This window comes from Tenacibaculum sp. 1B UA, assembly GCF_033978845.1.
Taxonomy (GTDB): domain Bacteria; phylum Bacteroidota; class Bacteroidia; order Flavobacteriales; family Flavobacteriaceae; genus Polaribacter.
In genome coordinates this window covers 1-57,671 of the sequence record NZ_JAKVUA010000002.1, presented here as the reverse complement: position 1 = coordinate 57,671, position 57,671 = coordinate 1, and the positions used below count along the sequence as shown (strand labels likewise).

Genomic DNA, 57,671 nt, shown 5'->3' with positions numbered 1-57,671 from the left:
TATAATGGAAAGACATCAAGGTATAACCAATTCAATAATAGATTTAGTAGGTCAAACCCCCATGATTCAACTGCATCGAATTACCCAAGACTTACCGGGTACTTACTATGCAAAAGTTGAAGCATTTAACCCAGGGCACTCTGCTAAAGATAGAATTGCATTGCATATCATAGAAACAGCAGAACAAAAAGGAATAGTAAAAGAAGGAGATATTATTGTTGAAACAACTTCTGGTAATACAGGTTTTTCATTAGCAATGATAAGTATTGTAAAAGGATACAAATGTATTTTAGCAGTAAGCGATAAATCTTCCCAAGATAAAATAGACATGCTAAAATCGATGGGAGCAGAGGTGCATGTATGTCCTGCAAATGTTACTCCTGACGATCCTCGTTCGTATTACGAAGTAGCTAAACGATTACACAGAGAAAATCCAGGATCTATTTATATCAATCAGTATTTTAATGAATTAAATATTGAAGCACATTACAAGAGTACAGGGCCAGAAATTTGGGAACAAACCGACGGAAAAGTAACCCACGTAGTTGCAGCAAGTGGAACAGGAGGAACGATTTCTGGAACCGCCCGTTATTTAAAAGAACAAAATCCTGATATTCAAATTTTAGGAGTTGATGCGATGGGCTCAGTGATTAAAAAATATCATGAAACGGGTGAATTTGATTCAAATGAAATCAGCCCCTATAAAATAGAAGGTTTAGGTAAAAACTTAATTCCAACTTCTACTGATTTTGATGTGGTAGATGTGTACGAAAAAGTATCAGATAAAGAGGCAGCTTTAAAAGCCAGAGAATTAGTAAAAGCAGAAGGTATTTTTGCAGGGTATACTTCAGGAGCCGCTTTACAGGCTACACAACAATATGCTGATAATGGTTTTTTTGATGAAAGTAGTGTGGTGGTGGTAATTTTACCAGATCATGGTTCTCGTTATATGAATAAGATTTATTCTAATAAGTGGATGAAAGAGCAGGGGTTTTTGTAGTTTTTTTTTGATTTTAAGTATCTTGATTTAGTAAATACAAATCGAATAGAAACCTATGTAGATTTTCGTAGGTAAGCTTACATAGTTATCAATTGATTTTACACGGGTATTGGAACTGTATATTATTCATATGTAACTTCTTTTCCTTTAGCTATAAAAACAAGAGCGTCAAAGTGATTCAGTAACTTTGTCTTGTTACTTGGTAAATTAAAAATATACATATCATTAAAAACTTTATTTTTTAACTTTATATTTTTTGATATTACTTTTCTTAAGTGAAGAAAATAGTTGTTTTTTAAGGAAGGTAAAAGAGATAAAATATTATTACTTTTTTTTCTAGCTTTTATGATGTCTTTTTTCTTTCTTTCAGGTAGTTTTATTGAACCAAAAGCAATATGATAAGAATTATTTGGATTTAATTCTCTAAATTTAAAACCCATAGTTTGTTTATTCATTAATTTACTATTAGATTTAGACATATGTCCATTAGCAAGCCAGACAATAAACTTCTTATTAGGATTAGTTTTAACTAAAAAGTCAAGGTTTTCAGCCATTTGTTTATCCCTTATTTGAACCCTATTCTTATCTGAGGAATTGTCCTTTACAGTATAAATTTCAATAGCACTTTCAACACTTTTTAAAATTTGATTCCAAAGTTTGTTTGTTTTGATTAATTCATTTACTTGAAGTTTAGAAATGTAATTTTTTAAATATTCAACTTGTTTTTGAGATAATTTTTTTCTACTGTTATATTGATTCTTTATAATTAATTTAATAAGTCTAATAAATTCTGTGTTTAATTCTATTCCTTCTTCTTTAAGAATTTCAAGTAGTTTTTTTGTTAAATTTTGATATGAATATGTTGAGTGTAATTTGTTATCAAACCCCCAAATAGTCACTTTATTCTTTTCAAGGAAATCGAAAAGCTCCTTACATTGATTAGATTTACTCCACATTGAATATAAGTTTCGTTTGTTGTGGTCAAATAATAGAGCAAAAAAATCACTCTCAAAAGCGATGTCTTTATAACCATGTTCAGTCACCAAAAGTTTTACAAATTCAGTTTTAGCAAGAAAATCAGAACCACTATAATGAACAGCTTCACCTAAAAATACTGTTTGTTTTTTACTAATATTATGGTTAATAATAATTTTAACTTCATTAGTTAGTAAGTTATTTATTGAATTTAATTCGTAAATCTCATTTTCGACTTGAGAAAAGATAATTTGATTTACAAAAAACAATATTAATATTAAAAGTATTTTTCTCATTATTGTTACGAACAGTTTTAAAAAAAATGGATATTTTAACAAGAATATTAGTAGATGTATAAATTCTTTAAAAGTAATTTAAGAGCCAGGTTAAGTTACTTATACAACAAATATTGCTCACGTATCTTTTTAAAGTCGTTTAAACCTTGTTGCCAACTTTCTTTAATTTCTTCTTCTAAAAGCCCTTGTTCAATTTGTTGTTGTAGTTTTTTAGTTCCTGCAAGTTTGGTGAAAAAAGCATTGAAAAAGTCTTTTTTTGGAGACTGTTTATACGCTTTTACTAACCAACTAAGGTTTAGGTTAACCAAACGTTCAGAAGCGCTTAAATCTTCGCCAAAACACATTTTTTCTTTATGTTTTGGATGTTTTGCTCCTCCATTGGGTTGTGGCGTAAAACTATAGTCAGATTTTTCTAAAAAAGGTGAACCATAAATTTGAAATTGTTTGTCAGTTCCTCTTCCAGCAGATACATTGGTTCCTTCAAAAAAGCACAAACTAGGGTATAAGTTAATCGAAATATCGTTCGGTAAATTAGGCGATGGTTTTATCGGTAAACTATAGGTTGATTGATGTGTGTAATTTTCTAGTGGAATTACAGTTAAATCACATTGAATACCATTTGTTAACCACTTTTCACCATTAATCATTTTACCGTATTCACCAATTGTCATTCCGTAAACAACAGGTACAGGGTGCATACCCACAAAACTTTTGTGTTCAGGTTCTAAAATTGGTCCGTCAATATAATGTCCGTTCGGATTAGGTCTGTCAAGTAATATTACAGGGATATTTGCCTCGGCACAAGCTTCCATTACATAATGCAGTGTAGAAATATAGGTATAAAAACGTGCACCCACATCTTGAATATCAAAAACTAGCACATCAATTCCGTTTAATTGTTCAGGTGAAGGTTTTTTGTTTTTTCCGTACAAGGAGATGATTGGAATACCTGTTTTTACGTCTTTTCCATCTGCTATGGCTTCACCAGCATCCGCTTTTCCACGAAAACCATGTTCAGGAGCAAAAACTTTTTGTACGTTAATTCCTTCGTAATTATGGAGGTAATCCACTAAATGATGTGTAATTTGCTTAGACCCCATTACATTTGATGCAACTTCCGCTCTTTGTAAAACTTGTAAAGCTGAAGTTTGATTAGCAACTATGGCTATGTTTTTGTTTTTCAAAAGAGGAAGGTATTGATCGGTTCTATCAGTACCCGTTTTAATGGTTTTTGGTTCTTCTTTTTTTATAACTTCTTTAGCGGTAGATTTTTGTTGCTGTTGTGCACAAGAAGAAAATTGAAAACTGAATACTAAAAAAAGTAAAAAAGCGAAATTGAAAGAAAGCTTCATCTATAAAAAATTAAAACATAAAGGTACAGATTTCTATTTTTTAAGAATAATAAAAGTTAAAGAATTAAAACCTAAGTATTCTTCTCTTTCTTTACATAAGAATTAGTTACTTTTGATTTTGTAAAAAATACAACCATTTGAACTTCGAACTATTCATAGCAAAACGAATCATTGCTGGAAAACAGTATAAAAGCAGTATTTCATCACCAATCATTACTATTGCAACCATTGCTATTGCTTTGGGGGTTGCAATTATGTTGATTGCAGTATCAATTACCTCAGGATTTCAGAATAAGGTGCGTGATAAAATGACAGGCTTTAAAGGGCATATTCAAATTGTAAATTATGATAATAACAATTCAGATGTTTCTACAGTTCCGATTGATATAAATCAAGAGTTTTATCCAGAGTTTAAAAATATTGACGGCATAAAAAAAGTACAACCTTTTGCTAATGTGGGGGGAATCATTAGAACTCCAACTGATTTTGAAGGAATTATTTTTAAAGGCGTTTTGGCTGATTATGATTTTACTTTTTTTAATGAGTGTTTAGTTGAAGGTCGTCTACCAGATTTTACTCAGGATAGAAACCGAGAAATTCTAATTTCTGAATCTATAGCAAATCGATTGCATTTTAAGCTCAACGATACAATTCAAACTTGGTTTGGAGCAGAAAATAGTAGTTTAAAGTTCAAATCTAGAAAACCAATTATTGTAGGTATATACAACACAGGTTTTGAACAGTTTGATAAGATTATGTTGTTGGGAGACTTAAGAGAAGTACAAAAAATTAATCGTTGGAAAGATAATGAAGTAGGTGGTTTTGAAGTATTGATTGATGATTATGATAAGCTAAAAGAAAAAGGAGATGAAGTGTATACAAGTATTGGTGCAACTTTAAATAGTATTACCATTGTAAATAATTATCCTGCTATTTTTGAGTGGTTAAAATTACTAGATAATAACGTATGGTTTATCATAGGAATAATGGTGTTAGTTGCAGGAATAAATATGGTAACAGCATTGTTAGTGCTTATTTTAGAACGTGTACAAATGGTCGGAATTTTAAAAGCATTAGGAAGCGTAAATTGGAGTATCCGAAAAATATTTTTATACAATGCTTCTTACTTAATTTTAAAAGGATTGTTCTGGGGAAATCTTATCGGGCTTAGTATACTTTTAATTCAAAAATATACGAAGCTAATAAGTTTAGATCCTGAAACTTATTATGTGTCAACAATGCCTGTAGATATTAATTTATTGGCAATTTTATTGTTGAATTTAGGTACGTTAGCCTTGTGTTTTTTAATGCTAATTGTTCCTTCATATATCATCACAAAAATCCGCCCTTCAAAATCCATTCGATTTGCTTAGTTTTGCATAACATTAATTAGATATGAAGTACGCAAAAAATATATTAGAAACTATTGGTAACACACCTTTAGTTCAATTAAACTCAGTAACAAAAGAAGTAGATGCTTTGGTATTGGCTAAAGTAGAAACGTTTAATCCAGGAAACTCTGTAAAAGACCGTATGGCATTGAAGATGATTGAAGATGCCGAAGCAGATGGACGTTTAAAACCAGGAGGTACTATTATTGAAGGTACTTCAGGAAATACAGGAATGGGATTAGCGTTAGCGGCTATTGTAAAGGGCTACAAGTGTATTTTTGTAATTTCAGATAAACAATCTAAAGAGAAAATGGATATCCTTCGCGCAGTAGGAGCAGAGGTAGTTGTTTGCCCTACAAATGTAGAGCCAGATGATCCTCGTTCGTATTATTCTGTTTCTAAGCGTTTAGGTGAAGAAACACCAAACTCTTGGTATGTAAATCAATATGACAATCCGTCAAATGCACAAGCGCATTATGAGCAAACAGGACCAGAGATTTGGGAACAAACAGATGGTAAAATCACACACTTTGTAGTTGGAGTAGGAACCGGTGGAACAGTTTCGGGGACTGCGAAGTTTTTAAAAGAAAAAAATCCAAATATTAAAATTTGGGGAGTTGATACGTATGGTTCGGTTTTTAAAAAGTATCATGAAACTGGTGTTTTTGATGAGAATGAAATTTATCCATATATTACTGAAGGAATTGGAGAAGATATTTTACCAAAGAATGTTGATTTCTCTTTAATTGATGGATTTACGAAAGTAACCGATAAAGATGCTGCTATTTATACACGTAAAATAGCGAAAGAAGAAGGTATTTTTGTTGGAAACTCAGCAGGATCAGCTATTAAAGGATTATTACAGTTAAAAGACGAGTTTAAACCTGATGATGTAGTGGTAGTATTATTTCATGATCATGGAAGTCGTTATGTAGGAAAAATGTTTAACGATGATTGGATGCGTGATAGAGGTTTCTTAGATGAAGAAATTACTACAGCTGAAGATTTAATTAAAGATCATATAGATAAACCATTAGTAACTGTTCAAACAGAAGAATTAGTGTCGCATGCTATCGAAAGAATGCGTGCATTTAAAATATCACAAATCCCAGTAAGAGATGTAAATGGTTTTGTAGGTTCTGTAGATGAGTCTGCATTATTACATAGTTACTTAGGGGATAAAAACATTGCAGAAAAGCCTATTAAAGATGTAATGGGAAGAGCATATCCTACAGTTAAAAAAACAGCTTCTATTGATGAGGTGTCGAAATTAATTAACAAAGAAAATCAAGCGGTATTAGTAGATTTAGAAAACGGAAAGCATCATATAATTACTAAGTATGATATTATTAGAGCTATTTAAATAGTACTATAATAAATAAAAAAACAGGAAGCCCGCTCAATTTGAGCGGGCTTCTTTGTTAATCAACTAATTCAAATAATTTACACAATGAAAACAATGTTACTTGCTTACGGTATTGTTGTTTCCAATATCTGTGCCAAAATTATAAATAAAAAGCTGTACTTTATTTAATTTTTAATTATTTGACATTTTTTTAACGTTAAAGCGTTAAAAAGTTAATAATTCTTTAATTTAATGTTAGCTAGCGTGTTTATGTGCTTTATATGATGAACGTACTAAAGCACCGCTTTCCACGTACATAAAGCCCATTTCTAACCCTAATGTTTCGTATTTCTTGAACTGGTCAGGTGTTATGAATTCCTTAACAGGTAAGTGTTTTTTACTAGGTTGTAAATATTGACCAATGGTTATAACATCTAATCCAACACCGCGTAAGTCTTCCATGGTTTGTATTACTTCGTCTTCTGTTTCACCTAAACCAAGCATAATTCCAGATTTGGTACGCATTCCGCTATCTTTTAGGTATTTTAAAACACCTAAACTACGATCATATTTCGCTTGAATACGAACTTCACGAGTTAAACGACGCACAGTTTCCATATTGTGAGAAACTACTTCAGGAGCTACTTCAATAATACGGTCTATTAACTTTTCGTTTCCTTGAAAATCTGGAATTAAAGTTTCTAAAGTAGTATTTGGATTAGCTCTACGGATAGCTTGTACCGTTTCTGACCAAATAATAGAACCTCCATCTTTTAAATCATCACGGTCAACCGAAGTAATTACGGCGTGCTTAATATCCATTATTTTTATTGAACGAGCCACTTTTTCAGGTTCATCCCATTCTACAGTATCAGGACGTCCAGTCTTAACACCACAAAATCCACAAGAACGTGTACAGGTATTCCCTAAAATCATAAAGGTAGCTGTACCCTCTCCCCAGCACTCTCCCATGTTAGGACAACTTCCACTGGTACAAATGGTGTTTAGTTTATATTTATCAACAAGCCCTCTTAGTTCTGTGTATTTCTTTCCTACAGGTAATTTTACACGTAACCATTTTGGTTTTTTCGTTCTTTCTGGTGTTGCTACAGTTTCGTTTGCCATTCCATAAAAATTGAACTGCAAATTTACAAAGAAAAGATTTATAAACTAAGTAAAAACCAAATACTAAATCCAAACAAAAAAACAATACCTACAAGACTTAAAATACGTAAACCTATACCTGGTCTGTGTTTTTGGGGTGTATACTTACCAGTGATTAAAATATAGTTTAGGATTGCATAAAAAGGAGCTGTTAGAAAAGATAATACTGTGGCTATTCGTACAAGAAAAATCATATCACTTAAAAAATAGTATAAAATAACTGAGGTCCCAAGCGTTAGCAGTATTAACCAAAACCAATAACCTAATTTTGTTTTTTTAGGGAAAAGTAAAAAAGAAGATTTTTCCATGGCTCTTGGAGAAGCATCTAAAGTTGTAATAGTAGTACTAAACATAGTTGTAAAAGCTGCTACCCCAATAAAAACAGAAGAAAATTCTCCTAAGTTTTTAGTATATAAGTAGATGAGTTGAGAGGCAAAAGTGATTCCTTTACTAGAGAAAGATTCTCCTGATTGATACATAACCAATGCTCCTAACATAACGAAGCATACTCCTAAAAATAAAGCTCCTATATAGCCAAAGTTAAAATCAAAAATAGCTTGTTTGGGTTTTATTTTTTCAAAAGTAACTTTGTCTTTTTCTACCGACCATAAAGAATGCCAAATAGAAATATCTAACGGTGCAGGCATCCATCCTAAAAAAGCAATTAAAAATGTTACTTGAGCAGTTCCGCTAGGTATTATTTGTTGAAAACTAAAACCTTTATTGGTTTTAAATAAAGCAATGTTTACTGCTACTATAGTGCTAATGGTTAAAATAGCAACAATGTACTTCATTAGGTTGTCTAAAAACTTGTATTTTCCTATACCTAAGAGTACAATACTAACGAACATAATTAGTATAGACCAAGTAACTAAATCAAAAGAAAAACCAAAAAGGTTAGAAGCCAAACTAGCTGAAACAATGGTAACAGCTGCTTGAATGGTAAACATGGTAGCGATATTTAAGATAAAGTAGCTTATTAAAACTCCTTTTCCTAATTTTTTATATCCATCTAACAGCGTTTCACCTGTTGCAGCTGCATATCTAGGCCCAAACTGAAAGAATGGGTATTTAATAATATGTACTAAGAGTAATGCCCAAAGTAAGCCAAATCCAAAATCGGCACCAGCTCTGGTTGATTGTACTAAATGAGAAACACCTATGGCAGCTCCAGCAAATAAAATTCCAGGACCCAATAAGTTTAAAAGAGACTTTTTCATTGATTGGAGAGGATTTTAGTTTACTATAAAACCTGTTTAGGTTCTTTTAAGCTGTTATAAAATAATTTTAAAACCATAAAAACCTGAATTTTAAAGGTTTTTGCAATTTATGATTTCTTTATTATTTCAGCTAATAATTTTTTGGCACGAAGTAATTTTACCTTTACATTATTCATGGGCTCTCCAATTTGTTCAGAAATTTCTTTATAACTTAACTCTTGAAAGTAACGGAGATTGATGACTTCTTGATATTTTGGTTTTAATTTTTTTATGTCCTTTAGAAGCTTTGCTAAATTTTGTTCGGTAATAATTTTGTCTTCTGGAGAAGGAGCATTATCAACAACAGCATATACCTCTTTTTCTTGCTCTTCAGTTGTTTGCGTATAGATGGTAGATTTTTTCTTTCGAAGAGAATCTATATATACGTTTTTAGAAATTGTAATTAACCAAGTTTTAAATTGATAACTCTCATCAAAAGTCTCAATTCTATCAAAAGCTTTAGAAAAAGTTTGAATGGTAATATCTTCAGCATCGTTATCATTTTTGGTTTTTTTCAGCTGAAAAGCGTATACAGTTCCCCAAAAAGTGTCTAACAAATAATTAAATGATATTTGATTCCCGTTTTTTGCTTGTTGAATGTGATGAAGAACTTTTTCTTGATTTATTTCCAATGCTTAGGTTTCGAAATTTGACTTGATATAAAGATACTAATTTGCAGCAATACTAAACAAATATCAAGGAATGGTAGCAATAAAACAATATTTTTTATGCAGTTTTGATTTTCTAAGAGGGATATATTGAATAAGATAACAAGTAATCATAAAAGAAAAATACATCACTTGCACAGCCATAACTACTACAAAAGTGTAGAACAGGATAATAAATATCATAAAAAAAGCAAAAGGTTAGTTGAGAAGTGTTATGCTTAATTATGTTCTGGTTCACTACATGTATCGAACTGATCTGGGGTTTTACCACAAAATCCACAAGCTTCACCACTTTCGTTTAACATCGGGTTTTGGCTAGCACAAGTACCAGCAAACTCTCCGTCTTTTTTTGCCCAAATTTTAATGGCAATTCCAGCAAATGCTAACGCTAATAATCCTATGGTAACAAAAATTAATTTCATGATGTATTGTTTTGTAGTGCAAAGATACGAACTTCCTTTTTTTCTATATAAAATAAAAAGAGATTTATAAGATTGTGACTTTTATGTATTTGAGGGTCTTAATTATATAATCAATTAATTTAAAGACATAGATATGAAAAAATATTTTGCTGAGTTTTTCGGGACATTTTGGTTAGTTTTTGGAGGTTGTGGTAGTGCTATTTTTGCAGCAGGTTTTCCAGAGTTAGGAATTGGTTTTGCAGGCGTTGCATTGGCTTTTGGTTTAACAGTGTTAACAATGGCATATGCTGTTGGACATATTTCTGGAGGTCATTTTAATCCTGCCGTTACTATAGGTTTATGGGTAGGAGGAAATCATACAACAAAAGAGGTATTTCCTTACATTATTTCTCAATTAGTTGGTGCTGTTTTAGCAGCTACTTGTTTGTACATAATCGTAACAAATAATAGCGGGTTTGAATCATTAGGTGGTTTTGCCGCGAATGGTTATGGAGAGTTGTCTCCTGGAGGGTATAACTTAACGGCAGCTTTTATAGCGGAGTTTTTATTAACCATGTTTTTCTTGCTAATAATTTTAGGAAGCATTCATAAAAATGCACCTAAAGGTTTTGCTCCAATTGCTATTGGTTTAGGATTAACTTTAATTCATTTAATAAGTATTCCTATTACAAACACTTCTGTGAATCCAGCACGTTCTATAAGTCAAGCATTATTTACTGGTGGAGGTTATTTGTCACAAGTATGGTTGTTTTGGGTTGCACCAATTGCAGGAGCAGTTGTAGGAGGCTTAATTTATAAAACTTTATTAGATAAAGAGTAGTGTAAGTGATATATAAATAAAAACGCCGTTAATTTAATTATTAACGGCGTTTTTTTATTCATTTAACAAGCCTTCATCTTTCAGAATAGTTCTGGTTATAGGGTCTAACTCCTTTAGAGTTTCAGGATGTACGCCTCTAGCTGTAAAAAACTCTCTTTCTCCTTTTGTATTACTTCCATACCAAAAATTCTCCTTACCATCAGTGAAAAACTCCATTCCTTTGCTAAGTGTTACCTTTTTAAAGTGGTCAATATCTATATGGTAAGTTGTATTATCTATTGAATTAAGATAATAACAAGGGGCTTTTGTATAGTGGTCTTTTTCCCAAACGATACAGTTATAATCCATAAAAAGTGCATTTTTGTAAGAGAGGGAGAGAACTAAAAGAAGAACTATTATAGAACTAGTAATAATGTAAATATGTTTTTTGTTTATTGGTTTGCTAGTTTCTTTTGAAAAATTACCATTTCTTGGATTTTTAGACTCAAAATCGAGATAATCATCGAATCCTAAGTACTCAGCTATTAAGTTTTTTAATTGTAGCGTTGGTTCTTTAGAACTATTTATTCTTCCTTCTACATGCTTTTCATAATAATTCTTCATTGTTTTGGATTTAACCATGTAATCCTTGTACTTGTCAAAACGCTTTTGAGTTAATATTTGCTCTTCGAAAAAATCAAAATTTCCAGTCTTGTTTTTCCTATCATTTTCACTTTCACTTTCAAGTTTTATATAAAGAAGTCTAAGTAATTCTTTAAGCATCACTATGTTTTATTGGTTTTTCCAAAGTTAAAAATTATAGAAAAAGTATGGAAAAGGAAACCCGTAAAATTGGAAAAATCTTTTCCAATTCTTTTCTATTTATTTTCTATAGCTTCCTAGAGATCAGCTCTATGTTTGTACCAGAATCAATCGAGAAATTAAAAAGAAAACAAATTGATTGGTTCTAATTAAAAGATGAACTATCGGTAGAATTTCTTAGGGGGGAAGCTACTTAATAATACCGATGTTCATCTCTACTTCCCGCGAAAGAGGCGCGCGACTCTTTTAAAAATTCTACACCCAACATGGTGTAACTGTAGCTAAGCAAAGTGCTTGGACAGGATAAATATTATCAATTTTTAAAAGTAACAAAATGAACAAGGTTTTATTAATTATAACATTTTTAGTAACAAACGGAATCTATACTATAAATACAAGCTCAACCACAGTAGTACCACAAACAGACTCTACAGAGACAAAGACAAGTGATACAGGGGGAGAAAACGATCAGGATCCAGATCCTGAACCAGAAGATTAAATAGAAATATTGCATTAGCATATTTTTTATATTTTAGAAGGATGAAATTGATTAAAGTTTTATCCTTCTTTTTTATTGTTTTATTAAGTATTTCATGTGAAATTAATAAAGAGCAAAAACTTGAAAAAGTTTTGGAAGAAAACAGTTACGAAAAAATAAAAAAAAAGAGCACTCATTATTCAAATCTTAACCAAAACGATAGTGCTATTTATTATATAAATAAATTTTTTGATAGAAATAAGCATTTAGCACAAGATCACCTAGGTAATTTATACTACAGGAAAGGATTTTATTATAAAAAAATGAAAAGAAATGATAGTGCTTATTATTATTATTCAAAATCATTAGAAGAGTATTTAAAAGTAGATGATAGTATAAAAATAGGGGAAAGATTATTTAGTATTGCTAAAATAGAATCTTATAAGGAATTACATTACAAAAGTGACTCCTCATCTGTAGAAGCTTTAAAGTATTTGAAATCACAAAATTCTAATTTATTGCCTTCTATATATAACTGTTTGGGTATTAGTTATAATGAACAAAAAAAATATATTGATTCCAATTACTGGTATGAGAAAGCAATAAAGCTAACACAGGATAGTGTAAAAAAAATAAGATATTTTAACAATATAGCAAATAACTATAGAGCAGTTGGGAAGTATGAGCTTTCATTAGATTATTATGATAAAGCATTTAAAAATACTTATTATGATAGTATTCCTATAAAACTGAGAGCTAAAATTATAGATAATGAAACATACACAAGATTTTTAGCTAGAAAAAAAATAGATGTTAGAAATTTTTTTAAAGCACAAAAGTTAAAAGAAAGTATAAAAGATAGTTTAGGGCTGATAACTAATTATGCTTTTTTATCTGATTATTATACAAAAAAGGATAAAGAAAAAGCCAGAAATTATGCTAATAGAATGTACACTTTATCAAAGGGTATAAAAAGACCAAGTGATATGGTAGAAGCATTAGATAAAATAATTAGTTTAGAGAAGAATAGTGTTAAGACTAGAAAAAAATATTTGGAAAGAATTTATTTAAGTGATAGTATTCAGAAAGCAAAAAATAAATCAAAGAACCAATTCATAGCACATATATATAACTATGAAGAAGAAAAAAAACAAAAACTTGAAGCTAGAGCCGATCTTGCTGAATCAAATCTTAGTTTAGAACAACAAAAATCGCAAAAACAACTCTGGATTTTTGCAGTTATTCTTACCATTCTATCCTCAATAGTCTATTTCTTTTACAAAAGAGAAAAAAATAAAAAAGAAAAAGCTATAGAAGTCTATAAAACAGAAACCCGCTTAGCTAAAAAAATACACGATGAATTGGCAAACGATGTATATGCGGTAATGAATACATTACAAAATACATCAATAACAGATGAAAGATTGCTCACGAGGGTAGAGAAAATATATGCACAAACCAGAGATATTTCTCACGAAAACAGTCCTGTACTCACAGGAGAGCACTTTGAGAATTTCTTAAAACAACTATTTTTAGACTTTACGAACGATCGTTGTAAAGTAATTCATAAAGGATTGCAAGAAGTAAACATAAACCAGTTAGCTAAAGAAAAACAAATAGTAGTGTATAGAGCCTTACAGGAACTCTTGGTAAACATGAAAAAATACAGCAAAGCAACGTTGGTACTTATCACTTTTTCAGTCGAAAAAAACAAACTATCAGTAGCCTATCAAGACAACGGAATTGGTGTAGAAAACCTCTCTGTAAAAAATGGTTTGCAAAATATGGAAATCCGTATTAAATCAGTAGGAGGGTTTATTACTTTTGAATCAAAGCAAGAAAAAGGATTTCAAGCAAAGTTTCAATTTAAAAAGTAGTTATGTTCAAAAAAGTATTGATAGCCGAAGATGCTGATTTTATGTCAAGCGGAATAAAAGTAGCCTTAGAAAACATGCAAATTCCAAATGTTGAATATGCACAATATTGCGACGAGGCTTTTTTAAAGCTAAAAAAAGCATGGTTAGACAATGAACCGTTTGATTTATTGGTAAGTGATTTATCCTTTAAAGACAATATACATCCGCAACGACTAGCATCAGGAGAAGAGCTCATAGCCGAAGCAAAAAAACTACAACCAACCTTAAAAACAGTAGTATTTTCTGTAGAAGACAAACCATATAGAATTCAGCAATTATGTAATGAGTTAGAGGTAAATGCGTATGTATGGAAATCTAACCACGGACAAAGAGAGCTAAAAAAAGCAGTACAAAGTGTATTTAATGGTGAGTTTTTTATCACTCCACAATTAGCACATGCGCTACGTGATAAAGAAGCCTTTGAAATTACAGATTACGACGTGTTTTTATTAGAACATTTAGCAGAAGGCTTAGATCAAAAAGAAATTAGCGAAGCATTAAAAAACAAAGACATAAAACCCAGTAGTGTTAGTTCGGTAGAAAAACGCTTAAAGCTATTAAAAGAAAATTTTAATGCCAATAATCCTACACAGCTTATTGCGATTACCAAAGATTTCGGACTTATTTAAAAATTATGTAAAAAAACAGAATAATCAACGTCATAACGAGGAGTGTTAACGACGTGGTTATCTTATACAAAGGAGTAGCAAATATTCTTAAGATTTAGCTACGCTGAACCTTACAGTTTCTCCCTCTGGTCGAAATGATACAAGCTAATAGCAGGAAGTCATTCCGAACGATAGTGAGGAATCTCAAAAATGTTACTCTTATTCCTTTATGATAATCACTGTCAGTTCGAGTGAATTTTATTGAGTGATAGCGAAGTTAAAATTGTACTTTGGCCACGTTTAGCAGAGTTAATGAAGGCTATTTGAATAGTTCTAAACTCATTTTAACAGCGAAGTAGTCTTTTGTTTAAGGTCAAACACAAAACAGTATAAGTACTTACTAAGTACAAATAAAGTACACGCTCCGTATTTACTTAGTACCAAGATATTTAATAAAAAATATGCTAGTTTTTTAAATAGAAAAATTGTAGGTTTGATACGTTGAAATTGCTAAGTATTACTTCAACAAGAAAAAAATATAACTTAAAAACGATGCTATGAAATATAGAACGATACTGTTGTTTAACAACAGAGAGGTAGAAGTACTAACCTATAACTTTGGTTTTAATAGAAACATAAACGTTTCTGACCAACCCACAAGCTCTGCTAACTTTGCAGGTCTAGAAATAGAAATAGAATCAGGTAGTAATACCGATTTTGAAGAATGGGCTTGTAAAGAAACGGCTATAGACCAACTAGAGTTAAAAATATACTACCCGTATTTAAAAGGAGGCTCTAAAACAATGACTTTCTTTGATTGCTACCTTAAAAAGTTTGAAACTATTTTTTCTAGTACAAACGATCAGCCCATAAAAGACCGATTAATTATTACGTGTGCAGGGGTAAAAACACCCAACGCTTCGCAAGAATATTCTACGTATTGGAGAAAAACACTTTCAGGAGCCCAAAACGAAGTAACTAATAGCGGAGATACTGCTTCAGGAGGAGGTGATACAAACTTTAATGTAACCCCAAAATTATCGTAATATGCCAAGTTTTGTCCCCCTAGGAATAGCTGATTACAGCGGAACTAACGAAAGAGGCTTTGTACAATTTACTTACCAAATAGCCGATAATAACGCCAAAGAACTAACGCTACAAATTAGAGATGGAAGCTCGGTGATTTATGAAGAAAAAATAACTGATGCCAACAAACTAAAACAAGGAGAACACATTTGGAAATGGGATGGATTTGATAGTGGTGGAATTTTAGATACAGCTAAACTAACACAATACGAAAATTTAAACCTGTATACTATTGGCGTAGATAACTCAAATAACTACAGCAGAAAAAAGTTAGATTTTAGTATGCGTTACGATGAGGTTAAATGGGTAGATGTAAAGATTGATAAAAACTCTAAAAGAATAGATGTTACATTACGTGTTAACTTAAAAGATGGAGGAGCAAGAGGGATAGAGTGTTATGAAAAGGATATTGACCCCGACCCAAAACTTAGAGTTCCAATGAAAGTATGTCCGTGGGATAAAATACCAGAAGAAGCGTTATCTTATTATGGTAAGTCTCCTATTAAGAATAGGACAAAGAGCTTTGAAGAACTGAAAAAAATGGCTTTAGAAGGGATTAATAAGTATTGGAGTAGGCACAGTAATAACATAGGGAAAGGTGTAAATGTAAATGGAGAATTTTATGAACTTTACGTGAACTCCATAAATGAGACTAACCCAAGGTTAAGTCTTAATGATGTTCCTTTAATTTATAATACAAATAATCCTTGGTCTCGTTCTGGAAATACAGGAGGTAGTTACGATGATAATAATTTTGATGATGAATTCATGGGGTTATTACCTGATGGTCTTGTACAGAGGATTTCTTTTAATGTAGGATATATTCAGAGAGACTATTGGAAAGACTATGCTGAAAATCATTGGTTTTATAAAATAAGAGGGTGGAGCTTTGTGGAGGAAAATAAGGAAGAAGAAGAGTTTAAATTCACTTCAGCACATGAAATAGGTCATGAAATTTTGCAAGCTTATGGTGGAACCATATATTCATGGCAACATAAAGGAAGTTCTTATTATGTACCTCAAGATACCAAACCAGTAGGAAAAGAATCTTTTAAAGAAAAATATATCAATATAGACTATATGGAAGAATCTAAAGGTGAGAATACCCCTGTATCTGGAAAAGAAATTGATTTAATGAAGTATTATAATGATTATTCTGGTTATAAAAACAGAATAGTAGCTGATGAAAAAGATGTTAAAGGAATTTTGTGGTTAACTAAAATAAAGATAAGATGAGAAAGATTATATATTACATATTAGTAATCAGTTTATCATACAGTTGTGCTCATAAAATAGATTGTGAAATAGTAGGGTATATTCAAACTGAAAAAGAAACCAAATTATCAGAAATAGAAATAGGTCAAATGGCTAAAAATTCTCCGATAAATTATACAGAGCTAAAATTAGATAACGTAATTATTGATGAAAATGGTTTTTTTAGTTATAAGATTAGAAAAGTAAAAAGAAGATCAGATAAAAACTTCCTCTTATACTTCAAAAAAGAAGGATTTAATAAGTTAATAGTACCAGTAAATTTATACGATAATACATCTATTAATTTAGATACTTTATTTATGAAGAGGAATGAATAAAATGAACAAGTTATTTACTATTATCAGTCTATTTTTTTTGATTAGTTGTACTAATCATGTAAATGTGAAGATTAAAGGACATATTACTACAAGTAATGACTATAAAATAAAAAAAATTGAAGTTGGTCAAAAAATAGTACACTCTCCAATGAGTTCCAGTTATTCAAAAATACTAGATTTAAAGTTAACAAAGGATGGTTATTTTGAATTTGAAATTCAAAGAAAGGAAATGAAAGGAGACAGTAATTTTGCTATTATATTTAAAGAGGAAGGATATGAAACGGAATACAAGTTTGTAGATATAAGAAAGGAGAAAGAAATTGATTTAGGTACAGTTCTTCTAAAATTAAAAGAATAACATTAATGTGGTATGAAAATGAGAAGAATAATTTATATATGTATCCTTTTGTTTATAGTATCTTGTTCAAAACATAAATATTATTTATCACCTTTTATTCAAGGAAATATTTATGATGCTAAATCTAAGAAGCCAATAGATAGTGTGAAGCTATCAATAAATTTATTAGAGAAAAGTACTTTAAAAGTAGTTTCACAAAGGGAGACTTTATCTAACAACGATGGTTTTTTCTCATTAAACTCAGATCATATACTGTATACAGGAGATGGAAGAGAAGAATCTTCTCTTTTCGATGGGAGGTACACGAGTTTTTTAATACTTGAAAAAAGAGGATGTAAAAAAGACACTATACAAATAGAAAAACACTGGAAACGAAATGACACAATAGTTAAATTGGATTCAATTTTCCTAAAATCACTTGAAAAGTAAGTATGTTCTATGCATGCCATGTAACTAAAATGAAAAACGTATTATTAATAGCACTATTACTTTTAACAGTTTCTTGCAAACAAGAACTATGTGATTGTTATCACGGTTATGTATTTGATGAAAGCAAAGAGCTAATAAATAACGTACAAATAATAGAAAGCTCATCTTATTCACAACATACCTATTCTAAAAGTGATGGTTATTTTTACCTAAATAGAAAAGCTAACTTTATTAGTGAATTAATTTTTGTTAAAGAGGGCTATATCTCAGATACTATTCCTCCTTATACAGCGAATAGAAGAGGAGATAAATCGTTATTCGTTCATAGAAAAGATACTTTATTTATGAAGAGAAAAGAATAAAATGAAAAAAGTAGTATTCATATTTATAATAGTAACATTAACAAGCTGTTTTGTTAAAAGAGTTAGTAGACCTCCTATTATAGGTTATATATATAACTCTGAAACATTACAAAAAATAGATAGTGTTGATGTGGTAACTTGGGATTCAGCAAAAAAAGATTATTCTATTGAAACCAGTAGCGATGTAAACGGAAGTTTCTTTTTAAGAATAAAAACTTACTACGATAAAATGGCTATAGGAGGTGAAGCTCCTATGGGCTTTTTTAAGTTTCGCTTAATAAAAAAAGGATATGAAAAAAGAAGTATTGAGAGAAGAGGTAGGTATGGTTTTACAAAAGACACTATAAGATTCGACTCAATCTTCCTAAAGCCAATTGAAAAGTAAGTATGTCCTATGCATGCCATGTAACTAAAATGAAAAAGAAGATATTATTAGTTGTATTAATTACATTGTTTACTTCTTGTACTGAAGGTACAAAAGAGTATTTTGAAGGGTATGTCTATAACAAAGAAATTCCCCTCAAAGGTGTAGTAATAACTGAGGGACACTCTGAGCCTAATAAGGTGTTTTCAACAACAGATAGTTTAGGGTGTTTTAAATTAAAGCGATTTTCACAAACTTATGCAGATAAACTAATATTTAGTAAAAAAGGATTTAAAACAGATACCATTTACCTATTAAGAGGTAGAAACTCTCCACCTCTATATACACTATTTTTACGTGAACAATCAGATACTTTATTTATGAAGAGGAAAGAATAAAATGAGAAAACCTCTATTCATATTTTTCATGGCTTTGGTACTATCCTGTAAAGAAAAAAGGAATACTTCCTGTAGAGGACTAAAGTTAGGGGCTACTTTGACTTATTAAATTAAATATAAGATGGTAAAAATTTTTCTCATACTATTTGCATTAGGTTCTTTAATATTAATTCTAAGTTCTCGATTTAGAAAACAAAAGCTATATTTAAAAGTACTTATGTATCTCTCTTTTACTATTGTATCAGTTTTTACATTCTTTATAACAATTATATATTTATGGAATTCTAGTGAAGATTATCACCAACGAAGGCATTTTATGGGGATTTGGAATATTCAAGTCTTAAATACTACGGAAACCCCTATAAAAAACGTTAAAGTAATTAATTTAAGAGAACCAACAGATACAATTATATCAAGTATTGATGGAACTGTAAATCTATATGAGTTTAGAGAAGACTTGGTAGTACTTCAGGCAGAAGGTTATATTCCAGACACCATAAATGTAACTGAAATGCCAAGTACAAAAGTATATTTAAATAAGTTAAAATAAGTATCTTTTTATCTTCATTATGAGTAGGATACGACGAAGTAATCTGTTTGTTTAGAACTCCAAGCGTAAAGATTAGCTCACTTAATATGTTTTATGACCTTCAAGAAAATCTTTGAAAATCAAGACAGCAGCGATGGATGTAAGATAAAAAGTTGTTTGAGCGATAGCGAGTTCTTTTTATCAGTGGAAGGTGTCGTAGTATTTTCTTACGATTTTATTGTACGTCTTGATTTTTGTTTCTTTTTATCAAGAAAAAGAATATAAAACTCCTTTTTATGGTTATCACTCTCAATAACGTTAACAAACAGCAAACCGTCATTCCGAACGATAGTGAGAAACCGTAAGGTTCAGCGTAGCTAAATCTCACTCAAAAGTAGTACTCTTATTTTTTATTACAATCACTGTCAGTTCGAGTGATTTTTATTGAGTAATAACGAAGTGAAAATTGTACTTTAGCTACGCTCAGCAGAGTTATCGAGAACTATTCGATAAACATAAAGATTGCTTCATACTGTTTGTGATGGCGTCATAACGAGGAGCGATACAACACCCTATAAAACATTGAGAATTTTGTTAGTTTTACTAGCAAACGCCTCATACCCATTAAAAACCATAACAAATACGAAATACAAAAAAGTACGAGCATCTGCTCGTACTTTTTATGGTATGTAGGTTTTGTCTTAACCTTCAGACAGTAGTGTCTGAAGTCATAGGATACTACTGTCTGATATCAACGGACAGTAGTGTCGGGTGTTACAATACAGTAAGGGTAAATGTAGATTCCGATACCTTAAGGTCTTTTAAAAAGCGATTTAACTTAGAAGTTGCCTGTGTTTTAACTCGAACACGATAGTTACCCGCAGCAAGTGCAGGAGCTTGACCAATAATTTTCTTATAGCTGTTTTGTGCTAAATAAGACACTTTGGTTTCGGTACCATCTTCGGCAACAAAATACAAACCAACTTCAGGTAGGTCACCAGCAACCTTTAAACGCAAACCGTTCAACTCAAACAATCCGTTGGCAGATAAGGTGGTATTCGTAGTTGTTGTGGTAATATCTTTTAAATTAGTAATAACCGTGTTGGTAATAGGAGCAGTTACTTTTTGTAGCGGAATATCGTCTTTAATTTCGTTGATTAACTTTCCGCTATTGAGGTTAACGTGTAGTTTATGAGTTTCAGGATTAAAACCATCCTCCTCGGTATCAAAAACTCCAGAAATAGAGTAGCCAATATTTAGTAAGGGTAGGTTAATGTTATCGCCTTCTTCTATCGACTCGATAATCTCTTCATAGTAAGAATTAAGTACCGCTACAATATCGGTTTTACTTACTAGGTTACGTTTGCTCAACATTTTATCAATCAACTCGTCTTGATTAATAGTACGCTCTGTTAATATGCGTGCTGAGTAGTTGGTTTCATCGGTTAACTTGTTTTCAATTAAATAGTACTTCATCATATTGATTTTTAAATTATTTACTTTTCCTTTTGAATCCTTTTTGGGGTAGTAACAGTCGGGGTATTGGAGCAATAACCAATACATGCCAAAACAATTACTAACCTTGGTGTTATTCATCACCAAACAGGTAGTTAGTAACATACCTATATAGCATTAACTTCGTAAAGATGTTGTAAAATTGAATGTGATATAATAGTAATAAGGGATAGCAATTTACTTTTTACAAACAATTTTTATAGCTGACACTAAAGTAGTTGTTTTTCGTTTTAACTCTCTGATTTTATGAATTTTTTAACGTTTTAGATAGTATGTAAATAGAAAACACGGATGTGAAATCCGCGTTTTCCTTATTAATCTTTATAGAGGAGTTCCAAGTTAATATATTAACAGAGGTTTCTTAGATATCTCCACTTAACTCTTTTGTATAAAAATCAATGGCTGTTTTGTACATAGAGTTTACACTATCTTGAAACCTAGTTTTATTATCAAGTAATTCTATGAATTTACCATAAATATTTCTGTAAATAATATTATGAGCAGGATTTTGAAGAAGTTCATCTTTGTAATCTTCCATACTAAATTCCTTAGTAGTAGCTAATTTTAATAACTTTAATAAATCATCTTTATTAATTTGATCTAGTTCTATCCATTCTTCCCTAGTTTCGTCAGTTCTATAAAAACCTTTATTATTATCAATTTTTAAGTATATCATATGTTTGTTTTTTTCTTTCGTTATATGCTTCTAATCCAGCTTCTAAACAGTTAAGTATTGCTTCATAGTTTTTAATTTTCTTTCCGTCTGAACTTAATAATTCTTTATCTGAAGGGTAGCCTGTGTAGATACGGTATTTGAAGGCTCCATTTTCAACACTTTTTTTAGTAATTGCTAGATAATTAGGCTTAATAGAAGCTCCTACAGTATTGTTATGAGTAACAACTACAACAGGCATAAGTGTAGAAATATGCTTTATTATAGAGTTAATTTCTTTGTTTAAAAAATTATTATCAAAAGAGGACTCTGGTTCGTCTATCAGTAGTAAGTCATATTTTGTAGCATCTTGGATTTCATGAATTAAGTTAAACTCTGAACGTTCACCTCCGGAAACTACAAACCCATCTTGGTTTAATGTAATAGATTCAATTTTTATAAAAAATTTATACAAATTAGCATCTTCAACACCTAACTCTTTAAGTTTTAATAAATATTTATAACCTGAAATATCGTAATATTTATAAGCAGTACTATATGTCTTTTTATCACGACCAATTTTTTGTAGGTCAGAGGCTCTTTCAATCTTTTTCGAATGTGTAGCAATAGAAAACTTACCTAATTCTTCTTTATGTATTTGTTGACTAATTTTAATTTTAGAGACAACTTGATTAAACTTCTGAACTTTTACTTCGTCCAAACCTATTTTAAAAAAGTCGATATCTTCAATAACAGATCCAGTTGTTTTGATTCTTAATTCACGAGTAATATCACTCATCAATGAGTTAATCCAACTTTTTTGATTGTTGTCAATATTTGAATTAATAGCTTTTTCATTCAAATCAATAGCTAATCTCTTTAAACTTTTAACCTCTAAATGTTTTTGAATAATGCTTTGATACTCTTTATTTTTAATTAAAGTTTCAACAGACTTTATAACCTTATCTAAATTGGTTAAATCATTAATAACAAAAGGATTTTCACTAAATATTATACATTTAGAAAATAAATCCTTCTTTTCGTTTTCAGAAGCAAATTTCTTAAGTGAATCTAAATAGTTTTCAATATTTAAATGATTTTGCTCTAGATCAACTTGAACTATTTTTTCTACTACTTTTCTAAACTCACCTAAAAAGTTATTATGTACTAAGCTAAGTCTAGCTTTGTTTGTTTCGTTAAACCTTTCTTCATCATTGTTTAAAAGAGAAAACTGTTTTATATATTTTGCATTTCCAGATGAAGCCGCAATTTTATTAAGAGTTACAGATTTACCAGAAGATCGCTCCCCAAGTATAATTGTTAAGCCAGTTGATAACAGAAGTCCATCATCAGTTGCTTGAAAAAAATCATTTCCACTTTCCTTAGTTAAGGAAATTTTGCTCTGGTCAAATAGACATGATTTAATACCAGCAAGAGATACTTCATTTAAGTCTATATAAGTTTGTCGTGAAGGAAAGTTTTTTAATTCTTCTTTAAATCTTATATCACTAAATAAAACTGGAACCAGTTTATTATTACTGTCTTTAATAGCTCGTTTAAACTTTGAAACACTAGCCACCTCTCCCGAGGTTATATGGGGATGTAAAGAATCAATTGTTTCTTGTTTTATATTTGGTCTTTTATCAACATGAGGAATAAGAATATATTTAGATAAATCAGGGAAAATATTTTTAAACTGTCCTAATGTTAAGTAAGTGTCATTTGATTTTATTAAGTTGGAAACCTGATTACATTTCTGTTCAAAATCAGATATTTCAAAATCATTAAAGTCAGTTATAAGAAGTATATGACCTCCCTCTAAGTCTATCTCAATTCCAGGAAAAACATCTATTGATAAATTATTTTGAATTTCAAAGTACTGTTTGGAGTTAAATATATTATGATTAGTTATTGCTAATGCATCAATCTCTAATCTTTCTACATACTCTTTGAGTTTGGTTAGACTAAACTCGAAATCACTATCACTTATTGTAGATATTGTATGTGTATGAAGATCAATTTTTTTCATGTCTAATTTAAATTTTCAGTAAAACTATAGTGTATATTTCACTAATCCTTACGGTTTTCCGCAACCTAAATTGCAGATTTCCGCAAAACACCTGCTATTACACATATAATTACCATTTAATAATATAACAGTTGTTATTACTAACGATATTTTACTACTTTTAAAACGTTAACACACAGTTATACAAAAGTTTAAAGCGTGTTGTACTACCAACATAAAACGAGTATAGCTGCGTATAACAACAACTAACAAACCAAACTAACTAAACATTATGAAAACCCTAAGCACCTGCTTAGCACTCTTTTTTTATGTGCTTTGCGTTAACGGACAAACACAAACTATTAACTGTGAATTTGAAATAAAAAAGTTACGTAGTGCCTACGAAAACTACAACAAAACACTAGAAGAAAAGAAGCAAGAAATAGCCGAAACCAAAAAGTCGATTACTCAAGAAAGCTTAGACAAGCTTGGTACTTTAATTAAAGACAGAAAAGCGTATATAGATTCACTAAATCTTACATACACAAAATTTACTAGCTATAAAAATGTGTGTACCAACATTCCTGCCGATTCAATAGCTAGTTGGTTTCCTTATAAAGAGCCACCTACACAAGAAACCATAGCAAGAGATACAGCGCAAGAAGAAACGGTAGAAGAACCTGTAACCTACAGTTATTTTAACGAAGATGTAATAATTAGTGAAGATATTAACGGAGCAGAGAGAACATCTAGAGAGAAAAAGGTATTCAATCAGGTATTAAAACAAGTAAACCAAGAAGCCTATTTTGGAGATATTACCATACCTAAAGAAGGACAAGAGTTTTGTTTTTATAATAATGATAAAGAACGCCAAGACACATTAAAGTATACGTTTAAAAAGATAGATATTGAAATCCGCGATGGTAGCTTAGCAGATATTCAAGTATTGGTAGCATATAAAGGAAGTATGCTGTTGTTTGAAAACTACGTAGGGGTAAGCTTTTTACGATATGGGTATTGGGCATCTAAAAACTATCTTTTTTACTCACAAAAACAACCAACAACCAATGTTGATGAAAAAGAGTTTGAAAACCTTCGTATTCGTTTAAGTGATGTACTAATGTATAAGTATAAAATAGGAAACAACTACGTACCACACGACCTAACGTTGGAACTGCCTAAAGAAGATATTGACGGAAACAAAACCAACTTAACAGCCCCAGCAACTTATCAAATAAAACAAGATACTTACTTAGATAAAATAGTAGAACTACGTGCCTATACTGATTTTTTAGCACTCTTTGGAGAGTCTGACAACGGATTGGTGCAGTTAGAAGGAAGTGCAAAGTTTTATGTATTTCCTTTTTCAAGGCAAATCTTTAGTTCTTCAATGCAATACGAATTTTTAAAGTCGATAACACCTTATGTACACTATGCTAAGTTTGAAGAAGACAAAGGCTTAGTTGCTGCAACAAGTGGTGTAATAGGGAATACGTTAGATTTGGTAGAAAAACGCTTTTTAACCGTAGGTGGAGAAGTAAACCTTTTAGAAATATATCAAAAAAACTACCCTATGAAAATGAACTTTTTTGGTACGATAGACTATAATTTAACAAGAGTTCAAAACGATACCCAAGGGGTGGAAAACCTAAAAGCCTTGAGTTATGGAGGAGGAATAAGCTTATCATCAAAACGATTTAACAACTTCGGATTCAATTATAAATTAGGACTTCACTGGTTTGATTATAAAAGCTATAACGGGTCTAGTGCCATAGATTTAGACTTTAAAGTACCTGTAGTAAAGAATCAAGCAGAGGTGTTTTATCACCCCAACAAAAACCCCAATCAAGCTATTTTTGCAAGGTTAGTAACCTATAATTACAAAGGAAGCGAAAGTGATGAGGCTTTTTACCAATTTCAATTTGGATATAAGTTTTCCATAGGCTCAAGAACAGTAAAGAAATAAAGTAAAAAGAGGTTATTTGTTAAGAATAACCTCTTTTTATATAACAGTTTTATGAGTTCTATTAAAATCTAACAAAATTCTAATTTCATCGTGTCACCTCGAACTTATGTGAGAGGTCTCAAGATTATGAGTTACTCCTTTTAATAAGATTTAGCTACGCTGAACCTTACGGTTTCTCTCTACCGTTCGGAATGACGATTGTTTTTAGAATCAAGAAACAAGACCGCTTCGCTGATAGAATATAGACTTTTTATGATTATAATATAACCATGTGGATGTTTCTATTTACCTCGTAATAACACTCTGCTTTATGACCTACAAGAAAATCTTTGAAAATCAAGACAGCAGCGGTGGATGTAAGATAAAAAGCTGTTTGAGCGATAGCGAGTTCTTTTTATCAGTGGAAGATGTCGTAGTATTTTCTCACGATTTAATTGTAAGTCTTGATTTTTGTTTCTTTTTATCAAGAAAAAGAATATCAACAATAATCTTAAGCATGTTTGTTACTCATTTTGTTGAGATTTAGCTACGCTGAACCTTACGGTTTCTCTCTACCGTTCGGAATGACGACTTTTTTTAGTATCTACCACTAACCAAGCTTCTCACGGATTTTATCCAAACACAAATTATCAATACTACCCACATGTGTATGTTTTTTAGAAGTATCAGGAGTATATGTACCGTCGACAACTTCGCCACCGATTTTTTGGTAAGCTTCTCTAAAACTCATACCGTTTTCTACCAAAGTATTCATGTTATCTACCGTAAATAAGTATTTATACTTTTCATCCTGTAGGTTAATATCTTTTACAATAACTTGCTGAATAGCATAATCAAAAATATCTAGCACATCTTTTAACTCTTCAAAGGCATTGATGATATTTTCTTTTAATAACTGATAATCTCTATGATAACCACTCGGTAAATTGTTAGTTATTAATAAGGTTTCTGTATACAGCGCTTGAATCTTATTACACTTCCCTCTAATGAGTTCAAACACATCAGGATTCTTTTTATGAGGCATAATACTACTACCTGTAGTTAATTCATCGGGAAAAGAAATAAAGTCAAAATTCTGACTCATATACAGGCAAATATCCATCGCAAAACGAGCTATGGTGTTACTCACACTTCCCAATGCCATCGTAAGTGTACGTTCGCTTTTTCCTCTGCTCATTTGTGCTGCGACCACATTGTATTTTAAGGTTTCAAACCCTAGTTCTTTTGTGGTCAATTCTCTATCAATAGGGAACGAGCTACCATACCCAGCGGCAGAACCTAACGGATTTTGATCTACCGTTTTTAGCGCTGCATCCACCATGTACAAATCGTCAATTAGCAATTCAGCATACGCAGAAAACCATAACCCGAAAGAAGAAGGCATTGCCACTTGTAAGTGGGTGTACCCAGGTAATAACTTGGTTTTATGTTCTTCTGCTAACTGTAATAACGTATTGAAAAGTGTTTTCGTTTTATCAGAAATCAACTGTAAATTATCTTTATAATACAAATGCAACGCCACTAACACCTGATCGTTTCTGGAACGTGCTGTGTGAATTTTCTTACCAACTTCACTGCACATGTTGGTTAATTCGAATTCAATTTTAGAATGTACGTCTTCAAATTGAGCATCAATTATAAAAGTACCTTCTGCCACTTGTTGTTGTAGCGTAGTAATTCCAGCAGTTACTTGTGCTAATTCTTCCGAAGTAATAATACCAATGGAAGCCAGCATTTTTGCATGCGCTAACGATGCTTGTAAATCATACGGTGCAATATGTATATCTATTTCTCTGTCGTTTCCAACGGTGAAATGTTCTATTTTTTTATCTATGGATAATCCTTTGTCCCAAAGTTTCATGTTTATATGTTTTTTAATTAGTACTGAGTATTGAGAAGTTAGTATTGAGTGTTAAACACTATAACAAACAAAATTCTCATTGTTTGTTTGTCACCTCGAACGTATGTGAGAGGTCTCAAACTTATGAGTTACTCTTTTTAATGAGATTTAGCTACGCTGAACCTTACGGTTTCTCTCTATCGTTCGGAATGACGATTGTTTTTTAGAGCCAAGAGAATAGAACGCTTCGCTGTTAGAGCAAAGATTTGTTTATAGGTCTTTGTTCTATTCTCTTTTTCTATGTTCTTTTTATCATCCAGTGTCACTTCGAGTAAAATTATTGAAATGAAATAAAAATAATTTTGTATCGAGAAGTTTTCGAATAGTTCTCGATACAATTTTTACTTCGCTATCACTCAATAAAAATCACTCGAACTGACATGTGTACAGTAGCTAATTCTTGACTCCTTTTAATACTTTCTCTAATAATTGAATATATAACTCAATCCCTTCCTCAATCTCCTGAAGGTAAATAAATTCATCAGCGGTGTGTGAACGGGTACTATCACCAGGTCCTAATTTTAACGACGGACAACTCAACACAGCTTGGTCAGATAGGGTAGGAGAACCATAGGTTTTTCTTCCTAAAGCAATACCTGCTTGTACCAAAGGATGCTCTTTTGGAATAGAAGATGAATTCAAATTCAAGCTACGTGGTTGTATCTTACAAGGTGCGTGTTCTTGTAAAAAATCACTAATTTCCTGATTGGTATATTGATCGTTTACACGAACATCGACCACTAATTTTACTTCAGAAGGAACAGCATTGTGTTGTTTCCCTGCATTGATTTGTGTTACCGTAAGTTTTACGTCTCCCAAGGTTTCCGAGGTTTTTTCAAACGTAATATCTTTAAACCATTGTAATACTTCAATAGTGTTATAAATAGCATTATCATGATTTGGATGTGCTGCATGACTTGGGGTTCCTTTTACCTCAGCACCAAAAACTACTAAGCCTTTTTCAGCTATGGCTAAATTCATTAAAGTAGGTTCTCCTACGATGGCTACATCAATTTTAGGTAAGGTTTTTAGTAATCCGTTTAATCCGTTAGAACCGCTACTTTCTTCTTCGGCAGTTCCTGCAAATACCAAATTATACGCTAAGTTTTCTTTTTGGTAGAAGTGGGTGTAGGTCGCCAATAACGAAACTAAACAGCCTCCCGCATCGTTACTTCCCAATCCGTAGAGTTTTCCTTCTTCCACAATAGCTTTAAACGGATCTTTGGTATAGCCGTTATTAGGTTTTACGGTGTCGTGATGTGAGTTTAGCAACAATGTAGGTTTGTTAGCATTAAAATATTTGTTTACCGACCATACATTGTTCTGTGTTCTGGTATACGGAATATCAAATTCTTGAAACCAGTTTTCTAATAGTAGGGCAGTAGCATCTTCTTCCGAAGAAAAAGAAGGGGTTTCTATTAGGTTTTTTAACAAACTGATGGCTTTTGTAGTGAGTCTTTGTATCATGATAGTTGTAATGAGGAGTGTTTGTTTTTTGAGTTAAATAGCATAGCTGTATCGCCTATGTGTACTTTTTGAACGTTGTTTTTCAGGGCATGAAAGCAATTGTCTAACTTAGGAAGCATTCCTTCAAAAATGACTCCATCAGTTTTCAGTTGAACATAGGTTTCTAACGTGATTTGTTCAATAACAGAAGTATCATCAGCAACATCACTTAATACTCCTGGTTTTTCAAAACAGTAGTACAATTCTGTATTAAAATCGGTAGCTAACCCTATAGCCAATTCAGCAGCAATAGTATCGGCGTTGGTATTGAGTAATTGTCCGTTAGCATCATGCGTAATTGCACAAAACACAGGCGTTACTTCGTTATTAATTAATATTGTTAGTACTTGCGGATTTACGGTAACAACGTCGCCTGCAAATCCGTAATCTATAGGTTCAACAGAACGTTTGGTTGATACAATGGTGTTTCCGTCAGCTCCTGTAAACCCCACAGCATTTGCATTGTATCCTTGTAATTGCGCAACAATGTGCTTGTTGATTTTACCTGCATATACCATAGTAATTAAATCTAAAGTTTGCGTATCGGTTACACGTCTGCCATCAATCATCGTTACAGGAATATTCAATTGTTTAGCCAATTCAGAAGCTAGTTTACCTCCACCATGAACTAACACTTTCGGACCTTTTAACTGAGCGAAATCAGCTAAGAAGCTATGTAGGGCTGTCTCATCATTAATGATGTTTCCGCCTATTTTAACAATCTTTATGGTTTTCATTTTTTAAGTTTTTAGTAATCGGTATTTACAAAGAGATTGCCACGCTTAACTCTCAATGACGTCATAACGAGGAAGTCATTGAGCGAAGTCTAAATGAACGACGTGGTTATCTTAATTAAGTTTACCTTTTACCATCTTTTCAATTATTGTTATTCATATTAATAATCTGTTCATTTTTTTTTGATAAAAAACGAACCAAAAAATCAAGTCTGTAAAGAGGAAATTGCTACGCATCACTCACTTTCAAAGCTTCATGCTTAAAGCTACGCTTAGCACTTTCGCTTTTTCACTCGTTATTTCTTTATACAGACAGTTTTCATATTTTAATTATCTTTTAATTTAATGTCACGTCGAGTGATTTTTTGTACTGAAAGGAAGAAAAATTGTATCGAGACGTTTTCAAGTAGCTCTCGATACATCTTCCTGCGATTGGCACTCGAACTGACAAGTCAAAATTTAAATTCAACTTAAATGATTTAAAATCTCTTTTAATACTATTTGCGCAGCATAGGTTCTGTTGTTGGCTTGTTCAATAACAAGGGAATTGTCACCATCTAAAACAGCGTCTTCTGCTACTACATTTCTTCTAATAGGTAAGCAGTGCATAAATTTAGCAGCGCCTATTTTTTCCTGAGTAATCATCCAGTTGGGGTCTTCATTTAGTATGTTACCATACTTAGTAAAAGAACTCCAGTTTTTGGCATAGATAAAATCGGCATTTTCAAAAGCTTTTTCTTGATTGTACTCTACAGGAAACTCTTTTGTAATTTCAGCATCTAACTCGTACCCTTCGGGATGCGTTATAACAAATTCTACATCCATGTTATGCATCAAGTGAACAAAAGCATTGGCAACCGAATGTGGTAACGCTTTGGGGTGTGGAGCCCAAGACAACACAACTTTAGGTTTGTCAACTTTTTTAGTTTCTGTAATAGTAATCGCATCTGCCAAGGCTTGCAACGGATGATCAGTAGCGCTTTCCATATTGATAACAGGCACCGTAGCGTATTTTATAAAACTGTTGAGTACAACTTCAGAGGTATCTTTTTCTTTGTCTTTCAACGTAGGAAAAGCTCTTACTGCAATGATATCAGCATACTGAGAAATTACCATGGCAGCCTCTTTAATATGTTCTGAAGTACTTAAATTCATCACAGTACCGTCTTCAAAATCCATATTCCAGGCATTGGTAATATTTAACACACTTACTTCCATACCTAAGTTTTTAGCCGCTTTTTCGGTACTTAACCTTGTACGTAAACTAGCATTAAAGAACAGCATAACTAAGGTTTTATGTTGCCCTAAATCAGCAAACTGAAAGGGGTTTTCTTTTAATTGAATTGCCTTTTGAATAGTTTCTGAAAGGTTTTCAATATCGTTTATGCTGGTATATTTTTTCATGACAATTCCTTTTTTAAAGACTCAAAAAGCATATCGATATGTTGATTTTGAATGGTTAGTGGCGGAAGAATTCTTAATAAGTTCGGGTTCTTAGCGCTTCCTGTAAAAATGTGATGTTTGAATATTAGGTTCTTTCTTAGCTCAGCAATAGGAAAATCGAATTCCAATCCTAACATGAGACCTCTTCCTTTTACAATTGTTATCTGTGGAATAGAAGCTGCTTGTTCCATAAAATACGCAGCAATTTGCTGTGCATTTTCCATCAACTGCTCTTTTTTAATGGTTTCAAGAACAGCTAAGGAAGCGGCACAAGCTAAGTGATTACCGCCAAAGGTAGTTCCTAACAAACCATAAGAAGCTTGAATGCTTGGATGAATTAAAATTCCACCTACAGGAAATCCGTTCCCCATTCCTTTTGCCATAGAAATGATATGCGGAGTAATGCCGTGTTTTTGAAAAGCAAAGAAATCACCCGTTCTACCAAATCCGCACTGAATTTCATCAGCAATAAGTAAGGTGTTGTATTGCTTGCATAGTTTTTCTAACCCTTGGTAAAAAGTAGTTGATGCTTCGTCTAATCCACCAATACCTTGAATGGTTTCAATAATGATGGCACAAACATCATTGTTTTGTAAGGCTTTTTCAACACCTGCTAAATCTTCAAACTCTAAAAAGATAACTTCTTGCTGCGCATTGATAGGCGCTATAATCTTAGGATTGTCGGTTGCAGCTACCGCAGCAGAAGTACGTCCGTGAAATGAATTTTTAAAAGCAATTACCTTTTGTTTACTCGTATGAAAAGAGGCTAGTTTTAAAGCATTTTCATTGGCTTCTGCTCCCGAATTGCATGAAAATAGTTGATAATCGTTACACCCCGATATGTTTTCTAGTTGTGAAGCTAACTCCACTTGTAACGGATTTTGAATCGCGTTGCTATAAAAGCCTAGTTTGCTTACTTGTTCACTAATATTTTTAACATAGGCAGGGTGTGAGTGCCCGATAGAAATTACGGCATGTCCGCCATATAAATCTAAATATTCTGTGCCTTTATCGTCGTATACATATACATCGTTGGCGGTTACTGGGGTTATATCAAATAGAGGATATACGTTAAATAAACTCATTAGTTTTCTTTTTTATGGTGTTAATTTTGTTAAAAGAGGCTACCATTCCTTGTATCAATGCTGCACTTAATCCTTTGTGTTCCATTTCATTCAAACCTTCAATGGTACAGCCTTTTGGAGTAGTAACTTTATCGATTTCTTCTTCAGGATGATTTCCTGTAGCTATGAGTAGGTTGGCAGCACCTTCACTAGTATGCATAGCGAGTTCTTGTGCTTCTTTTGCATCGAAACCTAATTGAATAGCAGCTTGTGTAGTTGCCCGTATTAAGCGCATCCAAAAAGCAATTCCACTAGCACATATTACGGTGGCTGCTTGCATTTGATCTTCAGGAATAATCATAGAAGTTCCTAGTTGATTGAAAATAGTTGTAGCTATTTCCAAATCTTCCACCTTTTGAGTATTACCACTAAGACAAGTCATCGATTTTCCAACGGCAATAGCAGTGTTAGGCATGGCTCTGATAATAGTAGTATCTGAACCAATAAGCGCTTCCATTTTTTCAATAGAAAAACCAGCAACTGTAGAAATCACTATATGATTATCGGATAATAATGGAATAATTTCTTTTAAAACACTTTCAAAATGTGTTGGTTGTACTGCAAAAATTAGCACATCAGACGCTGTGATTGCTTCCTTGTTATTAGAACTAATAAAAACATTGGGAACTTCTTTAAATTCATTGAGTTCATCTGTATTTCTTTTGGTTAAGAAAAGTTGAGAAAACGAATTGTTTTGTATCAATCCTTTAGCGATTGATTTTCCTAAGTTACCTGTTCCTATAATTGCTATTTTCATTTGAGAAAGTTTAGATTATATATTTTGTATTATTCATTTCTTGTATTAAGACATTCATCTTGGTTTACCTAATCCCTCTATGAGGGTTAGAAATAAGTTGCCTTTAACTGTAAACCCGTATCTTCTTTAAAACCAAATAGTAAGTTCATATTCTGGACTGCTTGTCCAGAAGCTCCTTTTAATAGGTTGTCAATAATACTTGTTATCAGTAGTTTATCTCCGTGTTTATGTAAATGAAGTAAACACTTGTTGGTGTTCACTATTTGCTTTAAGTGTAGTTCATTATCAGCTATATGTGTAAAAACAGCATCTTTGTAATAGTCAGTATACAGTTGCTGTGCCTCTTTTAAACTTCCTTTAAAATAGGTGTACAATGTTGCATAGATACCTCTAGAAAAATCTCCTCTGTTTGGAAGAAACAACACTTCCGAATCAAAACTAGATTGAAGTGTATCTAACGTCTGATTAATCTCTCCTAAATGCTGGTGGGTAAAAGGCTTGTAGTACGAATAATTATTATCTCTCCACGTAAAATGTGTGGTAGCTAATAATGAAGTTCCTGCACCTGTTGCACCAGTAACCGCATTGATGTGTACATCACCTTGTAACAAATTAGCATCTGCCAGTGGAAGCAATCCTAATTGAATAGCGGTAGCAAAACACCCTGGATTAGCTATGTGAGAATCACCTTGTATCGCTGTTTTTTGAAGTTCAGGCAAGCCGTATACAAACTCTTTTCCTTGAAAAGTGCTATCAGCTTTTAACCTGAAATCATTTCCTAAATCAATAATTTTAGTATGATTTGAAAAGGTATGTGTTTCTAAAAACCTTTTAGAGTTTCCATGTCCTAAGCATAAGAATAGCACATCTATGCTCTCATTAATTTTATTGGTAAACGTTAGCTCAGTGCTACCTACTAAATCCTGATGCACATTAGCTACTTTATTATCAGCGTTTGAAGTACTGTACACAAAATTGATAGTCGCTTTTGGGTGTTGTAACAAAAGCCTGATTAATTCTCCTGCGGTATATCCTGCACCACCTATAATTCCTACTTGTATCATGTTGTTTGTTTTGTTATTGTTGTTAATGTTCTAATTGTCACCTCGAACGTATGTGAGAGGTCTCACACTGGTTTTATTCACAATGAAGAGATTCCTCCTCGTACCTCGTTCGGAATGACATTATCATGTCTAACAAAATTCTAAGCTTGTATTTTTTGCCAAAAGCTCACTACTTACTGTCTACTGATTAACCTGTTGATATATTTTATTCTGATTTCCTAAAAGCTTGATAAAACCTTTGGCTTCTTCAGGAGTCCAACCTTTGTTAAGCTCTCCATAGCTACCAAATTTGGCATTCATTAAATCATGTGGAGAATCAATCCCGTCTAATGTAAAGTGATACGGTTTAAGTGTAACAAAAACATCTCCAGTAACTTTCGACTGACTGTTTTCTAAAAAAGCTTCCATATCTCTCATTACAGGATCTAAATACTGACCTTCATGTAAATGCATTCCGTAAAAACTAGCTAAATACTCTTTGTGTTGCAATTGCCATTTAGTTAAGGTGTGTTTCTCAAGTAAGTGGTGTGCTTTAATAGTGATTAATGCCGCAGCAGCTTCAAAACCAACTCTTCCTTTAATTCCAACAATAGTATCGCCCACGTGAATGTCTCTACCAATTCCGAATTTAGAAGCTAAGGCATTCAATTGTTCAATATTTTGCAAAGGAGCTTTTTCGTCATCATTAATAGCCACTAACTCACCCTTTACAAACGAAAGTTTTACTTGTTCAGGTACTGTTTTTCTTACTTGAGAAGGGTAGGCGTGTTCAGGTAATGGTTGTTCTGAAGTTAAAGTCTCTTCACCTCCCACACTGGTTCCCCATAAACCTTTGTTGACAGAATATTTAGCTTTTTCCCATGACAAATCAATGCCGTTATTTTTTAAGTACTCAATTTCTTCTTGTCTTGAAAGTTGCAAATCTCTAATAGGAGTTATGATTTCAATTTCAGGAGCAACAGTTTGAAAAATCATATCAAATCGAACCTGGTCGTTTCCTGCACCTGTACTACCATGAGCGATACAGTTAGCACCGATACTTTTGGCATAGTTTACAATCTCAATAGCTTGTACAATTCTTTCGGCACTTACAGAAAGGGGATATGTGTTGTTTTTTAACACGTTACCAAAAACTAAGTACTTAATTACTTTACTGTAATAATCAGTTACTGCATTGATGTTTTTATAGGTAGTAACACCCATTGTGTAGGCATTTTCTTCAATTTGTTTAATTTCTTCGGAAGAAAATCCACCAGTGTTCACACTAACAGCATGAACCTCGTATCCTTGTTTTGATAAACTTACTGCGCAGTATGAAGTATCTAAACCTCCACTGTATGCAATTACTAATTTTTTCATTTTTTGTCTTTTTTTAGGAAGATGCTCTCTTTAATTCTTTTAAGTCTTTGAAAGACTTTTCCTTTTATTTTTATGTTTTGAGATTTTTTGTTAGGATCGTATAACATACCAGTACACAAGCACATTTTTTGTTGTGTACGTTGTAACACATCGTAGTTTTTGCAGGTCTGACAACCATTCCAAAAAGATTGGTCTTCTGTAAGTTCAGAAAAGGTAACAGGTTTATAGCTTAATTCGCTGTTAAGTTTCATAACAGCCAAACCAGTTGTGATACTAAATATTTTGGCATTAGGAAACTTGGTTCTAGAATGTTCAAAAACTACTTTTTTTATTTGTTTGGCTAAACCAATACCTCTATAGTTTGGGTGAACAATCAACCCAGAATTGGCTACAAATTTGCCATGGCTCCAGGCTTCGATATAACAAAAGCCAGCAAATTGATCGCCATCTAAGGCAATAACAGCGTTACCATTTTCTAGCTTTGTAATGATATATTCTGGTTTTCTTTTGGCAATTCCTGTGCCTCTAACCAGAGCAGCTTCGTCAATAGTTTGACAAATAATTTCGGCATACTTACTATGCGATTGATCAGCAATAACAACTCTCATTGAAATTGATTTTAGATAAACATTTTGTTAAAAATCGGTGGTTTAAAAAGAAGAACCGGACACACCTAGGTTCCCAAAATGAAGTAGTACCCTTACGGGCGACGTCGGATAAAAATAGGTCGTACAACAGCTACGTTATTGAAAACAATAACAAGAGTTAGTAACGATATAAAAATGTAGATTATAGAAATCAAAAGGATAAAAATAAAATTATACAATACTCAGTTTTGTGCAAGGAAAGACTAGCGTCGGTTGAAAAACCGCACTAAGAAACTGGGTATATTGTTGTATATTTTATTGGTTTGCATAATGGCGCAAATCTACAAAATAAATTTTGATTAATGCTATATAAAAAATAAAAAGTTTTGTAACTAATAGTAAAACAATAAGTTATGAGGTGTGTTTTTAAAGGGGGAATAAAAAATAAAAAAACATTAGGATAACTAAAAAATAATTTCAAATATTTGTGACATCAAATGAAAAAACAAGTTTTAAATATCATTTCTATTATTGTCATTGTGATTATTTCACAAGGATAAGGAAGCGGTATTTAATAGTTTAACATATAAATTATAAGAAGGCTTCCTAAATTTAGGAAGCCTTTTTTGTTGCAAAAAGCATGAATCAATTTTTTAACATCGTGGTAATTATTATTGTCATTATTAGCTCTCCACCGAGTTGATACAGATGGTTATTACCTATAAGAAAGCCTGTATCTAACTCTAGATACAGGCTTTTTTTTATACCGTGAATATCATAATGATTTGGTTTTAAGTATCTGGTTTTAAGGTTTTTGTATGTTTTTGAGAGTCAGTGAAAATCATCAAAGCCTTAAGAAACAAGAAAGTAAAGTAAAAAGCGAAAAATAATTTTGAACAGTAAAAACAACTAAAAATGTACTATAACGAGGAAACAGTAATTTTTTTCAACGGACAGTTTATTAAAGCGAAAGATGCTAGCGCTAATTTGTATAGCCAAAGTTTACACTACGGAAACGGGGTTTTCGAAGGTATCAGAGCTTACAATACAACCGAAGGTGCTAGAGTCTTTAAATCGTATGAACATTACAAAAGGCTTAAGTTCGGAGCAGAAGTAATGAATATTCAGTTGAATTATTCAGAAGAAGAATTAACACAAATTACGTATGAGTTATTAGAACGTAATGGGTTGAAAGATGCATACATCCGTCCGCTAGTCACTACTGGAGTTGATATGAGTTTGCTAACCTCTAAAGAGACAAACCTAGTTATTCAATGCTGGGAATGGGGGAAGTATATGGGAGATAAATTACTACGTGTAAAAACGTCTTCGTTTCAACGTCCGAATCCAAAATCGTGTTTTGTAGAAGCAAAAGTAACAGGACACTACACAAATTCAATATTATCAACTAACGAAGCAAAAAACAATGGGTATGATGAAGCACTATTGTTAGATATGAACGGTAATGTAGCTGAATGTTCGGGAGCCAATGTTTTTATGGAGAAAGACGGAAAACTGTATACACCACCAAGAGGTCATATTATGGCAGGAATTACACGTGCTACAGTTATGGACTTATGCAAAGAAGAAGGAATCTCTGTTGAAGAAAAGCATTTTACGTTAGAAGAATTAAAAAATGCAGACGCTTGCTTTTTTACAGGAACTGCAGCCGAAGTAGTTGGATTACAGTCGCTAGACGATTATCAATTTCCTCTAGCGTGGGAAAAATCACACGGACACAAATTAATGAAACTATACAAAGACGAAGTATTAGGCTTATGTCAAAAACGCAAAGCAAGCTAACATGGAATTAAACAAATTTAGTAAACAAGTAACTCAAGACGACACGCAGCCAGCAGCGCAAGCAATGTTGCATGCTATAGGCTTATCAAAAGCAGATTTAGAAAAACCGTTAGTAGGAATAGCAAGTACAGGATACGAAGGAAACCCATGCAATATGCACCTAAATGATTTAGCAAAATTGGTAAAAGAAGGAACTGAAAAAGCTGATTTAGTTGGGTTGATATTTAATACCATCGGCGTTTCTGATGGAATTTCTATGGGAACCCCAGGAATGCGTTATTCATTGCCGTCTCGTGATGTAATTGCTGATTCTATGGAAACCGTAGTGCAAGCGATGTCTTATGACGGACTAGTAACCGTTGTGGGATGTGACAAAAACATGCCAGGAGCATTAATGGCAATGTTGCGTTTAAACCGTCCTTCAGTTTTAGTGTATGGAGGAACTATCGCTTCTGGATGTCATGAAGGAAAAAAGTTAGATGTAGTATCGGCTTTTGAAGCATGGGGTGAGAAAGTTGCAGAAACGATTACTAAAAAAGAATATCAAAGTGTCATTGAAAAAGCATGTCCAGGAGCAGGCGCTTGTGGAGGAATGTATACTGCAAATACTATGGCATCAGCTATTGAGGCTTTGGGTATGAGTTTACCTTATAATTCATCGAATCCTGCAATTAGTAATGATAAAGAACAAGAATGCGTTAAGACAGGTGAAGCACTACGTGTATTACTAGAAAAAGATATCAAACCTTCAGATATCGTAACAAAAAAATCCTTAGAAAATGCGGTACGGTTAGTAACTGTTATGGGAGGTTCTACGAATGCTGTATTACACTTTTTAGCGATTGCCAAAGCAGCGGATGTACAATTTACGTTAGAAGATTTTCAACGCATTTCTGATGAAACTCCATTTTTAGCCGATTTAAAACCTAGTGGAAAATACTTGATGGAAGATGTGCATAAAGTAGGAGGAACACCAGCAGTTTTAAAATACTTACTAGAAAAAGGATTGTTACATGGTGATTGTTTAACCGTAACAGGAAAAACAGTAGCAGAAAACTTAGAAGTAGTTCCAAATTTAACGGATGGGCAGGAAGTAATTAAGCCAACAGAACAACCTATCAAAGCTACGGGACATTTACGAATGCTCTACGGAAATTTAGCTAAGGAAGGTTCTGTTGCAAAAATAACAGGAAAGGAAGGATTGTATTTCTCTGGAAAAGCAAAAGTTTTTGAAGGCGAATACGCAGCAAATGATGGGATACGAGATGGTAAAGTAGCAAAAGGGGATGTGGTTGTAATCCGTTATGAAGGACCTAAAGGAGGACCAGGGATGCCAGAAATGCTAAAACCCACAGCCGCAATTATGGGAGTAGGGTTAGGTAAAGAGGTTGCTCTAATTACCGATGGTCGTTTTTCAGGAGGTACGCATGGTTTTGTGGTAGGGCATATTACACCAGAAGCACAAGAAGGTGGTGTAATCGCTTTGGTAAAAGATGGAGATACTATAACCATTAACGCAGAAACAAATACAATTAATGTAGAAATTTCTGAAGATGAATTAAGAAAGAGAAAACAAGAATGGAAAGCTCCACCTTTAAAAGTAAAAAGAGGAGTATTATACAAATACGCAAAAACCGTAGCATCTGCTTCTAACGGATGTGTAACTGATGAATTTTAACCCTTGTACTATGGAAACAAAAACACAACAACAAAGAGAACAAGAAACAACACAGAAAGTAACCATTACAGGTGCAGAAGCTGTAGTTAAATGTTTATTAGAAGAAGGAGTCGATTTATTGTATGGGTATCCAGGAGGAGCCATCATGCCTGTATATGATGAGTTGTATAAATACCAAGACAAATTACACCATGTATTAACACGCCATGAGCAAGGAGCCACGCATGCAGCACAAGGGTATGCAAGAGCTACAGGTAAGGTTGGAGTGGCAATAGCAACTTCAGGTCCAGGAGCAACCAACTTAATTACTGGTATTGCCGATGCGCAGATAGATTCTACGCCAATGGTATGTATCACTGGACAAGTAGGAGCACATTTATTAGGTTCTGACGCTTTTCAAGAAACGGATATCGTGGGTATTTCAACTCCAGTAACAAAGTGGAATTATCAGATAACCAAAGCAAGTGAAATTCCTGAAGTGATGGCGAAAGCATTTTACATTGCTCGTTCAGGAAGACCAGGTCCTGTTTTGGTCGATATTACCAAAAACGCACAGTTTGAAGAATTTGATTTTTCTTATAAAAAATGCACTTCGGTTCGTAGTTATCGACCTGTTCCAGAGATGGATATAGAAAGTGTAAAAGCAGCTGTAGAGTTAATTAATAAAGCAGAAAAACCATTTGTAATTTGGGGACAAGGAGTAATACTAGGAGAAGCAGAAGAAGAATTTAAAGCTTTTATAGAAAAAGCAGAAATTCCTTCAGCAAGTACTTTGTTAGGCTTATCTGCTTTACCAACCAAACATCCGTTACATGTGGGAATGGTAGGAATGCACGGTAATTACAGTCCGAATAAATTGACTAATGAGTGTGATGTGTTAATAGCTATCGGAATGCGTTTTGACGACCGTGTTACTGGGGATTTAAGCCGTTATGCAAAACAAGCTAAAGTGGTACATTTTGAAATAGACCCTGCGGAAGTTGATAAAAATGTAAAGACAGACGTAGCTGTTTTAGGGAATGTAAAAGAAACTTTGGCAGCATCACTTTCGCTGTTACAAGAAAACTCACACAAAGAGTGGCTACAAGAGTTTAGAAATTTAGATGCGGTAGAGTTTGATAAAGTAATCAAGAACGACCTGTTTCCAACGAAAGAAGGATTAACCATGGGAGAAGTTATCAAACAAATAAATGAAGCTTCAAAAGGAAAAGCCATTGTAGTAACTGATGTAGGACAGCATCAAATGATAGCGAGTCGTTATGCCGAGTTCAATCAATCAAAAAGTAGTATTACTTCAGGTGGGTTAGGAACCATGGGGTTTGCTTTACCTGCTGCTATTGGTGCTAAAATGGGTACTCCAGAACGCGAAGTAGTTGCTGTAATTGGCGACGGTGGTTACCAGATGACTATACAAGAACTTGGAACAATTTTACAAACTAAAGCAGCTGTTAAAATTGTAGTACTAAATAATGAATTTTTGGGTATGGTACGCCAGTGGCAACAGCTGTTTTTTGACAAGCGTTATGCTTCTACGGTAATGACCAATCCTGATTTTGTAGCAATTGCTAAAGGCTATCATCTAGCAGCTAACAGAGTAACTAAAAGAGAAGAGTTAGCGAATGCTGTAGTAGAAATGATAGCAAGTAAAGAGGCTTATTTCTTAGAGGTTTGTGTAGAAAAGGAAGATAATGTATTTCCAATGATTCCAACAGGAGCATCGGTATCAGAAGTTCGATTAAAATAATATAATATGAGCACAAAAAACACCTATACAATCTCAATATATACCGAAAATAATGTTGGATTGTTGAATAGAATATCAGCAATATTTCAACGAAGACATTTGAATATAGAAAGCGTTAATGTATCAAAGTCAGAAATTAAAAGTGTATCCAGATTTACACTTTTGGTAAAAGTAACGGAAGAACAAATCAAAAAAATAATAGGTCAGATAGAAAAACAAGTAGAAGTAATCAAAGCTTTTTATCATACCGACGAAGAAACAGTATATCAAGAATCGTGTTTGTTTAAACTGAGTACAGACTTATTGACTGATAACGACGATATTCAAACGATTATTAACCAAAGTAAATCAAGAGTCATTAATGTAAACAAAAACTTTTTTGTTCTTGAAAAGTCAGGAAGTAAAGAAGAGGTGGAAGAACTCTATCATATTTTAGACAAACATGGTATTAAGCAATTTGTTCGCTCAGGAAGAATAGCGATTACTAAAGAAGAAATGCCAGTATCAAAACTATTACAATTAATAAAAGCATAAACAACACAAATAAAAATGAAAAATTATTTCAACCAATTATCATTAAGAGAACAATTAGAACAATTAGGAAAATGTAGATTTATGAATGCTGATGAGTTTTCAGACGGTATATCAGCATTAAAAGGTAAGAAAGTGGTAATTGTAGGATGTGGAGCACAAGGATTAAACCAAGGATTAAACATGCGCGATTCAGGTTTAGATATTTCATACGCATTACGAGAAGCTGCCATTAAAGAGCAGCGTCAATCGTATAAAAACGCAACAGAAAATGGGTTTAAAGTAGGAACGTATGAAGAATTAATTCCTACTGCCGATTTGGCATGTAATTTAACTCCAGATAAACAACATACGCAGGTAGTTAATACTGTGATGCCATTGATGAAATCAGGAGCAACCCTATCGTATTCTCACGGATTTAATATTGTTGAAGAGGGCATGCAAGTGCGTAAAGATTTAACTGTAATTATGGTAGCACCTAAGTGCCCTGGAACAGAAGTAAGAGAAGAATATTTAAGAGGTTTTGGAGTACCTACATTAATAGCAGTACACCCTGAAAATGACCCAGAAAACAAAGGGTTGGCTCAAGCAAAAGCTTATGCGTATGCTACAGGAGGTCATAAAGCAGGAGTATTGGAATCGTCGTTTGTTGCTGAGGTAAAATCAGACTTAATGGGGGAGCAAACTATTTTATGTGGTGTGTTACAAACAGGGTCAATCTTATCGTTCAACAAAATGGTAGAAAAAGGTATTGAACCAGCATATGCTTCTAAATTAATTCAATATGGATGGGAAACTATTACCGAAGCTCTGAAGCATGGAGGGATTACCAATATGATGGATCGCTTATCAAACCCAGCAAAACTAAAAGCTTACCAACTTTCCGAAGAATTAAAAGAAGTATTAGCTCCATTGTTTAACAAACATATGGATGATATTATGTCTGGTCATTTTTCAAAAACGATGATGGAAGATTGGGCAAGCGACGATGTGAATTTATTGACATGGCGAGCTGCTACAGGAGAAACTCAGTTTGAAAAAACAGCAGCTACTTCTGAAGAAGTTTCAGAACAGACCTATTTTGATAAAGGAACTTTGTTAGTAGCTTTTGTAAAGGCTGGAGTTGAGTTAGCATTCGAAACAATGGTGAAATCAGGAATTATTTCAGCATCGGCATACTACGAATCGCTACATGAACTACCATTAATTGCAAATACGGTAGCACGTAAAAAGTTATTTGAAATGAACAGAATTATTTCTGATACTGCCGAATATGGATGTTATCTGTTCGATCATGCTGCAAAGCCATTGTTAACTGATTTTATGAAGTCGTTAAGTACAGATGTTATCGGAAAAGAGTACAGTACTTCTAATGAAGTAGATAACCTTGAACTAATTAAAGTAAATAAAGCAATTCGCAACCATCCTATTGAAGAAGTAGGAGCAGAGCTACGTGAGGCAATGACTGCTATGAAAGTAATCAGAACAAGTGTTAGCCAAGAAGAACCTGCTTTAGCGTAATATATTATGGAGGTTCAAAAAGAAACTTATTTTCCTAAATTAGAAGATATACAGCAAGCTGCTACGACTTTACAAGAGGTCGTGGCAGTTACTCCGCTGCAAGAAAATTTTAATTTATCGCAACAGTTTAATGCAACTATTTTTTTAAAAAGAGAAGATTTACAACAAGTTCGTTCGTACAAAATTAGAGGAGCCTATAACAAAATTAATTCTTTAACAGAAGAGGAGTTAGTGAATGGAATTGTGTGTGCTAGCGCAGGAAATCATGCACAAGGCGTTGCGTTAGCGTGTAGAAAAAAAGAAATTTATGGTACTATTTATATGCCAGCACCAACACCAAAACAAAAGATAGAACAAGTAAAAATGTTTGGGGGTAATTTTGTAGAAATTCGATTGATAGGAGATACGTTTGACGATGCCTATAAAGCAGCAAAACTTTTATGTGATAGTTTACAAAAAACATTTGTGCATCCGTTTGACGATGAAAAAATTATTGAAGGACAGGCAACGGTAGGCTTAGAAATTTTAGAGCAATCAGAGCAACCTATAGACTATGTTTTTGTACCTGTTGGTGGTGGTGGGTTAGCCTCTGGTTTATCAAGTGTTTTTAAGTTATTATCTCCGAGCACCAAAATTATTGGAGTAGAGCCTGCTGGAGCACCTTCTATGAAAAGATCTTTAGAAGAAAATAATAATATTAAACTTAATAGTATTGATAAGTTTGTAGATGGTGCAGCTGTTCAGCAAGTAGGGGAGTTAACCTACAAAATTTGTCAGGAAAACTTATCGGATATGCTTACTGTTCCAGAAGGAAAAGTATGTCAGACGATTTTAGAAATGTACAACAAAGAAGCTATTGTAGTGGAGCCCGCAGGGGCATTAACTTTAAGCGCATTAGATTTTTACAAGGAAGATTTAAAAGGTAAAAATGTAGTATGTGTTATAAGTGGAAGTAATAATGATATAACTCGTACTGCTGAAATTAAGGAAAGAGCCTTGTTATATGGTGGATTTAAGCACTATTTTATTGTACGTTTTCCGCAACGTGCTGGAGCTTTAAAAGAATTTGTCGCTGAGGTATTAGGAGAGAATGACGACATCACTTTTTTCGAATATTCTAAAAAGACCAATAGAGAAAATGGATCTGCAGTTGTAGGAATAGAGTTGGAGAAAAAAGAAGATTTACAACCGTTAATTCATAGAATGAAAGAACGAAGTTTTTACGGTGAATACCTGAATGATAAACCTAATTTATTTGAGTTTTTAGTGTAATTATTAATAAGGTAGTTTTAAATTATGTCTTTTCGACTGAAGGGAGAAATCTTTAGAATATTTGTTTTTCATTTATACCAGATTCCTCCTTGATTGCTTCGCAATATACTTTCAATCAAAATATATTTTGATTTCAGTAGCGTTTGGAATGACGTTTAACTGCCTTGTTTTTTATCAAGATACACCCAATGGTCATTTTCTTTACAAAAAACAGAGTTTTCGTGAATCACATCTATAGTACCATTTTCCATAAAAAAAGCTTTGAACTCAACAGTGGTATCGGTAGTATTTAAAACTTCTAATTTTAACCAATTCACAGCTTTTGTCCATGCTAAAATTTCTTTCTTTTCATGTTTAGAAGGTCTGGTACTACTATGGTGACTTTTTTGTAGGTAATTAATATCTGCTAAAACAAAAGCACTATATCTTGAACGCATTAAAGCTTCAGCTGAGGTAACCGAATGAATATTTTGATGTGCTTTTTGGCAACAATCTGAATACTTTTTATTTGGTGTACAAGGGCATTGCATGACTTATTAATTGATTAATTCGGTTTGATTCTGCACTCTAAAACAACGTTCTTCTCCAAGAAATAAAGGATTTCCGTGTTTTTCAGACCAAAATCCATCTAAAATATTTTTAGAAAGACAAGAGTATACAGCAACACCTTTGTAAACAGTGTTATGATCACTAGTGTAATTAAAATTAATAATAAGAATATTGCTTTTAAAGAAACCTGTTCCAAACTGTTCTTGTTCATTATTAATAAGCCATTTGGCAATAATTCTATTGTTTTTATCAAGAGTTAAAGAAAGAGTTCCTTTATATTTCTTTTCACTTTCATCTTGATTACTACCGATAATATTGTATACTCCTACTAAATCTTTTACTGTCATTTAATCTTCAAATATGGAAGCAAAAATAAGATAGTTTATAATAAGTAACGACTTTTATTGGGCAAGAAGAGCTGGGTTGTGTTTTTTGATTTTAATTTTAATATGCTTTGAAGCAGGCATATTACTTCCTTTGACGGTATTGTGAATTGATACCAACACATTAGTTTCAGGGAAATAGGTAACTGTGTTTTTCTCAGGAATAGGATACTCAACAATAATAAATAATGGAGCAATACGTTCTGTATTGTCGTCATAATTGTATAAATCTACCTTATCACCAGATGTAAGTCCTGCTTTTTTAATATCTTTTTTGTTCATAAAAATTACACGACGTTCATTATAAACTCCGCGATAGCGATCATCTAATCCATAAATAGTAGTATTGAATTGATCGTGTGTTCTAACAGTAGCCATTAGATATTCATCATCAGCTAGTCTGTTTTCGGGTAATGTTGTTATAGAAAAAGGAACACGGTCTCCAAACTCTTTTGTCTTAAAGTTTCCTTCACGTGCCGCATTAGGTAAGTAAAATCCGCCTTTTTGTTTTACACGAACATTGTAGTTGTCAAAACCAGGAATACATTTTTCAATATCATCTCTCACAGCATCATAACTATTCGTATAACGATCCCAATCAACCACACTTTTGTTTCCTAAAGTAGCTTTTGCCATACGACACACAATATGTGTTTCGTTGATAAGTTTGTTAGATATAGGCTTTAATACTCCTTTAGACCACTCTACAATCCCCATTGCATTTTCAGCACTTGTATACTGATGCTCATCGTTAACCATATCAATTTCACTTTTAGAAATAGTAGGTAAAATTAAAGCCTCTTTTCCGTGAATCAAATGGGTTCGGTTTAACTTAGTAGAAACAGAAACAGACAAATCAAGTTGTCTCATTCCGTTTGCGGTATAGGTGGTATCAGGAGTTGCAGATAAGAAGTTTCCGCCCATGCTAAAGTGTACTTTAACCTTTCCATCATTCATCGCCTTTATGGTATTTACAACATCATAACCATTATTTCTTGGCGGATTAAAGCCGAAAACTTCTTGTAATTTATCAAGCTGCTCTATGGAAGGACTGTGGTTAATAAGCATCGTTCTATTTCCTTGTACATTACTATGTCCACGTACAGGGCAAGAACCTGATCCAGGCTTACCAATACTTCCCTTTAGGAATAATAAGTTTAGGACTTCCTTTAAAATATCAACCCCGTTAGGTTGTTGTGTAAGTCCCATTCCCCAGCAAATAATAATTCGGTTTTTATGGGCTAGCATTTTAGCAGCTTTTTGAATATCTTTTTTTAAAACACCAGATGCACTTGCTAGTTTATCTATGTCATAATTTTCAATTTGCTTAATTAAATTTTCATAACCAACTGTTTTCTTTTTGATAAATTCTTGATCAAAAACTTTACCTGGGGTTTCTTTTTCAAAATGTAATAGTAAGTGTTCGATAGCTTTTAACAATGCTAAATCTCCATTAATTTTAACAGGAAGATGTAAATCGGCAAGTTGGATGCCTTTTCCTAAAATACCACTTATTTTTTGGGGATCTCGGAAACCCATTAAACCAGCTTCGGGAAGAGGGTTAACAGCAATAATTTTAGCTCCATTCTTTTTTCCTTTTTCTAAAGCACTTAACATTCTTGGTGAGTTCGTTCCTGGATTTTGACCAATAATCATAATGATATCGGTATCGTAGAAGTCTTTTAAAGTAGCAGTTCCTTTTCCTATACCTGTAACTGAGGCTAAGGTGAAACCAGAGGTTTCGTGACACATGTTAGAACAATCAGGGAAGTTGTTTGTTCCAAATTCACGTACAAAAAGTTGATATACAAAAGAAGCTTCATTACTTGTTCTTCCAGAAGTGTAAAATGCTGCATTATCTGGAGACTCTAACTGATTTAAGTGTTCGGCAATTTTTGTAAAAGCATTGTCCCAGCTAATAGGTTCATAATGTGTACCATTTTTAGGGAGGTACATAGGCTCAGAAAGTCTACCTAGATGTCCAATTTCATAATCAGTTAATTGAGAAAGCTCATAAATAGAATTTTGTTTAAAAAAATCTGCAGTAATTCTTTTACTGGTAGCCTCTTCAGCTATAGCTTTTGCACCATTTTCACAATATTCAGCAATAGGTGATCGCTCATCATCAGGATCGGGCCAACCACAACTAGGGCAATCAAAACCATCAAATTGATTCATTTTAACCAAAGCTTTTCCTCCTCTAACCAAAGCTTTATCATTTATTAAACTCTTTATAGCGTTTATAACTCCAGGAATTCCTGCAGCCCAATCTTTTGGTTTACCAGTTCTTAAGCTTAATAGTTTGTAAGGAGGCTCAGCAGAAGGTTGCTTATCAGTTTGTTTTTTTGGTTTGTTGTCCATTATTTTTTCTATAATCTTAGAGGTATAAAGTTAAGAAAAAAATAAAGGAGATTGTAGTAGGTTAAATGATTTTGTATTTAATTTGAAGAGTTAAAGCTATAAAAAAGATTAGTTTTTGAGAACAACTTTTTTAAGTAGGTTTTTTTTCTTTTTTGAAGCTTTTGAAAGTCTGATAAGATTATTTACTCCAATAACAACTAAGATAGAAATACAAGCGGCAGTTCCTAATGCTCCTCCATAACCATTGAAGAAAATAGGGCTAACCGTATAAATAAAACCAAAAACAATTCCAGCGAAAATAATTGAAGTATAGTTGCGGGTAAGTTTGCTAGAGGTCATACCAACAAAAGAAGCTCCAAAAAATATCCAAGGGATTTGTTGGGTTAAGTTTTGAGGAAATATTTCAGGAAAAAGATAGAGTAAACCAGAAACTACAAGAGTTAGTAAGGCAGAAGCTCTTACAGGTCCTTGTTTGTACTTTGTGCTGACTATAAAAGTTAAAAAAGCTCCAAATATGCTCGTTAAGTAAATTGGTAAAACAGTAAGCATTAGGAGAGAATTAAAAGTAATAGAGATGATATAACTACACTACCAAAAGCTACAGTACCTAATTTGCCACCAACTCCTAGAAAAAGGTTTTTAGAAAACATATAAAAAATACCCGCTATACTACCTGCAATAATTATAAAGCTATAATCAATTGCAATATGTTTTTGAGACATTCCTACAAAGCAACCACAATACATTGCGTTAGGAATATTTTGTAAAACCTCTGATTTTTTATTTAAGTTAGGTAAGAATGAAGCGAGAGTTCCTATTAAAGCAGCAGCCAAAACAGAACTCAAATTAGTAAAGAGATATAAATAACTAGTAAGTAGTGCACCAATTATAACAAATACCATAACATAAAAAGGTTCAAAGTCAATCTCTTTAACTTTAAAGAATTTTATATAATTATAAACTATAAGTATGGTAAAAAGTGTTGTTAATGATAGTACTATAAAAACGTTTTTATGTTCTAGCAGCAATGCAGTAATAAATGCTAATTGAGTAAAAACTAAAAAAATGATTGAAAAAAAGTGAAAATATTTTTGTCTCAAACCTGAGTAATCCTGCTTTATAATGGAACTACAAATTTACGATATACATAGCGATTACTCAATTAATTTCCTTGAATTCTAATCCAAAGATCTTTTAATAATTGTTTTGCTTCTTCACGATCTCTAGGTACTTCATTTATAACAATTTTATTATGTTTTTCAGCTATTTCAAAACTAAAAGCAAATTGTTGAAAATTAGGAGCTACGCTTAACAATCCGAAGCGAAGGTCATTTAAATAAATTAAATTATTCTTTTCTGAAATTGTATACCAACCTTTGGTAATTTTAATAAGTCGTTTTACTGAAACATTATTTTTATAATCGTTTAGTAAATGATGATTTTTAGGGTAGGAATAAAATTCAATTGGTTTAGTATCAAAAAAAGAATAATAACCTATTAGATAAGCATCATCTGTTTCTACATTTGCTGACCATAAAATGGTGTTAAAAGGCGTTGGTTTGGTTTCTATTTCTTTATAAGAAATCCCTTGTTCTTCTAAAGCATGTGAAAATTTAGTATAAGTGACTCCTTTAATAACAAGAGTTATTGCCATGTAAGAACTACTAATAATTAGTCCTAAATTGTTATACTTTGTTCTTTTTGCTGTCCCTTTACGTTGAAACATTGCCATTAGTAGAAATACTAAGAAAGGCAATGTGTATAAAGGATCAATAACAAATATATTTTTAAAAGCTAACCGTATATCAAGAGGCCAAAAAAGCTGAGTTCCCCAAGTAGTATGTGCATCGAGAATAGGATGTGTTAAAAATCCCCAAAACATAAGTTGCGCCCACTCTTTAGTGGAGGCATTTTTTTCATATAAAGAGATCAGCCAACCAAAAATCCACCCGAAAACAATTGCAAAAAATATAGAGTGTGTAAAACCTCTGTGTATTTCAAGTGCTGTAACTGTATCAAATAATTTACCAATGTACACATCTAAATCAGGTATAGTGCCTGCGATAGCTCCATAAAGCATTGCTTTGTTTCCGATTTTTTTACCTAATACAGCTTCTCCAACGGCTGCCCCAAGAACAATTTGTGTGAGTGAATCCATCTAGCAAAAATACTTATAAAACGATTAGTAAACAGCGTTATAATATTCGTCAATCCATTCCGTAGAATATTTATTATATAAATCTTTAAGGAGTAGTTTGTTTGCTTCGGAAGTTTTAAAATCTTTATAAAAACTACCAAGAATCCAGACTGTTTCTCTAGGTAAGTTTTTGTTCTGATATTCAAAAAGAACTTGTTTAGAGGTTTCAGAAGAATCAACTAATAATAAAACCAATGCTCCAGCAGTTTCAAAATTAAACTGATTAAAGAAAGGAGTCATTTTTTGAACTCTTTTTAAAAGCACAGGATTTTCCAAGAACTTTATTGCTTTTAACCTTTTACGTAAGCTAGGGTAGCTGGTATAAGAGTTAACCTTGGTTGCAAATTTTAAAGTTTCTAAAAACTCGGTATACTTTGTATTGTAGAGATTTTCTATATTATTAGGAGAGCTAACACCAAAAAGTAAAAATACTTTACTAGGTTTTAAAACATTAATATTATATCCTTTTCCAATTGATGATAATGCTTTTTCAACTCCTTTTAAAAAAAGAGGATAGTTGTTTTCTTTTACTTTTATAATAGTACCTAATCTAGATAAGTGAAAACAGGCATCAATTATTTTTTGTTTTTCAATCCCTTTTAAAACTTTTGTTAAGGTAGCATTGATATCATAATGACGAGCTGGATAAAATTTACCTTGAAACTCATGTTGTAAAGCTTCATTTTCACTTTCAACAAAAAGGTCTATAATTTTACTAGCCGTAAGTTTCCCTATAATTTGATATTTTTTTTCTTGTGATTGTATTCTTATATCTCTTCTCATGCATGAGATGTATTTATGACTGTTAAAGATTAGACAAGCAGACTACACCATATGACCTTTTAAGATAAAGACCAATCTTTATTTTTTTCAGAATAAAGATAATTATATTATGTGGGCTTGTAGACTGTTTTTAAAAGATTATTTTTCTAATTATTTCTTAAGTTGTTGAAGTTTTTTTAATGAAAAATAATAGCAGCTTTGTTGCGAATACTATGGTTTGCTACCTCAAATAATTTACACCAAACTAACTTTTCTCTCCAAAAATCATTTTCCTCGTTAATTGATTTATTAACTTCGTTAATATTTACAATTTTACCCTCTTCGTCTAGCTGAATGTTAAGCTTGTTAGCTATATACTTTAATTCATTGAGCAGTGAATAAGAAGATCCAATCATTGTGCCTTGAACAGGAATATCATCTGTAGCAAAAACAATATCAACAAATTTTACAGGAACATAAAATCCATCAGAGTCTGAATGACATAAAAGATGACAGGTTAATAATGATGTATGATCTTCTACAAGTGAATCTTCAGAAGGGTAGGCGTCTGGACTAAATGGAGTAGGAGTCCAGTCTTCATATTCTGCACAATAAGCATAGAAACGTCTTAGATGGTGAATATATTCATAAGGAAATCCGCCTATTTCAAGAGGTTTAGATTCTAATTCTTCTGGTTCTTTATAAGGTGTAATACCATCTAACTCAAGTAACTTATTAATGTTTTTGAAAACAGAAGTGTAATGTTCAAAAGCTTCTTCATCTATCTCTTTAAAGCTAGCGAGTGCTCCACTAGTAACGTATAGTCCCATTTTTAGTTATAGTTTATAATTCGTTGTAAAATTATAAACCTATGTAAGTAGATAGAAATCTGTTTTATAAACGTAGTTAATCATTGTAAATTTGAAGCTAAATTGAAGCTGTAATTACAAGGAGTTTAAGTAAACTCCTTGTTTAGGTTATAAAATTTTAAACTTAAAGCTGCTCGAAAGGAGTTACTTTTAAAATTTCAATTTTTTTATTTCCCTTTTTAAAAGGCCAGTCAATAATATCACCTTCTTTATAGCCAACAGTGGCTAAAGCCATATCTGAAAGGATTGAAAACTTTCTTTTTTGAAGCCTAGTCTTGTTTGTAGAAACAAAAATATATTCTTTTTTTTGTTGATTTGAATGATCTAAAATCATAACCCTCCTGTTTACAGTCACTACATCATCAGGAAGTTCTCTTCGTCTTACTTGTTTAGCACCTTTTAGTTCAGATAGTAAGCGGTTTTCTTCTTCAAGGGTTACTTTTTTTCTTCTAACATGGTCTTTTATAAGATCATATATACCTGTGGTTACTATAATGTTTTTTGTCATTATTTTATAATTATTGATGAATAGAAATAAACTAAATTCTAGGTGTTGAAAAAAGACCTAGAATTTAGTTTAAATTAATTAAAACTAAAGTTGCCCCTACCTTTAAAATGGGTAGGGCTTAAATAATAAACTCTTTAGAATTTTTTAAAAAAATATCATCAAGCAGGTAGCGCAACGAAGCAATTAGCTTTTGCGCAAAGTTTTTTTGAAATGTAAATATTGCAGTCATGTATAATTTACACTTAGTGGATACAAATTTACTGTTTATTTATTAAATTAAAAAGTAATATTCAAACTCACAAACTAGGTCTGGTTTTATTAAAAATTATTCATTGAAGAGAGGTTGTTTTTTAAAAAAAGTATTTAATCTTAAAATAGTGATAAGTAGGAATCTATTAAATTAACTTTATTAGATTTAACTCTGTTATTTTGCTGTAAATCAGCTATAAAAATTTCATAAAATTCATTAAGTATATCTTTACGTTATCTGTTTTTTTTATTGTAAACGTTCAGGCTCAAAACAAAAAGTAGATAACCTTAAAATTGAATTAGAAAATTATAATTCAAAGAAAGAGAGGTAATATTTGTTTTATAAACGTAGTAAACCGTTGTAAATTTGAAAAAAATGAGTTTACTTCCCAATACAGAAATTTCCAAAAATATGCCCCAAAATATCTTTATCTACATCATATTCTCCAGTAATATTTCCTAAATGACGTAAACATTCACGAATGTCAATAGCAAATAAATCAGAAGAAATATCTAATTCTATACCATTTTTAACTGAATTGATACTCTCTAAAGCTAAAGTTAGAGCTTCGAAGTGGCGAGAGTTCGTTACAATGGTTTCATTATTACTCAAAGCACCAGTATTTACTAATGAAATAAGTTCTTGTTTTAATTCATCAACACCAATATTTTGTTTAGCAGAAAGTAAAATTAAGTTTTCAATTTCTGATTGTAAAATAGAGGAGTCATGGCAAGACAGCGTATCAATTTTATTAGCAATAACTAATAAACGTTTGTTTGGGAAACGCTTTTTTATAGTTTCAATTTCCTCTAAAAACAACTCTTTTGAATGTATATATTTATTAGAGTCGATCAAGAAAATAATTAGTTGTGCGTTCTCCGCTTTTTCATAAGCCTTTTTTATACCAATACTTTCAACAACATCTTCAGTTTCTCTAATTCCAGCAGTATCAATAAAACGGAAAACAACACCATCAATAATTAGCTCGTCTTCAATAGCATCTCGAGTTGTACCAGCAATATCAGATACAATAGCCTTTTCTTCGTTAAGTAAAGCATTTAATAGAGTAGATTTTCCAACATTTGGTTCACCAATAATAGCTACAGGTATTCCATTTTTCATAGCGTTCCCAAAGGCAAAAGAATCTATTAAACGTTTTAAAACCGCTGATATTTTGGCTACCAATTCTTTAAACTTGGTTCTATCAGCAAACTCAACATCTTCACCAGAAAAATCGAGCTCTAACTCAATTAATGCAGCAAAGTCCAACAATTGAGCACGTAATTCTTTCAGTTCATTGGTAATTCCTCCACGCATTTGTTGAATTGCCATTTGATGAGAAGCAGCAGAGTTTGAAGCAATAACATCAGCCACAGCTTCGGCTTGTGATAAATCCATTTTACCATTTAAAAAAGCACGCATAGTAAACTCACCATTATCAGCCATTCGACAACCATTTTGTAAAAAAAGTTGAATAATTTCTTGTTGAATAAAACTAGATCCATGGCATGAAATTTCTACCACATTTTCACCGGTGTAAGAGTGTGGGTTTTTAAAAATAGATACTAAAACTTGATCAATGATGACTCCATTATTCACAATATGGCCTAAATGTAAAGTGTGAGATTTTTGATTTAATAATGATTTATTTTTCTTTACAGAAGTGAAAAAAGAATCTACAATTTTTATCGATTCTTCTCCTGAAACTCTAATAACAGCGATAGCTCCAACCCCTGCAGGAGTTGCTAAAGCAATAATTGCATCGTTTTGTACCATATTGCAAAATTACCTAATTTAAAAAGAAGTATTATAAAAATAAAAAGAAGATATTTTTCTTTATAAACGCACAAAAAAAACTTTTTTTTTAAAAAAACTAAAAATAAGTATTACATTTGCATATAATAGCTTTTTAGATTTAAAAGCATTATCCCCCCAAAAAATATACTATTCCCATTTAGTATTATTTTCCTCGAAAAATCTTATTGTGCATTCTTTGTGTGTTATTGCAATACTCTGAAATGCGTACCTCTTAATTACCCCGCCCCATAATTACCCCCACTTTAGATTAGATATACAACCTTTGATTGTTTGTATTAGTAACATAATAATTATAAAACAAATAATATGGAAAAAAATACTATTCAAAAACTATTGTATTTACTCTTTTTATTTAGTGGTTTAAGTCTTTGGTCACAAGGCTTAACCGAGCTATCAGTAATTTCTTATAGTGAAAAACCAGATTATGAAAGGGTACACATGCATAAGTTAAAAATTAGCAATAATAGCGCAGTGGAAAAAGAGTATCGTTTTTCTATAAACAGTATACCCTGTAAAAATCAAGAAAATATAGAAACTGTATTAGAGTATTCATTATTAGATGAAAAAAAGAAACCTATTATAAAAGCATTAAAAGTACTACCTAAAAGAAGTAAAATACTTTATTTAAAGATAACTAAACCATACAATATCAAATTAGGAAGTTGGAATTGTATAGAACTCCTAGTAAATGACCTTCAAGAGCAAGTGTCACTACAAAAAACAGCTCCCTCTAACAAGATTACTATAAAAACATACACACCAAATCAGAGTAATGACAATTAGACTATTTAGGTAAGATTGTTATTATTAAAAAACTTAGAGGACATGAAAAAAAATACTAGTTTTATTTTACTTTTTATAGTGGTTTTTCTCGTTGCTGGGGGAAGATTAGAAGCCCAAATAAAAAAGGGGTTTCAACCAAGATTTTCAGAAGCAGTTAAAGGAAATGTAACATTAATAGCTAATAATGTTTTATCAAGAAATAAAACAACAAGCTATACAGGAAACGACGGAAACCATGATTTTAGTAATAACGTTTTTGTTGATATAGATAACGATGCAAGCACATTCAATTCAAGTAGTGCAAATTTATCTAATCCAGAGCCAACAGTTAGTTGTTTAAGTATTAAAAAAGCTTATTTATACTGGGCAGCAGCAGATAAAGAAGAGGACGACCCCTCTGATGAACCAAATTGGGATTACAATAAAGTAAAATTGCAATTACCAGGAAATTTAGGTTATACAACTATAACAGCTGATAATGTTATTTATAGAGGAAGAGACGAGGTAGGACACTTTGTTAATGACCCATATATTTGCTTTAAGGATATTACAAATGAAGTAAAAGCTTTAGCAACACCTTATGGAACGTATCAAGTAGCTAATATTAGGGCAAAGGAAGGAAGTTTGACTTCACATGGAGGAGGAAATACAGGAACTTCTGGAGGTTGGCAAATAGTATTTGTATATGAGAGTCCTACTTTACCAGCAAAAAATATATCGCTTTTTGATGGTTACGCCCATGTTACAAGTAGTGTTAATAATTTTGAAATTGGATTTAGTGGTTTTCAAACTGTACCAACAGGAGATGTAGATGTAGATGTAGTAATAGGTGCTTTAGAAGGAGATAGAGATTTATCAGGAGACAAATTACAAATAAAAAATACCAGTAATAATTGGGTAGATTTATCATATAGCTTAAGGGATGCAAACAATTTTTTTAATAGTAGAATAGCTAAAAATGGAAGTAACTTTATAGATAGAAATCCAGCTAGTACTAATACTTTGGGATTTGATGCAGATGTATTTGCTCTTAGTAATCCAGGAAACAGTATAATAGCTAACAATCAAACTTCTGCGACAATAAGATTAACATCAAACCAAGAAACATACGGACTCTTTTTAATAGGTTTATCTGTTGATGTTTGGAAACCAGATTTAGCGCCATTAATATTATCAAGCTCAACAAATACTAGTAGTGTAGAAGACACTGTTAGTTTTTCAGTCAATATAGAAAACAATGGTAATGACAATGTAAAAGACTTAAAAATAGAAACAACAATACCTCAAGAAGTAGATTTAATAGAACCAATAACAGGGTTACCTTTTGGAGTTACTTATAGTTATAATACGACAACTAGATTATTAATCTTTAATGCTATTGATGGAATTACAGATGTAGGAGATACACCATATAGTTTAAGTTTTCAGGTGAAAGTAAAAGAACAATGTTATTTTCTAGAAGAAATGTGTTCCGATAAATTTCAAATGCAATTAGTAGCAACTTATGCAGGAGAAGAAAATAATAGCACACAAACTACTTTAAGTTCTAAATCAGTTGATTCTTGTGGCATAGGAGATAATTTACCTAATGAGATAAGTATTAACCAACCTGACGAGGCTAATTGGACAATTACAGTTGGTTCATTAGATAGAACAGTGTCTTGTGACGATAGTAATGCCCTAACAGCGGCACAATTACTTACACCAAAGGCTAGTTGTGATTTAACAATAACCAAAATATCAGGAAGCTTTGAGGCTTCAACAACTAATTGTCCTGTTATAGGAACATATACAAATACTTGGACATTTACAGATGCTTGTGGAAGAACAAGTGGGCAATTTACCCAAACTATCACAGTAACCGATACGACTGCACCAACTTTATCAGCAGAACTAACCGATATTTCAGTAGACTGTGAAGCCATACCATCAGTACCAACGATTACAGCGACTGATAATTGTGATACTGTAGTAGACGTGGTATTTACCGAAGTAAGCAATACGGTAGTAGACGGATGTGGAGAAATCGTACGTCAATGGGAATCAACTGACAACTGTGGTAATACAGTAAGTCATACCCAAACTATCACAGTAACCGATACCACTGCACCAACTTTATCAGCAGAACCAACCGATATTTCAGTAGACTGTGAAGCCATACCATCAGTACCAACAATCACAGCGACTGATAATTGTGATAGCGTAGTAGACGTAGTGTTTACAGAAGTAAGCAATACGGTAGTAGACGGATGTGGAGAAATCGTACGTCAATGGGAATCAACTGACAACTGTGGTAATACAGTAAGTCATACCCAAACTATCACAGTAACTGATACCACTGCACCAACTTTATCAGCAGAACCAACCGATATTTCAGTAGACTGTGAAGCCATACCATCAGTACCAACAATCAC

Annotated in this window: 53 protein-coding genes and 1 pseudogene; 25 read left to right on the top strand and 29 right to left on the bottom strand. The window is 32.4% G+C overall.

What is annotated here, in order from left to right:
- Window positions 1–4: 4 nt before the first annotated feature.
- Complete coding sequence (locus MK851_RS03235; RefSeq protein WP_320241387.1) at window positions 5–1,000, top strand: cysteine synthase family protein; 996 nt, start codon at window positions 5–7, stop codon at window positions 998–1,000.
- Window positions 1,001–1,122: 122 nt separating this feature from the next.
- Here MK851_RS03235 and MK851_RS03230 read toward each other — a convergent pair whose 3' ends face one another.
- Both MK851_RS03230 and MK851_RS03225 read right to left on the bottom strand, forming a co-directional pair.
- On the bottom strand, window positions 1,123–2,271 hold the full coding sequence (locus MK851_RS03230) for an erythromycin esterase family protein (protein WP_320241385.1): 1,149 nt from the start codon (window positions 2,269–2,271) through the stop codon (window positions 1,123–1,125).
- Window positions 2,272–2,366: 95 nt separating this feature from the next.
- Window positions 2,367–3,623, bottom strand: coding sequence for a DUF1343 domain-containing protein (locus tag MK851_RS03225; RefSeq protein ID WP_320241383.1), 1,257 nt, complete (start codon window positions 3,621–3,623; stop codon window positions 2,367–2,369).
- Between the two features lie 137 nt (window positions 3,624–3,760).
- Here MK851_RS03225 and MK851_RS03220 point away from each other — a divergent pair, with 137 nt between their 5' ends.
- Entirely contained in the window at window positions 3,761–4,996 is a 1,236-nt protein-coding gene (locus tag MK851_RS03220) for an ABC transporter permease (protein WP_320241381.1), read from the top strand.
- Window positions 4,997–5,018: 22 nt separating this feature from the next.
- A complete protein-coding gene (locus tag MK851_RS03215) occupies window positions 5,019–6,377 on the top strand; it encodes a pyridoxal-phosphate dependent enzyme (RefSeq protein ID WP_320241379.1) in 1,359 nt (452 codons plus the stop codon).
- Window positions 6,378–6,614: 237 nt separating this feature from the next.
- On the opposite strand, the gene lipA is transcribed toward MK851_RS03215, so the two are convergent.
- From lipA to MK851_RS03195, 4 genes are all read right to left on the bottom strand, one after another.
- Window positions 6,615–7,484: a lipoyl synthase gene (gene lipA / locus MK851_RS03210; protein WP_320241377.1), complete on the bottom strand. Its 870-nt coding sequence runs from the start codon at window positions 7,482–7,484 to the stop codon at window positions 6,615–6,617.
- 38 nt (window positions 7,485–7,522) lie between these two features.
- Window positions 7,523–8,743: an Nramp family divalent metal transporter gene (locus MK851_RS03205; RefSeq protein ID WP_320241375.1), complete on the bottom strand. Its 1,221-nt coding sequence runs from the start codon at window positions 8,741–8,743 to the stop codon at window positions 7,523–7,525.
- 107 nt (window positions 8,744–8,850) lie between these two features.
- A complete protein-coding gene (locus tag MK851_RS03200) occupies window positions 8,851–9,414 on the bottom strand; it encodes an RNA polymerase sigma factor (protein WP_115901090.1) in 564 nt (187 codons plus the stop codon).
- Window positions 9,415–9,668: 254 nt separating this feature from the next.
- Entirely contained in the window at window positions 9,669–9,872 is a 204-nt protein-coding gene (locus MK851_RS03195; protein WP_115901089.1) for a membrane or secreted protein, read from the bottom strand.
- A 133-nt stretch (window positions 9,873–10,005) separates the two neighbouring features.
- Between MK851_RS03195 and aqpZ the strand changes: the two genes are divergently transcribed.
- A complete protein-coding gene (gene aqpZ, locus MK851_RS03190) occupies window positions 10,006–10,692 on the top strand; it encodes an aquaporin Z (protein ID WP_320241370.1) in 687 nt (228 codons plus the stop codon).
- Between the two features lie 54 nt (window positions 10,693–10,746).
- Here aqpZ and MK851_RS03185 read toward each other — a convergent pair whose 3' ends face one another.
- Entirely contained in the window at window positions 10,747–11,295 is a 549-nt protein-coding gene (locus tag MK851_RS03185; protein ID WP_320241368.1) for a hypothetical protein, read from the bottom strand.
- Between the two features lie 532 nt (window positions 11,296–11,827).
- On the opposite strand from MK851_RS03185, the gene MK851_RS03180 reads away from it, so the two are divergent.
- The 12 genes from MK851_RS03180 to MK851_RS03125 all read left to right on the top strand — a co-directional run bounded on the left by MK851_RS03180 (window position 11,828) and on the right by MK851_RS03125 (window position 19,634).
- Window positions 11,828–11,992 carry a hypothetical protein gene (locus MK851_RS03180; protein WP_320241366.1) on the top strand — a complete coding sequence of 55 codons (165 nt, stop codon included), beginning with the start codon at window positions 11,828–11,830 and terminating at the stop codon, window positions 11,990–11,992.
- Window positions 11,993–12,033: 41 nt separating this feature from the next.
- Window positions 12,034–13,848 (top strand): tetratricopeptide repeat protein, encoded by a 1,815-nt coding sequence (locus MK851_RS03175; RefSeq protein ID WP_320241363.1) that lies wholly within the window; start codon window positions 12,034–12,036, stop codon window positions 13,846–13,848.
- 2 nt (window positions 13,849–13,850) lie between these two features.
- Window positions 13,851–14,516 carry a response regulator gene (locus MK851_RS03170; protein ID WP_320241361.1) on the top strand — a complete coding sequence of 222 codons (666 nt, stop codon included), beginning with the start codon at window positions 13,851–13,853 and terminating at the stop codon, window positions 14,514–14,516.
- A gap of 536 nt (window positions 14,517–15,052) precedes the next feature.
- Window positions 15,053–15,541, top strand: a complete 489-nt coding sequence (gene tssD, locus MK851_RS03165; RefSeq protein ID WP_320241359.1) for a type VI secretion system tube protein TssD — start codon at window positions 15,053–15,055, stop codon at window positions 15,539–15,541.
- 1 nt (window position 15,542) lies between these two features.
- Entirely contained in the window at window positions 15,543–16,817 is a 1,275-nt protein-coding gene (locus tag MK851_RS03160; RefSeq protein ID WP_320241357.1) for a hypothetical protein, read from the top strand.
- A complete protein-coding gene (locus tag MK851_RS03155; RefSeq protein ID WP_320241355.1) occupies window positions 16,814–17,173 on the top strand; it encodes a hypothetical protein in 360 nt (119 codons plus the stop codon). Before MK851_RS03160 ends, MK851_RS03155 begins: the two co-directional genes overlap by 4 nt.
- 64 nt (window positions 17,174–17,237) lie before the next feature.
- Window positions 17,238–17,531 carry a hypothetical protein gene (locus MK851_RS03150; RefSeq protein ID WP_320241353.1) on the top strand — a complete coding sequence of 98 codons (294 nt, stop codon included), beginning with the start codon at window positions 17,238–17,240 and terminating at the stop codon, window positions 17,529–17,531.
- Between the two features lie 18 nt (window positions 17,532–17,549).
- A complete protein-coding gene (locus tag MK851_RS03145; protein WP_320241351.1) occupies window positions 17,550–17,960 on the top strand; it encodes a hypothetical protein in 411 nt (136 codons plus the stop codon).
- A gap of 29 nt (window positions 17,961–17,989) precedes the next feature.
- Window positions 17,990–18,322, top strand: a complete 333-nt coding sequence (locus MK851_RS03140; RefSeq protein WP_320241349.1) for a hypothetical protein — start codon at window positions 17,990–17,992, stop codon at window positions 18,320–18,322.
- A gap of 1 nt (window position 18,323) precedes the next feature.
- On the top strand, window positions 18,324–18,707 hold the full coding sequence (locus tag MK851_RS03135; protein ID WP_303507258.1) for a hypothetical protein: 384 nt from the start codon (window positions 18,324–18,326) through the stop codon (window positions 18,705–18,707).
- 29 nt (window positions 18,708–18,736) lie between these two features.
- Entirely contained in the window at window positions 18,737–19,084 is a 348-nt protein-coding gene (locus tag MK851_RS03130) for a hypothetical protein (protein WP_320241346.1), read from the top strand.
- A 121-nt stretch (window positions 19,085–19,205) separates the two neighbouring features.
- Entirely contained in the window at window positions 19,206–19,634 is a 429-nt protein-coding gene (locus tag MK851_RS03125; RefSeq protein ID WP_303507254.1) for a hypothetical protein, read from the top strand.
- A 753-nt stretch (window positions 19,635–20,387) separates the two neighbouring features.
- Here the strand turns inward: MK851_RS03125 and MK851_RS03120 are convergent.
- The 3 genes from MK851_RS03120 to MK851_RS03110 all read right to left on the bottom strand — a co-directional run bounded on the left by MK851_RS03120 (window position 20,388) and on the right by MK851_RS03110 (window position 23,809).
- Window positions 20,388–21,089, bottom strand: a complete 702-nt coding sequence (locus MK851_RS03120) for a DNA-binding domain-containing protein (RefSeq protein ID WP_320241343.1) — start codon at window positions 21,087–21,089, stop codon at window positions 20,388–20,390.
- Window positions 21,090–21,489: 400 nt separating this feature from the next.
- Window positions 21,490–21,804, bottom strand: coding sequence for a hypothetical protein (locus tag MK851_RS03115; protein ID WP_320241340.1), 315 nt, complete (start codon window positions 21,802–21,804; stop codon window positions 21,490–21,492).
- Window positions 21,785–23,809 (bottom strand): PHP domain-containing protein, encoded by a 2,025-nt coding sequence (locus tag MK851_RS03110; protein ID WP_320241337.1) that lies wholly within the window; start codon window positions 23,807–23,809, stop codon window positions 21,785–21,787. Before MK851_RS03110 ends, MK851_RS03115 begins: the two co-directional genes overlap by 20 nt.
- Window positions 23,810–24,080: 271 nt before the next feature.
- On the opposite strand from MK851_RS03110, the gene MK851_RS03105 reads away from it, so the two are divergent.
- A complete protein-coding gene (locus MK851_RS03105) occupies window positions 24,081–25,754 on the top strand; it encodes a hypothetical protein (RefSeq protein ID WP_320241334.1) in 1,674 nt (557 codons plus the stop codon).
- 589 nt (window positions 25,755–26,343) lie between these two features.
- Here MK851_RS03105 and argH read toward each other — a convergent pair.
- The 9 genes from argH to MK851_RS03060 form a co-directional block, all read right to left on the bottom strand.
- Window positions 26,344–27,615: an argininosuccinate lyase gene (gene argH, locus MK851_RS03100; protein ID WP_320241332.1), complete on the bottom strand. Its 1,272-nt coding sequence runs from the start codon at window positions 27,613–27,615 to the stop codon at window positions 26,344–26,346.
- A 432-nt stretch (window positions 27,616–28,047) separates the two neighbouring features.
- Window positions 28,048–29,121: a M20 family metallo-hydrolase gene (locus tag MK851_RS03095; protein ID WP_320241330.1), complete on the bottom strand. Its 1,074-nt coding sequence runs from the start codon at window positions 29,119–29,121 to the stop codon at window positions 28,048–28,050.
- Entirely contained in the window at window positions 29,118–29,897 is a 780-nt protein-coding gene (gene argB / locus MK851_RS03090) for an acetylglutamate kinase (protein ID WP_320241327.1), read from the bottom strand. The genes MK851_RS03095 and argB overlap by 4 nt, the downstream gene beginning before the upstream one ends.
- A 462-nt stretch (window positions 29,898–30,359) precedes the next feature.
- Complete coding sequence (locus MK851_RS03085) at window positions 30,360–31,298, bottom strand: acetylornithine carbamoyltransferase (protein WP_320241325.1); 939 nt, start codon at window positions 31,296–31,298, stop codon at window positions 30,360–30,362.
- Complete coding sequence (locus tag MK851_RS03080; RefSeq protein WP_320241323.1) at window positions 31,295–32,422, bottom strand: aspartate aminotransferase family protein; 1,128 nt, start codon at window positions 32,420–32,422, stop codon at window positions 31,295–31,297. The genes MK851_RS03085 and MK851_RS03080 overlap by 4 nt, the downstream gene beginning before the upstream one ends.
- Window positions 32,409–33,218, bottom strand: a complete 810-nt coding sequence (proC, locus tag MK851_RS03075; protein ID WP_320241321.1) for a pyrroline-5-carboxylate reductase — start codon at window positions 33,216–33,218, stop codon at window positions 32,409–32,411. The genes MK851_RS03080 and proC overlap by 14 nt, the downstream gene beginning before the upstream one ends.
- 86 nt (window positions 33,219–33,304) lie before the next feature.
- A complete protein-coding gene (gene argC / locus MK851_RS03070; RefSeq protein WP_320241319.1) occupies window positions 33,305–34,282 on the bottom strand; it encodes an N-acetyl-gamma-glutamyl-phosphate reductase in 978 nt (325 codons plus the stop codon).
- A gap of 180 nt (window positions 34,283–34,462) precedes the next feature.
- The gene (gene argG, locus MK851_RS03065) at window positions 34,463–35,641 is read right to left on the bottom strand and encodes an argininosuccinate synthase (RefSeq protein WP_303507227.1); all 1,179 of its coding nucleotides are present in this window, start codon (window positions 35,639–35,641) and stop codon (window positions 34,463–34,465) included.
- Window positions 35,638–36,249: a GNAT family N-acetyltransferase gene (locus tag MK851_RS03060; protein WP_303507225.1), complete on the bottom strand. Its 612-nt coding sequence runs from the start codon at window positions 36,247–36,249 to the stop codon at window positions 35,638–35,640. Before MK851_RS03060 ends, argG begins: the two co-directional genes overlap by 4 nt.
- An 894-nt stretch (window positions 36,250–37,143) precedes the next feature.
- Between MK851_RS03060 and MK851_RS03055 the strand changes: the two genes are divergently transcribed.
- The 6 genes from MK851_RS03055 to ilvA are packed head-to-tail and all read left to right on the top strand — an operon-like array spanning window position 37,144 to window position 44,777.
- Window positions 37,144–38,031 (top strand): branched-chain amino acid transaminase, encoded by an 888-nt coding sequence (locus MK851_RS03055; protein ID WP_303507223.1) that lies wholly within the window; start codon window positions 37,144–37,146, stop codon window positions 38,029–38,031.
- A 1-nt stretch (window position 38,032) separates the two neighbouring features.
- Window positions 38,033–39,709 carry a dihydroxy-acid dehydratase gene (gene ilvD / locus MK851_RS03050; protein ID WP_320241316.1) on the top strand — a complete coding sequence of 559 codons (1,677 nt, stop codon included), beginning with the start codon at window positions 38,033–38,035 and terminating at the stop codon, window positions 39,707–39,709.
- A gap of 10 nt (window positions 39,710–39,719) precedes the next feature.
- Window positions 39,720–41,453, top strand: a complete 1,734-nt coding sequence (gene ilvB, locus MK851_RS03045; protein ID WP_320241314.1) for a biosynthetic-type acetolactate synthase large subunit — start codon at window positions 39,720–39,722, stop codon at window positions 41,451–41,453.
- 6 nt (window positions 41,454–41,459) lie between these two features.
- Window positions 41,460–41,987, top strand: coding sequence for an acetolactate synthase small subunit (ilvN, locus tag MK851_RS03040; protein ID WP_320241312.1), 528 nt, complete (start codon window positions 41,460–41,462; stop codon window positions 41,985–41,987).
- A 15-nt stretch (window positions 41,988–42,002) separates the two neighbouring features.
- A complete protein-coding gene (ilvC, locus tag MK851_RS03035) occupies window positions 42,003–43,505 on the top strand; it encodes a ketol-acid reductoisomerase (protein WP_320241310.1) in 1,503 nt (500 codons plus the stop codon).
- 6 nt (window positions 43,506–43,511) lie between these two features.
- Window positions 43,512–44,777: a threonine ammonia-lyase IlvA gene (gene ilvA, locus MK851_RS03030; protein WP_320241307.1), complete on the top strand. Its 1,266-nt coding sequence runs from the start codon at window positions 43,512–43,514 to the stop codon at window positions 44,775–44,777.
- A 155-nt stretch (window positions 44,778–44,932) separates the two neighbouring features.
- Here the strand turns inward: ilvA and MK851_RS03025 are convergent, their stop codons facing one another.
- The 10 genes from MK851_RS03025 to mnmE form a co-directional block, all read right to left on the bottom strand.
- Window positions 44,933–45,307, bottom strand: coding sequence for a YchJ family protein (locus MK851_RS03025; protein WP_320241305.1), 375 nt, complete (start codon window positions 45,305–45,307; stop codon window positions 44,933–44,935).
- A gap of 6 nt (window positions 45,308–45,313) precedes the next feature.
- Window positions 45,314–45,673 carry a hypothetical protein gene (locus MK851_RS03020; protein WP_320241303.1) on the bottom strand — a complete coding sequence of 120 codons (360 nt, stop codon included), beginning with the start codon at window positions 45,671–45,673 and terminating at the stop codon, window positions 45,314–45,316.
- Between the two features lie 54 nt (window positions 45,674–45,727).
- A complete protein-coding gene (locus MK851_RS03015; protein ID WP_320241301.1) occupies window positions 45,728–48,070 on the bottom strand; it encodes an FdhF/YdeP family oxidoreductase in 2,343 nt (780 codons plus the stop codon).
- A gap of 108 nt (window positions 48,071–48,178) precedes the next feature.
- The gene (locus MK851_RS03010) at window positions 48,179–48,619 is read right to left on the bottom strand and encodes a hypothetical protein (RefSeq protein WP_303507204.1); all 441 of its coding nucleotides are present in this window, start codon (window positions 48,617–48,619) and stop codon (window positions 48,179–48,181) included.
- The gene (locus MK851_RS03005) at window positions 48,619–48,972 is read right to left on the bottom strand and encodes a hypothetical protein (RefSeq protein WP_303507201.1); all 354 of its coding nucleotides are present in this window, start codon (window positions 48,970–48,972) and stop codon (window positions 48,619–48,621) included. The genes MK851_RS03010 and MK851_RS03005 overlap by 1 nt, the downstream gene beginning before the upstream one ends.
- Window positions 48,973–49,232: 260 nt before the next feature.
- Window positions 49,233–50,228 (bottom strand): metal-dependent hydrolase, encoded by a 996-nt coding sequence (locus tag MK851_RS03000; RefSeq protein ID WP_320241298.1) that lies wholly within the window; start codon window positions 50,226–50,228, stop codon window positions 49,233–49,235.
- 24 nt (window positions 50,229–50,252) lie between these two features.
- Window positions 50,253–51,050: a hypothetical protein gene (locus MK851_RS02995; RefSeq protein ID WP_320241297.1), complete on the bottom strand. Its 798-nt coding sequence runs from the start codon at window positions 51,048–51,050 to the stop codon at window positions 50,253–50,255.
- Between the two features lie 176 nt (window positions 51,051–51,226).
- The gene (locus tag MK851_RS02990) at window positions 51,227–51,859 is read right to left on the bottom strand and encodes a hypothetical protein (RefSeq protein WP_320241295.1); all 633 of its coding nucleotides are present in this window, start codon (window positions 51,857–51,859) and stop codon (window positions 51,227–51,229) included.
- A 163-nt stretch (window positions 51,860–52,022) separates the two neighbouring features.
- The gene (locus tag MK851_RS02985) at window positions 52,023–52,406 is read right to left on the bottom strand and encodes a GreA/GreB family elongation factor (RefSeq protein WP_303507192.1); all 384 of its coding nucleotides are present in this window, start codon (window positions 52,404–52,406) and stop codon (window positions 52,023–52,025) included.
- A 631-nt stretch (window positions 52,407–53,037) separates the two neighbouring features.
- Window positions 53,038–54,432: a tRNA uridine-5-carboxymethylaminomethyl(34) synthesis GTPase MnmE gene (mnmE, locus tag MK851_RS02980; protein WP_303507189.1), complete on the bottom strand. Its 1,395-nt coding sequence runs from the start codon at window positions 54,430–54,432 to the stop codon at window positions 53,038–53,040.
- Window positions 54,433–54,780: 348 nt separating this feature from the next.
- Here mnmE and MK851_RS02975 point away from each other — a divergent pair, with 348 nt between their 5' ends.
- Both MK851_RS02975 and MK851_RS02970 read left to right on the top strand, forming a co-directional pair.
- Window positions 54,781–55,257 (top strand): hypothetical protein, encoded by a 477-nt coding sequence (locus MK851_RS02975; protein WP_320241291.1) that lies wholly within the window; start codon window positions 54,781–54,783, stop codon window positions 55,255–55,257.
- A 42-nt stretch (window positions 55,258–55,299) separates the two neighbouring features.
- A pseudogene (locus MK851_RS02970) lies at window positions 55,300–57,671 on the top strand (hypothetical protein); the annotation flags it as partial.

What these genes read in the sequence shown, in the direction of transcription:
- MK851_RS03000 (WP_320241298.1), bottom strand. Translation starts at nt 50,228, where the DNA reads ATGGATTCACTCACACAAATTGTTCTTGGGGCAGCCGTTGGAGAAGCT.
- ilvN (WP_320241312.1), top strand. Translation starts at nt 41,460, where the DNA reads ATGAGCACAAAAAACACCTATACAATCTCAATATATACCGAAAATAAT.
- ilvB (WP_320241314.1), top strand. Translation starts at nt 39,720, where the DNA reads ATGGAAACAAAAACACAACAACAAAGAGAACAAGAAACAACACAGAAA.
- MK851_RS03125 (WP_303507254.1), top strand. Translation starts at nt 19,206, where the DNA reads ATGGTAAAAATTTTTCTCATACTATTTGCATTAGGTTCTTTAATATTA.
- ilvD (WP_320241316.1), top strand. Translation starts at nt 38,033, where the DNA reads ATGGAATTAAACAAATTTAGTAAACAAGTAACTCAAGACGACACGCAG.
- MK851_RS03160 (WP_320241357.1), top strand. Translation starts at nt 15,543, where the DNA reads ATGCCAAGTTTTGTCCCCCTAGGAATAGCTGATTACAGCGGAACTAAC.
- MK851_RS03175 (WP_320241363.1), top strand. Translation starts at nt 12,034, where the DNA reads ATGAAATTGATTAAAGTTTTATCCTTCTTTTTTATTGTTTTATTAAGT.
- MK851_RS03115 (WP_320241340.1), bottom strand. Translation starts at nt 21,804, where the DNA reads ATGATATACTTAAAAATTGATAATAATAAAGGTTTTTATAGAACTGAC.
- MK851_RS03140 (WP_320241349.1), top strand. Translation starts at nt 17,990, where the DNA reads ATGAAAAACGTATTATTAATAGCACTATTACTTTTAACAGTTTCTTGC.
- MK851_RS03225 (WP_320241383.1), bottom strand. Translation starts at nt 3,623, where the DNA reads ATGAAGCTTTCTTTCAATTTCGCTTTTTTACTTTTTTTAGTATTCAGT.
- MK851_RS03010 (WP_303507204.1), bottom strand. Translation starts at nt 48,619, where the DNA reads ATGCTTACTGTTTTACCAATTTACTTAACGAGCATATTTGGAGCTTTT.
- MK851_RS03025 (WP_320241305.1), bottom strand. Translation starts at nt 45,307, where the DNA reads ATGCAATGCCCTTGTACACCAAATAAAAAGTATTCAGATTGTTGCCAA.
- MK851_RS02990 (WP_320241295.1), bottom strand. Translation starts at nt 51,859, where the DNA reads ATGGGACTATACGTTACTAGTGGAGCACTCGCTAGCTTTAAAGAGATA.
- MK851_RS03180 (WP_320241366.1), top strand. Translation starts at nt 11,828, where the DNA reads ATGAACAAGGTTTTATTAATTATAACATTTTTAGTAACAAACGGAATC.
- MK851_RS03015 (WP_320241301.1), bottom strand. Translation starts at nt 48,070, where the DNA reads ATGGACAACAAACCAAAAAAACAAACTGATAAGCAACCTTCTGCTGAG.
- argH (WP_320241332.1), bottom strand. Translation starts at nt 27,615, where the DNA reads ATGAAACTTTGGGACAAAGGATTATCCATAGATAAAAAAATAGAACAT.
- MK851_RS03055 (WP_303507223.1), top strand. Translation starts at nt 37,144, where the DNA reads ATGTACTATAACGAGGAAACAGTAATTTTTTTCAACGGACAGTTTATT.
- argC (WP_320241319.1), bottom strand. Translation starts at nt 34,282, where the DNA reads ATGATACAAGTAGGAATTATAGGTGGTGCAGGATATACCGCAGGAGAA.
- MK851_RS03130 (WP_320241346.1), top strand. Translation starts at nt 18,737, where the DNA reads ATGAAAAAGAAGATATTATTAGTTGTATTAATTACATTGTTTACTTCT.
- argB (WP_320241327.1), bottom strand. Translation starts at nt 29,897, where the DNA reads ATGAAAACCATAAAGATTGTTAAAATAGGCGGAAACATCATTAATGAT.
- MK851_RS03205 (WP_320241375.1), bottom strand. Translation starts at nt 8,743, where the DNA reads ATGAAAAAGTCTCTTTTAAACTTATTGGGTCCTGGAATTTTATTTGCT.
- MK851_RS02975 (WP_320241291.1), top strand. Translation starts at nt 54,781, where the DNA reads ATGGAAAAAAATACTATTCAAAAACTATTGTATTTACTCTTTTTATTT.
- MK851_RS03080 (WP_320241323.1), bottom strand. Translation starts at nt 32,422, where the DNA reads ATGAGTTTATTTAACGTATATCCTCTATTTGATATAACCCCAGTAACC.
- MK851_RS03215 (WP_320241379.1), top strand. Translation starts at nt 5,019, where the DNA reads ATGAAGTACGCAAAAAATATATTAGAAACTATTGGTAACACACCTTTA.
- MK851_RS03085 (WP_320241325.1), bottom strand. Translation starts at nt 31,298, where the DNA reads ATGAAAAAATATACCAGCATAAACGATATTGAAAACCTTTCAGAAACT.
- MK851_RS03155 (WP_320241355.1), top strand. Translation starts at nt 16,814, where the DNA reads ATGAGAAAGATTATATATTACATATTAGTAATCAGTTTATCATACAGT.
- aqpZ (WP_320241370.1), top strand. Translation starts at nt 10,006, where the DNA reads ATGAAAAAATATTTTGCTGAGTTTTTCGGGACATTTTGGTTAGTTTTT.
- ilvC (WP_320241310.1), top strand. Translation starts at nt 42,003, where the DNA reads ATGAAAAATTATTTCAACCAATTATCATTAAGAGAACAATTAGAACAA.
- mnmE (WP_303507189.1), bottom strand. Translation starts at nt 54,432, where the DNA reads ATGGTACAAAACGATGCAATTATTGCTTTAGCAACTCCTGCAGGGGTT.
- MK851_RS03235 (WP_320241387.1), top strand. Translation starts at nt 5, where the DNA reads ATGGAAAGACATCAAGGTATAACCAATTCAATAATAGATTTAGTAGGT.
- MK851_RS03120 (WP_320241343.1), bottom strand. Translation starts at nt 21,089, where the DNA reads ATGAAGTACTATTTAATTGAAAACAAGTTAACCGATGAAACCAACTAC.
- tssD (WP_320241359.1), top strand. Translation starts at nt 15,053, where the DNA reads ATGAAATATAGAACGATACTGTTGTTTAACAACAGAGAGGTAGAAGTA.
- MK851_RS03095 (WP_320241330.1), bottom strand. Translation starts at nt 29,121, where the DNA reads ATGATACAAAGACTCACTACAAAAGCCATCAGTTTGTTAAAAAACCTA.
- MK851_RS03195 (WP_115901089.1), bottom strand. Translation starts at nt 9,872, where the DNA reads ATGAAATTAATTTTTGTTACCATAGGATTATTAGCGTTAGCATTTGCT.
- lipA (WP_320241377.1), bottom strand. Translation starts at nt 7,484, where the DNA reads ATGGCAAACGAAACTGTAGCAACACCAGAAAGAACGAAAAAACCAAAA.
- MK851_RS03185 (WP_320241368.1), bottom strand. Translation starts at nt 11,295, where the DNA reads ATGAAGAATTATTATGAAAAGCATGTAGAAGGAAGAATAAATAGTTCT.
- MK851_RS03020 (WP_320241303.1), bottom strand. Translation starts at nt 45,673, where the DNA reads ATGACAGTAAAAGATTTAGTAGGAGTATACAATATTATCGGTAGTAAT.
- proC (WP_320241321.1), bottom strand. Translation starts at nt 33,218, where the DNA reads ATGAAAATAGCAATTATAGGAACAGGTAACTTAGGAAAATCAATCGCT.
- argG (WP_303507227.1), bottom strand. Translation starts at nt 35,641, where the DNA reads ATGAAAAAATTAGTAATTGCATACAGTGGAGGTTTAGATACTTCATAC.
- MK851_RS03060 (WP_303507225.1), bottom strand. Translation starts at nt 36,249, where the DNA reads ATGAGAGTTGTTATTGCTGATCAATCGCATAGTAAGTATGCCGAAATT.
- MK851_RS03135 (WP_303507258.1), top strand. Translation starts at nt 18,324, where the DNA reads ATGAAAAAAGTAGTATTCATATTTATAATAGTAACATTAACAAGCTGT.
- ilvA (WP_320241307.1), top strand. Translation starts at nt 43,512, where the DNA reads ATGGAGGTTCAAAAAGAAACTTATTTTCCTAAATTAGAAGATATACAG.
- MK851_RS03110 (WP_320241337.1), bottom strand. Translation starts at nt 23,809, where the DNA reads ATGAAAAAAATTGATCTTCATACACATACAATATCTACAATAAGTGAT.
- MK851_RS03145 (WP_320241351.1), top strand. Translation starts at nt 17,550, where the DNA reads ATGAGAAGAATAATTTATATATGTATCCTTTTGTTTATAGTATCTTGT.
- MK851_RS02985 (WP_303507192.1), bottom strand. Translation starts at nt 52,406, where the DNA reads ATGACAAAAAACATTATAGTAACCACAGGTATATATGATCTTATAAAA.
- MK851_RS03230 (WP_320241385.1), bottom strand. Translation starts at nt 2,271, where the DNA reads ATGAGAAAAATACTTTTAATATTAATATTGTTTTTTGTAAATCAAATT.
- MK851_RS02995 (WP_320241297.1), bottom strand. Translation starts at nt 51,050, where the DNA reads ATGAGAAGAGATATAAGAATACAATCACAAGAAAAAAAATATCAAATT.
- MK851_RS03170 (WP_320241361.1), top strand. Translation starts at nt 13,851, where the DNA reads ATGTTCAAAAAAGTATTGATAGCCGAAGATGCTGATTTTATGTCAAGC.
- MK851_RS03105 (WP_320241334.1), top strand. Translation starts at nt 24,081, where the DNA reads ATGAAAACCCTAAGCACCTGCTTAGCACTCTTTTTTTATGTGCTTTGC.
- MK851_RS03005 (WP_303507201.1), bottom strand. Translation starts at nt 48,972, where the DNA reads ATGGTATTTGTTATAATTGGTGCACTACTTACTAGTTATTTATATCTC.